At 34.8% G+C, this 57,671-nt stretch carries 46 protein-coding genes, 2 tRNA genes and 5 pseudogenes (2 of these 53 cut by a window edge); 27 read left to right on the forward strand and 26 right to left on the reverse strand.

Going from position 1 to position 57,671, the window contains the following annotated elements; all coding sequences use genetic code 11:
• Positions 1–1,042: the 5' portion of a cbb3-type cytochrome c oxidase subunit I gene (locus OPR28_RS00245; RefSeq protein ID WP_265023743.1), read on the reverse strand. Its footprint begins 218 nt before the window's first position; the window shows 1,042 of its 1,260 coding nt (coding positions 1–1,042); it begins with the start codon at positions 1,040–1,042; the stop codon falls past the left edge of the window.
• A 34-nt stretch (positions 1,043–1,076) separates the two neighbouring features.
• Complete coding sequence (locus tag OPR28_RS00250; protein WP_265023245.1) at positions 1,077–2,372, reverse strand: Na+/H+ antiporter NhaC family protein; 1,296 nt, start codon at positions 2,370–2,372, stop codon at positions 1,077–1,079.
• Between the two features lie 286 nt (positions 2,373–2,658).
• Between OPR28_RS00250 and OPR28_RS00255 the strand changes: the two genes are divergently transcribed.
• Complete coding sequence (locus tag OPR28_RS00255; RefSeq protein WP_174515834.1) at positions 2,659–4,440, forward strand: ABC transporter ATP-binding protein; 1,782 nt, start codon at positions 2,659–2,661, stop codon at positions 4,438–4,440.
• 12 nt (positions 4,441–4,452) lie between these two features.
• Here the strand turns inward: OPR28_RS00255 and lon are convergent, their stop codons facing one another.
• The 5 genes from lon to OPR28_RS00280 all read right to left on the reverse strand — a co-directional run bounded on the left by lon (position 4,453) and on the right by OPR28_RS00280 (position 10,411).
• Positions 4,453–6,906, reverse strand: a complete 2,454-nt coding sequence (gene lon, locus OPR28_RS00260) for an endopeptidase La (RefSeq protein WP_012673169.1) — start codon at positions 6,904–6,906, stop codon at positions 4,453–4,455.
• Between the two features lie 15 nt (positions 6,907–6,921).
• Positions 6,922–8,199: an ATP-dependent Clp protease ATP-binding subunit ClpX gene (gene clpX, locus OPR28_RS00265; protein WP_006279985.1), complete on the reverse strand. Its 1,278-nt coding sequence runs from the start codon at positions 8,197–8,199 to the stop codon at positions 6,922–6,924.
• The gene (gene clpP / locus OPR28_RS00270) at positions 8,199–8,825 is read right to left on the reverse strand and encodes an ATP-dependent Clp endopeptidase proteolytic subunit ClpP (RefSeq protein ID WP_006280254.1); all 627 of its coding nucleotides are present in this window, start codon (positions 8,823–8,825) and stop codon (positions 8,199–8,201) included. Before clpP ends, clpX begins: the two co-directional genes overlap by 1 nt.
• A gap of 11 nt (positions 8,826–8,836) precedes the next feature.
• Positions 8,837–10,171 (reverse strand): trigger factor, encoded by a 1,335-nt coding sequence (tig, locus tag OPR28_RS00275; protein WP_265023744.1) that lies wholly within the window; start codon positions 10,169–10,171, stop codon positions 8,837–8,839.
• Positions 10,172–10,329: 158 nt separating this feature from the next.
• Positions 10,330–10,411, reverse strand: a tRNA-Leu gene (locus OPR28_RS00280).
• A gap of 140 nt (positions 10,412–10,551) precedes the next feature.
• Here OPR28_RS00280 and OPR28_RS00285 point away from each other — a divergent pair.
• Together OPR28_RS00285 and gshB are read left to right on the forward strand one after the other, a co-directional pair.
• A complete protein-coding gene (locus OPR28_RS00285) occupies positions 10,552–11,148 on the forward strand; it encodes a BON domain-containing protein (RefSeq protein ID WP_006279461.1) in 597 nt (198 codons plus the stop codon).
• A 60-nt stretch (positions 11,149–11,208) separates the two neighbouring features.
• Positions 11,209–12,138, forward strand: coding sequence for a glutathione synthase (gshB, locus tag OPR28_RS00290; RefSeq protein ID WP_015589118.1), 930 nt, complete (start codon positions 11,209–11,211; stop codon positions 12,136–12,138).
• On the opposite strand, the gene murG is transcribed toward gshB, so the two are convergent.
• Positions 12,123–13,154: an undecaprenyldiphospho-muramoylpentapeptide beta-N-acetylglucosaminyltransferase gene (murG, locus tag OPR28_RS00295; protein WP_264722783.1), complete on the reverse strand. Its 1,032-nt coding sequence runs from the start codon at positions 13,152–13,154 to the stop codon at positions 12,123–12,125. The genes gshB and murG overlap by 16 nt on opposite strands.
• A 69-nt stretch (positions 13,155–13,223) precedes the next feature.
• On the opposite strand from murG, the gene OPR28_RS00300 reads away from it, so the two are divergent.
• Positions 13,224–13,616, forward strand: coding sequence for a hypothetical protein (locus tag OPR28_RS00300; protein ID WP_265023246.1), 393 nt, complete (start codon positions 13,224–13,226; stop codon positions 13,614–13,616).
• A 5-nt stretch (positions 13,617–13,621) separates the two neighbouring features.
• On the opposite strand, the gene lpdA is transcribed toward OPR28_RS00300, so the two are convergent.
• A complete protein-coding gene (lpdA, locus tag OPR28_RS00305) occupies positions 13,622–14,995 on the reverse strand; it encodes a dihydrolipoyl dehydrogenase (protein WP_182319365.1) in 1,374 nt (457 codons plus the stop codon).
• Positions 14,996–15,070: 75 nt separating this feature from the next.
• Positions 15,071–15,993 (reverse strand): annotated as a pseudogene (locus OPR28_RS07055) (IS110 family RNA-guided transposase).
• Positions 15,994–16,693: 700 nt separating this feature from the next.
• On the opposite strand from OPR28_RS07055, the gene OPR28_RS00320 reads away from it, so the two are divergent.
• Complete coding sequence (locus OPR28_RS00320; protein WP_265023247.1) at positions 16,694–18,292, forward strand: hypothetical protein; 1,599 nt, start codon at positions 16,694–16,696, stop codon at positions 18,290–18,292.
• Here the strand turns inward: OPR28_RS00320 and OPR28_RS00325 are convergent.
• A complete protein-coding gene (locus tag OPR28_RS00325) occupies positions 18,284–18,508 on the reverse strand; it encodes a WPE palindromic element domain-containing protein (RefSeq protein WP_077190065.1) in 225 nt (74 codons plus the stop codon). The two genes, OPR28_RS00320 and OPR28_RS00325, sit on opposite strands and share 9 nt — an antisense overlap.
• A gap of 33 nt (positions 18,509–18,541) precedes the next feature.
• Between OPR28_RS00325 and OPR28_RS07060 the strand changes: the two are divergent.
• The 5 genes and pseudogenes from OPR28_RS07060 (at position 18,542) to OPR28_RS00360 (ending at position 25,464) form a co-directional block, all read left to right on the forward strand.
• A pseudogene (locus OPR28_RS07060) lies at positions 18,542–19,482 on the forward strand (IS5 family transposase).
• A 296-nt stretch (positions 19,483–19,778) separates the two neighbouring features.
• Positions 19,779–20,282, forward strand: a complete 504-nt coding sequence (locus OPR28_RS00345; protein WP_264724122.1) for a protein-disulfide reductase DsbD domain-containing protein — start codon at positions 19,779–19,781, stop codon at positions 20,280–20,282.
• Positions 20,283–21,119: 837 nt separating this feature from the next.
• Complete coding sequence (locus OPR28_RS00350) at positions 21,120–22,463, forward strand: alanine:cation symporter family protein (protein ID WP_265023251.1); 1,344 nt, start codon at positions 21,120–21,122, stop codon at positions 22,461–22,463.
• A 35-nt stretch (positions 22,464–22,498) separates the two neighbouring features.
• Positions 22,499–22,657, forward strand: a complete 159-nt coding sequence (locus OPR28_RS00355) for a hypothetical protein (RefSeq protein WP_153296804.1) — start codon at positions 22,499–22,501, stop codon at positions 22,655–22,657.
• 152 nt (positions 22,658–22,809) lie between these two features.
• Entirely contained in the window at positions 22,810–25,464 is a 2,655-nt protein-coding gene (locus tag OPR28_RS00360; RefSeq protein ID WP_265023252.1) for a hypothetical protein, read from the forward strand.
• Here the strand turns inward: OPR28_RS00360 and OPR28_RS00365 are convergent.
• The 5 genes and pseudogenes from OPR28_RS00365 to OPR28_RS00385 form a co-directional block, all read right to left on the reverse strand.
• A complete protein-coding gene (locus OPR28_RS00365; RefSeq protein WP_007550161.1) occupies positions 25,456–26,052 on the reverse strand; it encodes a Maf family nucleotide pyrophosphatase in 597 nt (198 codons plus the stop codon). The genes OPR28_RS00360 and OPR28_RS00365 overlap by 9 nt on opposite strands.
• Positions 26,030–26,293: a translation initiation factor IF-1 gene (infA, locus tag OPR28_RS00370; protein WP_007550159.1), complete on the reverse strand. Its 264-nt coding sequence runs from the start codon at positions 26,291–26,293 to the stop codon at positions 26,030–26,032. The genes OPR28_RS00365 and infA overlap by 23 nt, the downstream gene beginning before the upstream one ends.
• 112 nt (positions 26,294–26,405) lie before the next feature.
• Complete coding sequence (locus tag OPR28_RS00375) at positions 26,406–28,883, reverse strand: coiled-coil domain-containing protein (RefSeq protein ID WP_265023253.1); 2,478 nt, start codon at positions 28,881–28,883, stop codon at positions 26,406–26,408.
• Between the two features lie 251 nt (positions 28,884–29,134).
• Positions 29,135–29,863, reverse strand: a pseudogene (locus OPR28_RS00380) (IS5 family transposase).
• 103 nt (positions 29,864–29,966) lie between these two features.
• Positions 29,967–31,244 (reverse strand): adenylosuccinate synthase, encoded by a 1,278-nt coding sequence (locus OPR28_RS00385; protein WP_070357042.1) that lies wholly within the window; start codon positions 31,242–31,244, stop codon positions 29,967–29,969.
• 180 nt (positions 31,245–31,424) lie between these two features.
• Here OPR28_RS00385 and OPR28_RS00390 point away from each other — a divergent pair, with 180 nt between their 5' ends.
• Entirely contained in the window at positions 31,425–33,029 is a 1,605-nt protein-coding gene (locus tag OPR28_RS00390) for a hypothetical protein (RefSeq protein ID WP_253303485.1), read from the forward strand.
• A 51-nt stretch (positions 33,030–33,080) separates the two neighbouring features.
• On the opposite strand, the gene OPR28_RS00395 is transcribed toward OPR28_RS00390, so the two are convergent.
• Positions 33,081–33,497: a GNAT family N-acetyltransferase gene (locus OPR28_RS00395; RefSeq protein ID WP_083250453.1), complete on the reverse strand. Its 417-nt coding sequence runs from the start codon at positions 33,495–33,497 to the stop codon at positions 33,081–33,083.
• A gap of 8 nt (positions 33,498–33,505) precedes the next feature.
• Complete coding sequence (ccmC, locus tag OPR28_RS00400) at positions 33,506–34,216, reverse strand: heme ABC transporter permease CcmC (protein WP_253303706.1); 711 nt, start codon at positions 34,214–34,216, stop codon at positions 33,506–33,508.
• A 150-nt stretch (positions 34,217–34,366) separates the two neighbouring features.
• On the opposite strand from ccmC, the gene OPR28_RS00405 reads away from it, so the two are divergent.
• From OPR28_RS00405 to OPR28_RS00420, 4 genes and pseudogenes are all read left to right on the forward strand, one after another.
• Positions 34,367–35,197, forward strand: a complete 831-nt coding sequence (locus OPR28_RS00405; protein ID WP_253303487.1) for a pyruvate, water dikinase regulatory protein — start codon at positions 34,367–34,369, stop codon at positions 35,195–35,197.
• A 49-nt stretch (positions 35,198–35,246) separates the two neighbouring features.
• The gene (gene ykgO / locus OPR28_RS00410) at positions 35,247–35,375 is read left to right on the forward strand and encodes a type B 50S ribosomal protein L36 (RefSeq protein ID WP_006279631.1); all 129 of its coding nucleotides are present in this window, start codon (positions 35,247–35,249) and stop codon (positions 35,373–35,375) included.
• A gap of 49 nt (positions 35,376–35,424) precedes the next feature.
• A complete protein-coding gene (locus OPR28_RS00415) occupies positions 35,425–35,739 on the forward strand; it encodes an FtsB family cell division protein (RefSeq protein WP_010962526.1) in 315 nt (104 codons plus the stop codon).
• 287 nt (positions 35,740–36,026) lie between these two features.
• A pseudogene (locus tag OPR28_RS00420) lies at positions 36,027–36,326 on the forward strand (transposase); the annotation flags it as partial.
• 33 nt (positions 36,327–36,359) lie between these two features.
• On the opposite strand, the gene OPR28_RS00425 reads toward OPR28_RS00420, so the two are convergent.
• Positions 36,360–37,218, reverse strand: a protein-coding gene (locus tag OPR28_RS00425; protein ID WP_265023237.1) for an IS630 family transposase whose coding sequence is annotated in 2 segments (ribosomal slippage) — positions 36,360–36,894 and positions 36,893–37,218 — 861 coding nt in all. Because the reading frame shifts where the segments join, the coding sequence is not laid out codon by codon here.
• A 47-nt stretch (positions 37,219–37,265) separates the two neighbouring features.
• Between OPR28_RS00425 and OPR28_RS07065 the strand changes: the two are divergent.
• Positions 37,266–37,627, forward strand: a pseudogene (locus OPR28_RS07065) (transposase); the annotation flags it as partial.
• Positions 37,628–37,684: 57 nt separating this feature from the next.
• Here OPR28_RS07065 and OPR28_RS00440 read toward each other — a convergent pair.
• The 3 genes from OPR28_RS00440 to dnaG all read right to left on the reverse strand — a co-directional run bounded on the left by OPR28_RS00440 (position 37,685) and on the right by dnaG (position 42,028).
• Positions 37,685–38,767, reverse strand: coding sequence for an efflux RND transporter periplasmic adaptor subunit (locus OPR28_RS00440; protein WP_253303489.1), 1,083 nt, complete (start codon positions 38,765–38,767; stop codon positions 37,685–37,687).
• A gap of 201 nt (positions 38,768–38,968) precedes the next feature.
• The gene (locus tag OPR28_RS00445; RefSeq protein ID WP_265023256.1) at positions 38,969–40,051 is read right to left on the reverse strand and encodes a Fic family protein; all 1,083 of its coding nucleotides are present in this window, start codon (positions 40,049–40,051) and stop codon (positions 38,969–38,971) included.
• Positions 40,052–40,288: 237 nt separating this feature from the next.
• On the reverse strand, positions 40,289–42,028 hold the full coding sequence (gene dnaG, locus OPR28_RS00450) for a DNA primase (RefSeq protein WP_265023257.1): 1,740 nt from the start codon (positions 42,026–42,028) through the stop codon (positions 40,289–40,291).
• A gap of 136 nt (positions 42,029–42,164) precedes the next feature.
• Here dnaG and ubiG point away from each other — a divergent pair, with 136 nt between their 5' ends.
• Positions 42,165–43,337, forward strand: a complete 1,173-nt coding sequence (ubiG, locus tag OPR28_RS00455; RefSeq protein ID WP_265023258.1) for a bifunctional 2-polyprenyl-6-hydroxyphenol methylase/3-demethylubiquinol 3-O-methyltransferase UbiG — start codon at positions 42,165–42,167, stop codon at positions 43,335–43,337.
• A 60-nt stretch (positions 43,338–43,397) separates the two neighbouring features.
• On the opposite strand, the gene OPR28_RS00460 is transcribed toward ubiG, so the two are convergent.
• Entirely contained in the window at positions 43,398–43,868 is a 471-nt protein-coding gene (locus tag OPR28_RS00460; RefSeq protein WP_265023259.1) for a TrbC/VirB2 family protein, read from the reverse strand.
• A 139-nt stretch (positions 43,869–44,007) separates the two neighbouring features.
• Between OPR28_RS00460 and metG the strand changes: the two genes are divergently transcribed.
• A complete protein-coding gene (metG, locus tag OPR28_RS00465) occupies positions 44,008–45,645 on the forward strand; it encodes a methionine--tRNA ligase (RefSeq protein WP_265023260.1) in 1,638 nt (545 codons plus the stop codon).
• A gap of 73 nt (positions 45,646–45,718) precedes the next feature.
• On the opposite strand, the gene OPR28_RS00470 is transcribed toward metG, so the two are convergent.
• Entirely contained in the window at positions 45,719–46,909 is a 1,191-nt protein-coding gene (locus OPR28_RS00470) for a hypothetical protein (protein WP_265023261.1), read from the reverse strand.
• 87 nt (positions 46,910–46,996) lie between these two features.
• Positions 46,997–48,448, reverse strand: a complete 1,452-nt coding sequence (locus OPR28_RS00475) for a replicative DNA helicase (RefSeq protein WP_265023262.1) — start codon at positions 48,446–48,448, stop codon at positions 46,997–46,999.
• A 114-nt stretch (positions 48,449–48,562) separates the two neighbouring features.
• On the opposite strand from OPR28_RS00475, the gene OPR28_RS00480 reads away from it, so the two are divergent.
• The 4 genes from OPR28_RS00480 to radC all read left to right on the forward strand — a co-directional run bounded on the left by OPR28_RS00480 (position 48,563) and on the right by radC (position 50,288).
• Positions 48,563–48,645 (forward strand) — tRNA-Leu (locus OPR28_RS00480).
• Between the two features lie 24 nt (positions 48,646–48,669).
• Complete coding sequence (locus OPR28_RS00485; RefSeq protein WP_265023745.1) at positions 48,670–49,266, forward strand: RDD family protein; 597 nt, start codon at positions 48,670–48,672, stop codon at positions 49,264–49,266.
• Between the two features lie 142 nt (positions 49,267–49,408).
• Positions 49,409–49,639 carry a hypothetical protein gene (locus OPR28_RS00490; RefSeq protein WP_041573522.1) on the forward strand — a complete coding sequence of 77 codons (231 nt, stop codon included), beginning with the start codon at positions 49,409–49,411 and terminating at the stop codon, positions 49,637–49,639.
• Positions 49,614–50,288, forward strand: a complete 675-nt coding sequence (radC, locus tag OPR28_RS00495) for a RadC family protein (protein ID WP_010962534.1) — start codon at positions 49,614–49,616, stop codon at positions 50,286–50,288. Before OPR28_RS00490 ends, radC begins: the two co-directional genes overlap by 26 nt.
• Positions 50,289–51,028: 740 nt before the next feature.
• Here the strand turns inward: radC and OPR28_RS00500 are convergent.
• On the reverse strand, positions 51,029–54,370 hold the full coding sequence (locus OPR28_RS00500) for a UvrD-helicase domain-containing protein (protein WP_265023263.1): 3,342 nt from the start codon (positions 54,368–54,370) through the stop codon (positions 51,029–51,031).
• 81 nt (positions 54,371–54,451) lie between these two features.
• Between OPR28_RS00500 and OPR28_RS00505 the strand changes: the two genes are divergently transcribed.
• The 5 genes from OPR28_RS00505 to holA all read left to right on the forward strand — a co-directional run.
• Positions 54,452–55,318 carry a 4-(cytidine 5'-diphospho)-2-C-methyl-D-erythritol kinase gene (locus tag OPR28_RS00505; protein WP_265023264.1) on the forward strand — a complete coding sequence of 289 codons (867 nt, stop codon included), beginning with the start codon at positions 54,452–54,454 and terminating at the stop codon, positions 55,316–55,318.
• A gap of 3 nt (positions 55,319–55,321) precedes the next feature.
• Entirely contained in the window at positions 55,322–55,687 is a 366-nt protein-coding gene (locus tag OPR28_RS00510) for an Mth938-like domain-containing protein (RefSeq protein WP_265023265.1), read from the forward strand.
• A gap of 1 nt (position 55,688) precedes the next feature.
• Positions 55,689–56,498 (forward strand): metal ABC transporter permease, encoded by an 810-nt coding sequence (locus OPR28_RS00515; protein WP_265023266.1) that lies wholly within the window; start codon positions 55,689–55,691, stop codon positions 56,496–56,498.
• A gap of 131 nt (positions 56,499–56,629) precedes the next feature.
• Positions 56,630–56,809, forward strand: a complete 180-nt coding sequence (locus OPR28_RS00520; protein WP_007548716.1) for a hypothetical protein — start codon at positions 56,630–56,632, stop codon at positions 56,807–56,809.
• Between the two features lie 5 nt (positions 56,810–56,814).
• A protein-coding gene (gene holA, locus OPR28_RS00525) for a DNA polymerase III subunit delta (RefSeq protein ID WP_265023267.1) crosses the window boundary here: on the forward strand, positions 56,815–57,671 show its 5' portion. The gene runs 136 nt beyond the window's last position; the window shows 857 of its 993 coding nt (coding positions 1–857); its start codon is at positions 56,815–56,817; its stop codon lies off the right edge, out of view.

The raw sequence follows: 57,671 nt of genomic DNA on the forward strand, positions 1-57,671 counted from the left end.
TCTGTAATCTTACCATGGAGTTTTTTACCTCTTTAAAGTTTAATTTTGGTAACAGCCAATAAATGAAATTCATAAAAGCTATAGTGATCCCAACTACAGAACCATGGTAATGAGCGGGAATCGTGACATTACCTTCAATAGTCAACACTCCGAGCACATCTCCATAAGTGAACAACAAAAATGAATGTAATAAATAGTTGCTTTTATCATTAATAAAAGTTCTGATGTTGTAGCACACTAATATTATCAAAAAGCACGGCAAAACTGCTCCAGCAATCCTCATATGCCAAGTAAAAAACTGTATTAACTTGGCACTATCAACTGGATAAACAAAATATACAAACGGTGCGCCTACAGCTAAAATCGTGTTTATAAATAGTGGTAAAATAGTAATTTTATTGCTTGAAGCTAGACTAATATCATTGGAACTTAGCATTATTAAATAGACTAAAAACATTCCTTGAGTAAAAGCAAACTGCAATAAATGTCCGCCTCCCCAAAAGAGATATTCGTAAAATAAATTATTATCTGAGTGATATAGACCTGGAGGCATATTATTATATGCTAAAACAAAGCAAAGAAATGACGATACAAGTATAATAACTAGCCCAATTTGCCCAACAGAGAGAAATGAAACCTCTTTTTTTGATGTATATGCTAGCATTGTATTTACTAATATACTGGCAATAAATAAACTGAGTCCAAGTAAAAATAATTTGTTTTGTAATACGGGAATATAGTTACTTTTGATAACTTCAGTATTTGGAACGAATGCGGATATAAACATGAGCAGCATCGAAAGGGTTGATAGAACCCATGAAAAGTTAAACCAACTATTGGTATTTTGTAGGTTTATGATAAAGAGCAGAGATATTATAGAGCACATCCACACTAAAATTGACAAGTTCACGTGTATTACCAGCGCATTATCAAAAATATATTGTGCAGAAGGAACAAGAGAGGAGATAAAAGGCAATCGTAGAAAAATAACAATTATTGACAGTAACCCAGAGCAAGCAAGAGCACATACTGCCAAGAACATCCATTTTCTACAGAGCGGAGCGTTGTCTTGTATATTAAGCACAATCTTTTTTCTCAATTTTGTTCAATACAATATATAACACTGCAATAATACCTAAAACATAGCAATAGTATACGTGTGGCACGACTGCCAAAGGTGAAACTCCAGCAATAGTGCTAGCCAAAAGCAATTGAGCGCCATACGGTATTAATCCTTGAAATACACAAGAAAATATGCCTAGCCATGCTGCACTATAGTGAGGCGGTATTTCATATTTCTTAGCAATATCTCTAGCAATTTCACCGCTAAAAATTATAGCGATGGTATTATTTGCAAGTAAAATATCAAATATACTGACTATTTTTGCAATAAATAATTGCGCAGTTTTTTGTCCACCACGTTGTATCATAACCCAAGATGAAAGTTTATCTGCAAGCTCCTTAGAATTTTTACCTACTAGTCCTGAAAGTCCGCCAACCATCAATGACAGTAGCATAATTTCATGCATACTCATAAACCCTTTGGTGATGTTTTGGCTTAAAAACAATAAACCATGATTGTTGTTATTTATAAATCCAATAATTCCAGCAAAAGTTATGCTTAAAACCAATGCCGTAAATACATTGATTCCAAAGTTTGCAAGCAATATAAGTATGATGTAAGGAGCCACAAGCAATAAAGAATACTCCTTAACTGAAATAGCAGCACTATTGCTTGAGCTATAAAATAATATAATTATTGTGAATATAGAAGCAATTAGTGCCACTTTTGCATTCAGTTTTAATTTTTTCTTTATATCAGCCTTTTGAGACATCACAGATGCAATTGTAGTATCAGAGATAATAGATAAATTGTCGCCAAACATTGCTCCTCCTACAACGGTTGCCACTCCTAAGGAAGGAGAAATCCCAGCTTGTGTCAGTTCAACTGCAATAGGAGCAATTGTTGCAATGGTGCCCATTGATGTACCAATAGCAGTGGAGATGAAAGCTGCTACAAAAAATAATCCTATGAGTAAAAATTGTGTTGGTATAAATGAAAGAGCCAAATTAACTGTGGCATCAGCACTACCGATTGCTTTAGTTACTTCACTGAATGCACCTGCAAGTAAAAAAATGATGCACATAGTGATAATATTACGATCTCTTACCCCATCTAGAAAGGCATACATTTTTTCTTCAGTATTGCCCTTGTATAAAACCCAACCCAGAGCTATGGCAGGAACAATGGCTACCAGTGGAGATAACTGATAAAAAGCATTTGACACGCCAAGAACAGTAAAATATATACCACTCCCTACAAAAAGAAAGAGGAACAGTAAAATAGGCAAAAAATTTGTAAGATAAAACATACCTCAGCTCTGATAAATGCAAATCAACTATGATATAATTTATATTATTATAAACCACAGTTGGCACCTTGACCAATGTTTTTCTAGAAAGCAATCTACCAGAAAAGGTTTCCATGAAAAGGACTATTATAATATGATTGTTATCATCTACTTGAATTAAACTGGGAGATAGAATAAGTAAAAAATATGAATGACATAACAACAAAGCAAGTCATATCCTTATGGGATGCGCAAGTTGGTGGGTTTTTGCCAGATAGAAAGGAAGGTAAAGAAATTGAGTGTTCAAATGAATCATCAGCTACCTAAAACTTTATATTCTTTCATCTGGCATTTTTTGAAACCATACAAATTATCGGTCTCGATTTTTGTTTCCCTTGCAATCTTTGCGGGATTTTGGGGACCGTTGAACAGCATACTGATTAAGAACATCATCAACCTTCTACCACATGTGCAGAATGGAGATATTTCAATTTTAATATTACCATCAAGCCTGATTGTCGTGAATTTTATCGTATTTGATAATTTCACTTGGAGAGGAATTGGTTATATACGCTGTAGATTTATTCCTGTTGTTATTAATAGTGTCATTGGAAAAGTGATGGATCATGTACTCGGAAAATCTAATAAATTTTATCAGGATAATTTATCAGGAAAAATTTCAAGACAAATTACTAATCTAGCAGATGGAATTGAAATTCTGATAAGCAGAGTTGCACCGAATTTCTTAAGAGGAGCTTCATTGTTGTTGGCTGCTTTTATAGCTGCTTACTCTGTAAATTCTATATTTTATTTCATATTGGTTGTCTGGTTCATATTCTTTGCAAGTGCAAGCATTATGATGTCACGAAAGCTTATTTCGCTGTCTGATGTTCAAGCTAAAGAAGAATCGATAGTGATAGGTGAGCTGGTTGATTCTCTATCTAATCAAAGTAATGTCAGAAATTTTTCTAGAAAGTCTTATGAAAATTCAAGAATGATTCCATTTTTGTGTAATCAGCAAAAAGCGTATACAGCAACCCATTTTTACTCATTTATCATGCACTCCATACAAGGAGGATTAATAGCCATTATGATGGCTTCTTCTGCTTGTTTTCTAATTTATCTTTACAGCAAAAACTTAGTGGCTATAGGTGATTTTGCTTTAATATTAGGTTTATCGATGGAAACAGGACATATGATGTGGTTCACCATGTCAGAGGTCGATGAATTCAATAAAGCAGTCGGTAGATGTAAGCAAAGTTTAATTTCATTAATGATACATTGCGAAATTCAGGATAAACTTGATGCAGTTTCTCTCAAATGTAATAGTGGGCAAATCACTTTTAATAATGTCAAATTCCATTACGATGGTACCGAACCTCTTTTCCAGAATAAATCAATTGCTATCAAAGCTGGACAGAAGGTAGGACTTGTTGGCTATTCAGGTGGTGGTAAATCTACTTTTGTGAACCTGATATTAAGGCTTTACGATGTAACTGATGGTGCAATTCTCATAGATGATCAAGATATTTGTAATGTTACGCAGGATTCTTTGCGTGCAAAAATCGCAATGATCCCACAAGATCCATCGCTTTTTCATAGGACTTTGATGGAGAATATTCGCTATGGAAAAACAAATGCTAGCGATGATGAAGTAATTGAAGCGGCAAAAAAAGCACATGCTCATGAGTTTATTTCAAAATTACCCCAAGGTTATGATTCACTCGTTGGTGAAAGAGGTGTGAAACTTTCTGGTGGACAAAGGCAACGTATCGCAATTGCCAGAGCTATCTTAAAAAATGCTCCTATATTAATTCTGGATGAAGCAACTTCACAGCTTGATTCTGTGACTGAAAGTAATATTCAAGAATCTCTATGGGAGTTGATGCAAGATAAAACTACAATAGTAATAGCCCACCGCCTATCTACGCTTTTGCATATGGATCGCATTTTAGTGTTTGATCAAGGTAAGATTTTAGAAGATGGCACGCATCAGGAACTTCTTGATAAAAACGGAATGTATAAGACCCTATGGAATGCGCAAGTTGGTGGGTTTTTGCCGGATAAAAAAGAAGTGGAGATTGTATAATATTTTCTTAATCTAATGCTTCAATGTTTCCGACATAGGAAAAGTATCATCTTTATTTTCTATAGAGGAAGGCACACTATTTTGATTATCATCACCATCAATTGGAGTAGTAGGGTGCATTAAAGCAACTTTCATAACTTCATCAATATTCTTAGCAAAAACTACGTTGATCCCTTCTTTGATGCTTGCCGGAATTTCTTGCATATCTTTCTCATTTTCACTTGGTATAATCACAGTTTTGATTGATCCTCTGAGCGCTGCAAGCAATTTTTCTCTCAAGCCCCCGATAGCTAAAACTCTACCACGCAATGTCACTTCGCCTGTCATAGCAACATTTTTGTTAACTGGTATATTTGTCATAAGAGAAACAATAGACGTACATACCGCGCCGCCAGCAGAAGGGCCATCTTTTGGTACAGCACCCTCAGGTACATGCAAATGTATATCATTATTTTGGAATTTTTCGGGCTTTATACCAAAAAACAAACAATTTGATCGAATATAACTATACGCAGCTTTTATAGATTCTTGCATAACCTCTCCAAGCTTTCCTGTGTATTTTATCTCTCCCTTGCCCGGAATTAGGACTGATTCTATCATCAAAATATCACCACCTGTTTCAGTATAGGCGAGCCCAGTTACTATTCCTACTAAACTCTCATTTTCCGCAATGCCAAAGGTATATTTACGTACCCCTAAATAATCTTGTAAATTGTCAACCCCTACGGATATTTTCTTATTTTTATCAGTCAATATTTCTTTAACTGCCTTTCTCATGAGCTTTGCAAGCTCCCTTTCCATACTCCGCACACCACTTTCACGTGTATATAAACGTATCAACTCGTATAACGCCTCATTAGTTATGTCCCATTCCTTCTGATACAAACCATGCTCCTTCTTTAACTTCGGAATAAGGTGGTGTGTAGCAATACTGATTTTTTCATCTTCAGTATACCCGGACAATTGTATAATTTCCATCCTATCACGCAAAGGATGTGGTAAATTTAAGCTGTTTGCCGTAGCTACAAACATTACACTTGAAAGATCAAACTCAACTTCCAAGTAATGATCCGTAAAGTGTTTATTGTGCTCAGTATCTAAAACCTCAAGTAATGCAGACGCAGGATCGCCACGCGAATCAGAACCCATCTTATCTATTTCATCAAGCAGAAAAAGCGGGTTGCATGAATTAGCTTTTTTCATGTGTTGAATGATTTTACCAGGCATTGAGCCAATATAAGTTTTCCTATGCCCTCGTATCTCAGACTCATCACGCACACCACCAAGAGCTATGCGAACAAAATCTCTTCCTACTGCTCTTGCCATAGACTTAGCTAAAGAAGTTTTACCAACACCTGGCGGTCCAACTAAGCAAAGTATAGGACCTTTTATCTCTTTTACTCTTTTTAATACCGCTAAAAATTCTATTATTCTATCTTTTACTTTCTCTATGCCATAATGATTTTCATCTAAGATTTTCTTAGCTGCATTTAAGTTAATTTTTGCATCTTTGTACTTTCCCCATGGCAACTCAAGCAACCAATGCAAGTAACTAGATATAACTGTAGCTTCAGGAGAAATGGGATTCATTTTCTTGTATCTCTTCAAATCAGTTATAGCTTTCTCTCTTGCTTCCTGAGAAAGCTTTGTTTCATTTATCTTTTTTTCAAATTCATTGAGTATATTTCCTTCATCCCCATTCTCAAATTCACCTAATTCTTTCTGTATAGCTTTCAATTGCTCGTTAAGGTAGTAAACTTTCTGAGTGCTTTCAACTTGCGATTTAATTGTCTTATATAAACGGTTTTGTGCGTTCAAAATACTCATTTCTCTCTCAATAAAAGCAAAAGCTTTTTTTAAACGCTCTTCTGGGTCATAAGCCTCAAGTATGCTTTGTTTATCTGATACTTTTATATTTAAATGTGAAGCTACCGTGTCTACAAGTTGATCAACTTCTTTGATTTGATCAATGGAGTTAATGGCAACCTCGGGTTGATTTTTCTTGTTTAGCTTACACCAGCTATCGAACGCGTCTACAACAGACCGCCTTAAAGCTTCTAAATCAATATTGTCTTCATCTTCTTTATAATAATTGTCTAACTCTACCCTGGCTTGTAATAAAGTATGAGAGCTAATATATTCTACAACTCTTCCCCTTCTTATCCCACGGATTATAACTTTTACTGCATTGTCAGGTAATTTTATTAACGGTTGTACAATGCTTGCTAACACACCTACTTCATAAAGATCTTCAGGCTCTGGATTATCAACAGAGCCATCTTTCTGTGCTACAAGAAAAATCTCATTTTGGTGATTACTACTACTTATTGCATACTCTAGTGCATTAACAGATTTTTCTCTGCCTATGAATAAAGGCACCATTATATTTGGAAAAATTACTACATCTCTTAAAGGTAATACTGGCAATGCAGTAAAACTAGAGCTTACAGCACGTTCAATGTTCATAATATATGCCTCAAATTAATCATTAACCGTTATAACATTGCCATTGTTATTATGATTAACCGTTGCTTTTCCTAATTCTACCATTTTCTTAGTGATTACTATAGTGCTACCTTCAAAGCCTCCGTTTCCAGATGTATACATAATGTCAAGCAAAAGTGACTCCAAGATAGCACGTAACATTCTTGCACCTGTTTTGTAGCTTATAGCCTTTTTAGCAATAGCTGATATTGCTTCATCTGAAAACTCAAGGTTTACTTTGCTAAACGCAAGCAATGCTTTGTACTGTTTTATTAGTGCATTCCTTGGCTCTGTCAACACATGTATTAAATCTTCATGATCCAGCTCATCTAAAACAGCAGTTATTGGAACCCGCCCTACAAATTCGGGTATTAAACCGAATTTGATTAAATCTTCAGGTTGAACATCATGTAAAGCATTCTTTTTCTTTTGCTCTTTAGACTGACTTATATCTGCTCCAAAGCCAACTGACGTTCCCTTTTTTCTCGCTTCAATAATTTTATCGAGGCCTTCAAAAGCTCCTCCACAAATAAACAGTATGTTACTAGTATCCACTTGTATAAACTCTTGTTGTGGGTGTTTTCGCCCTCCTTGTGGCGGAACATAAGCAACTGTACCCTCCATAATCTTAAGCAGAGCTTGCTGGACCCCTTCACCTGAAACGTCACGGGTTATTGAAGTGCTTTCAGATTTTCTTGTAATCTTGTCTATTTCATCTATAAACACTATACCACGCTGTGCTTTTACAACGTCATAATTTGCAGCTTGTAATAAACGCGACAACACGCTTTCTACATCATCACCCACATAACCTGCCTCAGTTAAAGTTGTCGCATCAGCCATAGCAAATGGCACATCTGAAACTTTAGCAAGTGTTTTGGCTAGCAAAGTCTTACCAGAACCAGTGGGACCAATAAGCATTATATTTGACTTCTCGATTTCAATATCGCTTATAGCATGAAATTGTACCATGGATTGACAATGGTTATACATAGCTACAGATAAAACGTGTTGCGCGTGTTCTTGACCTACAACATGCTTGCTGAGAAAGTTTTTTATATCCTCAGGTTTCTTTAGTAATAGCTTCATATCAGATATACGATCTGAATTAAAAGATCTATCTTTCTTTTGACTTATTGCTTTATGGGATAATTCTATGCACTCATTACAAATAAACACCTTTAAACCATCCGAAGAGTTAGTAATCAATTTATCTACTTCATCTTGCGCCTTGTTGCAAAAAGAACAGTAGTGTAAATCATTATTGTTATCCATTAACCCACCTTTTGTTTAACTTTAATATTTTCAATTTCAATATCTGTACGCTCAGCTATCACCCTGTCAATTAAGCCAATTTTCCTTGCTTCTTCAGGATCCATGAATTTATCTCTTTCCATCATTCCTTCAATTTTCTTCAGTGAATTTCCAGTATGTTTTTCATAAATTTGATTTAGTTTTTTCTTAACCCGCAAAATTTCATTAGCATGTATTTCTATATCAGTTGCTTGACCATGATAACCACCAGATGGCTGATGTATCATAATTCTTGAATGAGGTAGAGAGTAGCGCTTACCTTTTGTACCAGCTGCAAGCAATAAAGAACCCATAGACGCAGCTTGACCTATACATAAAGTTGAAACGTCTGGGTTTATATACTGCATTGTATCGTAGATCGACAAACCAGCAGTTACAACACCACCTGGTGAGTTGATGTACATACAAATGTCTTTATCGGGATTTTCCGATTCTAAAAATAAAAGCTGTGCTACTATTACACTGGCCATATTGTCTTCAATAGGACCTGTTACAAAAATTATTCTTTCTTTCACTAGTCTTGAATATATGTCATAAGCGCGCTCACCGCGACTAGTTTGTTCAACTACAATTGGTATAAGAGTCATACCTTTTCCTATTAAATATTATCAAATAATTCCTTTAATTCTTTCACAGAAACAATCTGCTCTTCTTTACTAACTTTTTCTATTATATAATCTGTCACTTTATACTCAAGCGCTTGCCCTCTAACTAATTCTTGAAATTGTTTATTTGATTCAAAATGCTTAAGTACTCTGTCAAATTGCACATCTTTACTGACATATTGATTTACAATAACACTCAAAACATCATTTTGAGTTAATGATATTTTATGTTCTGCACTAAATTTCATAAATAACATAGCAAGCTTTACACGTTTTTCAGCTTCTTTACGAGAATCATTTTGAGCACCCAATTCTCCTTCCATTCTTTGTTGCTCCTGTTTTACTATGTCTGTGGGTAAATCAAAACTATAATTAGCATCCAAATAATCAAACAGCTCCTTTTTAATTAAGAGATTTCTCATTTCGGTGCACTGATCACCAATCATTTTTTTTGCATGATTTATTAGCAAAGAATAATCTTTAAACCCAATACTCTTAGCTATTTCATCATCATTTTCAAAATCTTTGGCAATTTGAATCTCATTAACTCGCACAGAAAAATCAGCTTCCTGTCCTGCAAGGGAAATGGCTTGGTAATTTTCAGGAAATTTCAACTTAAAGTTCTTTGTTTCTCCCTTTTTCATACCAGTTAATTGATCTTCAAAACCATTAATAAATGTGCCAGACCCTAAATTAACGGCAAAATCTTTGCTACTTCCACCTTGAAAGAGCTTATTCCTAATCCGCCCTTCAAAATCAATTATCAATTTATCCCCATCTTTCGCTTGATAAGAAGCATCATCAACAGAGGCAAAATTGGGGAACTTTGTTTTGATAGAATCAATAAATTCTTTTATATCTTCCTCTTCAATCTTTGCTTCAATTTTCTTTAAGTTTATTTTGTCAAGATCTATCATCGGTACTTCAGGCATCGACTCAAAAGATAGCTTGTATACAAAATTGCCCTCCTCATTTTCTTTGCCCAGATCTGGTAATGATATAACATCAACCTTAGGATAAATGTGAGACTTGACTTCAATTTTTTTCATCAAATCACTTGAGCAATAATCAATTGTATTATTTATCACATATTCCAAAGCCTCGTTTTTATAATTTGCAACAACAAGGTCATAGGGCATCTTTCCAGCCCTAAATCCAGGTGATTTTGCATTTTCTGCTATCTCTTGCAACCTGGAATTTACCTTTTGTTTTATATAATCACTACCAACTGTGATTTCATAATCATACTTTAGTTTATCTATACTAAGCTCTTTGTAGGTATATACGCTACTTACTTCGACTGTATTTTGAGGTATATTATTAGACATCATAATTCATTTATTAACATTTTAATTCATATCTTAATAGAGTCATTTTACCAGAATTTAAGTTAAACACAATCCTTAAGAACAGGTTTTTACACAAACAAAAGTGTATTTAGTGATTATAAATTTTCCCTTAAAACCTAAGTTACATGACTTTAAAGTGCGGATAGAGGGACTTGAACCCCCACGAGCAAGCTCACCAGGACCTAAACCTGGCACGTCTACCAATTCCGCCATATCCGCAAGAAATTTTCAGTACCCTATTATAGGTATTCCATTAAAAATATTCAAGGTTTAAAGTCTTACTTAATTTATGGTATTTACACAATCAAAAAAGCTTATTAACATTTCTTAATGAAAGCTCTAAACCATGAAAATCAATAATGAGATTAATAACAAGCTTCTTACTCGCAATTTTTTTGATTACACAAAGTGGTTGCACAACCCTTATAATAGGTGGTGTGGTGGCTACAGCGACAGCAACAGCAATAACAATGCAGGACAAATCCTTGGGAAATATCATTGATGATACGACTATGGTCATCAGAATTAATAAGGGGCTCTTAAAACATGGGCTATTTTCATCCATAAAGGTTAAAGTAAGTGAAGGAAGAGTATTGCTCATTGGAAGTGTTGACACTCCTGAAAAACAACTTACAGCAGAAAAAATAGCTTGGCAGCAAAAAGAAATTAAAGAAGTGATAAATGAAATAAGAGTAATACCAATTCAAATGGCTTCCATGCTAGACACCACTGTAGATGGCATGATAACAGCGGAAATAAGAACAAGACTCCTGGGAAAAAGAAATATTAAGTCAATTAATTATAGCGTTAATACGGTTGATAGAGTTGTTTATTTGATGGGTATAGCCCAAAATAAAGCGGAATTAAAAGCTGTAATAGCAATTGCAAGAAAAGTAAAGGGAGTAAAACAAGTTGTAAGTTATGTACGATACAGGTACAGTAAGTTACGCCATTAGGCAAAAATCGCTTTCAAATTATAACATTTGTACAGTTGTGACAATAGGTAGAGAACATAAATGAAAATTGCCTTTCAGATGGATGAAAATATAAATTTTGAAACTGACACTACATTCGTGCTAATAAAGGAAGCACAAAGGAGGAAGCACGAAGTTTTTGTCTATGCTCCTAACAATTTAGCACTAAAGCTAAACCATCCAATTGCTCTGGCTCAGAAAGTCAGCGTTGATGATTTTAGTTTTATCTCTAAAGAGGATGTAGCAATCAACTTGAATGAAATGGACATCATATTTATCAGACAGGATCCACCCTTTGATATGCGTTATATTACAACAACATATATCTTAGAAAAAACCAGCGCATTGGTAATTAACAATCCAACAGAAATAAGAAATTGTCCTGAAAAATTGATAACTTCATTATTTCCAGAGCTAATTCCGCCAACTTTGATTACTGAAAATATATCAATGATTAGAGATTTCTACTACAACTATCAAGATATTATTCTGAAGCCATTGTATAGTTATGGAGGAAACGATGTGATAAGAATACAAGATGAGAATAGTATTCAAGTAGTAGTGGATCTCATGATAGCAAAATACGAATGCCCTGTGATTGCACAATCATTTTGTAAAAACATAGATAAAGATAAAAGAATATTGCTACTTTATGGCCAACCAATTGGTGTAATGAAACGAATTCCAAAAATCAGTGGAGAGATCAGAACAAACATGCGACTTGGAGCAAGTTTTGAGCCCGCTCAAATGAACGATAGAAACAATGAAATATGTAACAAAATTGGTCCTGAATTAAAGAAAAGAGGGCTAATATTTGTTGGTATTGATATTATAGATGACTTCCTGCTCGAAATTAACACAACTTCACCCACGGGAGTAGTTTATATCAATAAATTGTATAATATATCGCTAGAAAAGGATCTTTGGGACGTGTTTGAAGAAAAAGCAAGCAGCCATCAACTAAACCTGTGAACAATCACCTTAACAAACTCAGTAGTCCCATTCTTTATCCCTGTTTTTTCTGTACTATTGGTCATATCACGCAATTTTTGAGAATTATTTAATAGATCAAATAGTACCTCTGTTAGATTTTTTTTTGCTTCACTATTCTGCTCAACTATTATAGCTGCTCTCGAGTTTTCAATATATTTTGCGTTATAAAATTGGTGATTATCTTTTGAGTAAGGGTAAGGAATATATATAGCAGAACGCCTAGCAAGAGTGATCTCTGCTATTGAAGTTGCTCCTGCTCTGCTAATTACCAAGTGAGCATTGGCCAGTCTATTCTCCATATCATCAAAAAATTCACTCAATTCACAATCGATCTTTTCACTTTTGTATAGACTTTTGACCTTGTTTACATTTTTCTTCGTACATTGCTGCGTCACTCTAATTTTCTTTTTCATTTTAATAGGTAAATCACAAATTACGCTGCTTACTACATCATCAAAAAAATTTGCACCTTGGCTGCCTGCTATGACCAATATATTTAGGATTTTCTCAGTGCTAGAATGGCTCTGTGCTTTTATATCAACAAAATTTCCTGTAAAAATACATTTATTGCCCTCTGCATATTTAGTCTCCGGAAAGCTGGTTGCAATTAATTTTGCACTCTTGAAAAAGAATCTATTTACTCTCCCTAAAACTGTGTTTTGTTCATGTAAAATTATAGGTATAGAAAGAACTCTTGCTGCAAGAAGAGTTGGAAAAGAAGCATAGCTACCAAAACCAATGACCGATTTTGGTTTTAATTTTCTTACTTGATACAGTGCTAACATAGAGCTGTATATCAAGAAAAGGAAAAACTTAAATTTGTTGCTGCTTGGTCTACGTAATGGTAAGGTGTAGCTTTCTATGTCGGTATTTTTATTTGTTTTTTTATCAGTGAATAATATGCAATTGTATCCTTGTGTCTTTAGTGCTTTTGCTAAAGCTATGGCCGGAAAGATATGCCCACCTGTGCCACCTGTTGCTAAAATAATATCCATCTGTAAATAATAAATCCTAGATTGTTAACTGTTATTTAACAATTTGCACGTAGAATTTTATTAAGCGTTATGATAGTTGAGTTAAAAATGCCTAAAAGTAATAGTAAAAAAGAACCTAATGAGAAAAATAAACCTCAAGAACAAAGAGAAGGCAGAAGCGGAGGTTTTTTAGAACTGCTAAAAAATATAATAAAAATTCTTTTCAATTCGGTCGTTGACCTACCTGAGCACGAGCAGCATAATAAAATGAAAAGCACTAATCTACAACAAGGTTTGGATACTAAAGGAAAAGGCCCAGAAGATCTTCATCCAAAGGCAAAGCTTGAAGTTAAAGAAGCAGCTAAGGGATTGAAAGAAGAGTTACAGAATTCTGATGCTGGTGGTAATCAATCTATTGAAACTAAAGTGCCTAATCAAACTACTACTCAAGACATTGACAACTCTAAAACGATTGAACGTTAGTTCAACTATTTAACATCTGCAGCAAGCACTGATTCATGTATCATCTCTGAAATGGTTGGATGAGGAAAAATCGTAGATTTTATGTCGAAGTCTGTTCCTTCTAGTTGCTTTGCAAGAGCAAAATTGCTAATTAACTCCGTTACTTCTGCACCTATCATGTGGCTACCCAGAATTTCTCCGGTTTTTTTATCTATAATCGTTTTCACTAACCCTTCAGTTTCACTGAGTGCAACAGACTTACCATTAAAGTTAGAGTGAAATTTTCCTATTTTTATATCATACCCACCTTTTATTGCCTGTTCCTCAGTAAGGCCGATGCTCGCTATTTGTGGATGAGAATAAGTGCAATTTGGTATGCATTCTTTTTTTAACGCATGAGCATTTTTACCAGCAATCTTTTCAATGCAGATCACGGCTTCATGGCTCGCTTTATGTGCTAAACATGGTGGGCCAGCTACATCACCTATTGCATACACATTTGATTCACTAGTTTCATACCATTCATTCGTTTCAATAAAGCCAGAAGGGCTTAATTTAATTTTTGTATTTTCTAAACCTATATTTTCAATATTTGCTTGAATTCCAACCGCAACAATCACCCTCTCAAATTCTTTGCTCTCACCACTACTTAGTAGCACTTGAGCAGAGTCTTTACTTTTAGTAAGAGCTTTTACGCTACTGCTTGTATATATTTCTATCCCCTGTTTTGTGAATATTTCTTGTGCTAAATCTGAAATGTCCTTATCCTCCAGCGGCAAAATAGTGCTCTTTATCTCTATGATTGTTACATCAACACCCAAAGTACTATAAAAACTTGCAAATTCTATTCCAATTGCACCAGACCCTATAATTAGTAGCGATTTTGGTAATCTCTCTGGAGTCATAGCGTGCTGCGCATTCCATATTAAATCTCCATCTGCCTCTATTCCAGGCAGATTCCGTGCCCTCACGCCTGTTGCTAAAATGATATGCTTGGAAACAATTTCTTGTTCTTCCTTATCGCTAACGACTTTTATAGTACTATTGCCTGCAAGTTTACCAAAGCCTTGATGAACTTTGATATTATTTTTTTTCATCAAATATGCAACACCGCTTGACAATTTATCAACAACGTTTCTTGAGTATTTCACTATTGATTGTATATCAAAATTCGCTCCCTTTACTTCTATACCAAACTCTTTTGATCTTTTTATTAGCCTATAAACCTCAGATGCTCTAAGCAGTGATTTTGTTGGTATACATCCCCAATTTAAGCATATACCGCCTAAATTTTTTTCTTTTTCCACAATTGCAGTTTTAAACCCAAGCTGTGCCGCCCTAATTGCCGCTATATAACCACCAGGACCGCTACCTATAACCGTAATATCATACTCATTCATCAGTTTTCTTCGTATTCAAAAAGATTATATATAACAGATGGAACCCATACAATCAATGGTCTGTCATCTACCGTCTTAAGAGTCAAGATAAAAGTTGTTATTTTTTATCATGGCATTTAAACAAACGATAATTTTTCTCATGACAGCAACTAATGCAACCTTAGCAGCTTTGCCAGAATCAACCAAACGCTGATAAAACGCTTTCATTTTTCTGTTGTGGCGCATAGCAACAAGAGCTGACATGTATAGTGCTTTCCTTGCATAAAACCTGCCTCCTTTGATTTGAGCTTTGCCAACTTTTCTTCCACTTTCACTAGTTTTAGGTGCAACTCCAACCAAGCATGCAATTTCTCTATTCTCTAATCTACCAAGCTCAGGCACCTCTGTCAGTAGAACGCTCGCCGTCTTTGATCCAATACCTTTATAGCTGATTAAAAGCTCATTTTTTCCTTTCAATTCAGGGTCAGAATCTATTGTGTCTTCTATGTCTTGCCTAATTTCTTTCAATTGTTTTTCAGCAAACCCTATCTGTCTTTCTATGTATTCTCTAGCTTTTCCCGTCGCACTTTGCAGGCGACACTTGTTTGCATGAATTGCATCATTTAAATTACGCTCAACTGCCCCCAGCTCCTTTAATTCCTCTTGCTTTTTTGAAATTACACATCCTTTTACTTCACCGTCTTTACTGACAAATTCAGCGTATTTTTCCAGTAATTTAGCATCTAACTTGTCAGTTTTTGCAAAATGATTGCAAGCTTTGGCAAATGCATATACCCGATTCGGGTGAGCTTTATGGACAGTTATCTTGCAACAATTTTATAATGAGCTTTTCATAGCCACCAGTTTACACATAACTTGATGGGTAAATCGACTATATTTGTTTCTATAAACTTAGATATAGCATCACTCACGTTTGCTATGCGCTTATGCTTGCCATTAATTGAGATGTCCAATGCTTCCTTGGAAACATCTACTCCCATGAAAATTATTCTAGCCATTTTTGTACCTATAAATATCATCAAACAATAATGCAAAATGCTGTATACAGGATTGTAATTCGATCTTTTAGATCCACCTACCGTTCGTACTACATTTTGCTTTAAGCCTTACTATTACCCACAAATAAAAACATAGTATTGTATTTATTCAAATAATTTAATTTTATTAACCTGAAAGCTTATTAGATTAAAATTATTAAACTAAGAGTTATAATTTTAGCAACTAAAAGCTGTAAATTGCACCATATAAACAGTTATTTCAAGCACAAGTTATGCCATTAAGAGCTATGCAACAAACATTTATATTTGTGGGTAATAGTAAGATCTAAATCCGATAGAGCATTGTTGGCACACCATCAAAAGTCGCCTCAGACCTCTAATGCATCAATGTACAAACTTACACCTTTTAGTTGGTAATACCATTTTAGACGTTTATCATTCGTTTTAGAAAATACTATAGTAGCGGAATGACGAATTTTTGTTTTTCAAATTGTCAGTAAATCTAAGTCAGTTTAGCTATATAAAACATAGTATAAAAAGAGCTATTTTAGCAAAATTTTAAACAAATAAAGTTAATTACTTCACAATTGATACCTTACGAGAAAAGCACATTTGATACAGATTTAAAATACAAGTTAACGAATTATTATGATTTTTACCAAGATAATAATATAGTAAGGTTTGGTAGTGAGGTATCAAAATGGAAAAATACACCAACGCATGGTTTAATAAGAAAGATAATCATGATTGTGCAAATGATGGCACTTGCGGGCAATCTATAAAGGATTTTAGGATTGGTAATTCTGATATTTCTTTTTTTGATAGTAACAAAAACTTAATTGCCAAAGTACCTAAACTACCAAAGTATTCTAGGGATAAATATGGGCATCAATTGTATAAGGAAGCTGAGTCAAAGCAGTTCAATTATTTTTCCACAAATATACATGATGTTTTGTCTAACAGCTTTACCGTTAAATACGGGTATATAAATTGTACTATAAAATACGACAACTTATCTGAGCAGGAACAAAACCAAATAGAAACAGACATTAAAGCTGCCTATGAAGCATTTAAAGAAAAGTTTTGCTTGAAAAATAGTAATGCAAGTTACAATATAACGGTTCACATTTTTAATAATAGAAGCGATTATACAAAGTATAACAATCTTCTCGGCTTAGATGAAGATGGTGGTCCAGGATATATTACACGAGGAGTAACAGATTGTCAGAATATTCTGACATATAAGCAAAGTGCCATGGATTTTGTTCTAGGTCATGAGCTAGGCCACATATTTCAATTGTGTTTTTCACCATCGGCAACAGTCCAAACTTTGAGTATTCTGGATACTGAACTCATAGCAAATGTTGTTGGACGAGAAGTAGAAGAAAAAAATTATAAAGCTATTTGCAAGCAGATGGGTGTAGATGAATATAAATACGATGGATGGAGTTTTATTTTTAAATACATAGGTACAACTGGTAGTATATACCGCCTAAACCTTTCAGAAGAAGAGAAATTTCAAATTATACAACGTGTCAAGAGTTCTGGACTAGATGAATATGAAGACCATGGATGGATGTTTAAATTTAAATATAAAGATACAACTGGTAGTATATACCTCAAGGACCTTTCAGAAGAAGAGAAATTTCAAATTATACAACGTGTCAAGAATTCTGGACTAGATGAATATGAAGATCGTGAATCAATGTTTAGTTTTAAATACAAAGGCACCACTTATAGAGCAGAACACAGAGATTATCTTTCAGCAGAAGAAGAAAAACTTCAATTTATCAAAGACATTAAGAACTCTCATGAATCGCTCGTTAGTGAATGTGATGGATTGGGGAATGAGAATACAACTTTAGTGATTTACGTTGATGAAAATAAGGAGATAAGTCAAATGTATTTTCATAATCTAGACAAGAATATATTCAAATGGTTAGATAAGACACTTATAAGCAGAAGTAAACCTGAAGAAGATGTGGATGACACAGCAGGAAAAGAGCCTGAACCAGAATCAGCCGAAGAGGATACTCAGCAACCCAGTAATTTCTTATCCAATATTTTTTCAACAATTAAATCCATTATTGATTCTATCTCATCACTCTTTTCATGGTTATTTGGGTCGAAAGAGAAAGAGTCTAATCAACAATCTGATGATAATCCTTCTTTGTTTAAGCTCGATGCTAATGAGTTAGATCACGAAGTTAAGCCTGATGCCAATGAGTTAGGTCACGATGTTAGAGATCACTTATCAGACAATTATAACCATTACAACTCATCTGATGGGCTAATGTAATATAGCTAATTTACAGTATCTGTTCAGATGCATGGCTAATGTACAAATATTGAAACAAAAATTCCAGTGCCCCTGTGATGTCATTCCAGTGCTTGACACTGGAATCCAGCTTTTAATCGAAAATGTTGTATAGTGCACAATCAATTTTTCTGGATCCCAGTGGGCTTTGTTGCATCGCTCAAGTGAAAAGAACTGGCAGTTACTGACAAAATTCATTATAAATAGCCATTTAACTGTTGAAGAAAAAATATGCCACAAAAAATGAGAGTCAGTAACTGCCATGAATATAACAAATTTCTCCAAGAAAGAGGAAGCATTTTTTGTTATATCAATGACGCCATAGAAAATTGGTACGAGAATTGTCCAAAAATGCAGGGCGGCAACTATATTTATAGTGATAAAGTTGTGATTTTGGTGCATATAATCGTCAGTTTCTTTAGAATTGGTTTAAGACAAACAGTCGGGTTTATAAAAGGGTATTTGCAACAAATAGGAAGAGATTTGGCAGTTATCAGCTATTCACAAGCATCAAGAAGGTTTAAGAAACTTAATATTAAGATAAATGATTGCAGAATTGATAAAAATAATATGGAAGATATCGAAATTGCTATAGACAGTACAGGAATTAGTATATACAACAACACTCCTGGTCACAGCAAGGAAAATAGCACTGACAGAAAATATCGTGGCTATGAGCAAACGAGAAAATTGCACGTAATGTTGAATATAAACAACAAAAAAGCCATAGCTGTAAAATACAGTAACGGCTGATCACTATGGAGCTTGTGATTTGCTAAAAGAAGTTGATTTTCAGCATGCCATAAAAGCACTATATGCAGATAGAGCATGTGATAGGCACAAGTTTTATAAGTTGTGTAACAAATATGATATAAAGACAAAAATTCCACCAATAAACAATGCGGCAGAACATCCAGAAATAGATTATATGTCTGACAGGAATGCTGCTATTAGGTTAATAAAATTATACGGTGAAGATGGCATGAAAGAATGGAAAAAAGAAGTAAATTATGGCTTATATTGAAGGGTTTTTCTCAAGATTAAAGCAAATATTCGGATTTAGTTTTAGGAATAAATCTGAGATAAATCGAGAAAAAGAACTGCTAATCAAATGCTATTTGCTTAATAAATTCACTGATATTGGTATGGCTAAATTTGAGATAGTTACATGAATTTACCATAAATCACCATCTCATAAAGTGTGATGCAACAAAGCCATCCCAGTGTCACGCACTGGCATGACACCCTCCTTATGGGCCAAAATCACAATGTTCGTACAGTTGTGGATTCATTCGCGGCATAGATTCCGCTAACAAGTAGCGGAATGACGAATTTGTCGTTTTTTAGATTATTGTAAGTCAGTTTAGCTATAGCATAATGCTATATTAATAAATAATCTATATAATACTATTAAATATAATAATTAAAATCTAAATTACTTTCTCTATAAAAGGAGAAATTTACCTTAATGAAAATACATATATATTTAATATTGTTTTTATTTTTTTCTTGCACTCAACTATATGCTGACGAGGAAATTGCAAAATTTGATTTACTTATTGGCGAGATAAATGAAGCAAGCTTCACTCTTAAAGGTGCAATAAAGGTTACAGTAGAACCAGGCTGGCACATGTATTATAAAGATCCTGGAGATTTTGGCCTTCCCACGTCTATTAGTTACAAAGGTAATGCATCAGATATAAATATTCACTGGCCTATTCCAAAGGAACATAAAGATAAAGTAGGGAGAGAGACGTTTGTAAGTAACGTATATGAGGATATGGTATTATTTCCCTTTAAGATGAATATATTTTTAAATCAAGGGTATATTGACCTTAACTTCCATATAAATTATGCGATATGTAAAGATAGGTGCATCCCTAAAAATGTTGAGATAAAAATCAGGCAACCATTAAAGGATTTTATAGATTCTGATATCAATAAACTTATAAATGAGTGGTATGAAAAATAGAGTTCTCATGGGGTAGGTGTCATTCCAGCGCGTGACACTGGAATCTCATTTACTTTTTTGTTCACTATGTGAGGAACTTGGGCCTACAAGTATATAAACATAATGGTTTCGCATAAAAAATTTAGATCCCAGTGTCACGCACTAACTGTACGAACATTGAGATATAAGAGTAATTTGTACCAAGAAAAAAGATGTCATCCCAGTGCCCAGACACTGGGATGGCTTTGTTGCATCGCTACTTATGAAAGGCTAACTATAGTTAGGATTATAAGCAACCTATTGAAAATCTTGTTTTTTTGCAATCAATCTGATCAAATTTAAGAATAGTAATTTATTATTTATATTAATAAATTTAATTCTATTGAAAATAGCTAAAGCATTGAAATTCTTGAATTTTAGCCGGATTAGTGAGTGGTAGTGAAATTTCTTTTACTCAAATTTAGGTATTCACTGACCGTTCTTGTTATAAATACCAGAATAATAAGCTACTGATATTCTCTACCTTTTTTATCTTTATCCATCATAGCTAGCGATGCAACAAAGCCCACTGGGATCCAGATTGGACACTAAGTTGGTGAGTATAAAAGTAGCTAACCTTATGTTAAAACACAATATTTTTGGTGAGGGGTTGCATTAAAAGCTGGATTCCAGTGTCAAGCACTGGAATGACATCGTCTTAACATTGTACCATATTACAATGTTCGTACAGTTATGTGTCATGCTACTTGGATGACAAGAAAAGGTTTCTAGAATGACGGAAACGAAGTCATACATAGAAAATAGGTTAGGTATTTTCAATTTTTGTTGTATACTCAAATAAAAATCTCACTTTTACAGATGGATACAGTAAAGTTTGTTTTATTACTGCCAACAATATTACTCATGCTAGTTGCTGGTGTTTACCTATCGATTAAACTAAAATGGCTACAGGTATTTAGATTACCATACGCCCTTTCACTCCTTGGAGCTAAAAAAGGAGAAAATAAATTTTCTTCTATAGCCGCTCTGTTTACAATTTTAGGGGGAAATTTAGGAGTAGGAAATATTTCAGGAACTGCTGTTGCTCTAAAAACCGGAGGACCGGGCTCTATTTTGTGGATGGCGATAATTATTGTTATCACTTCTGTGATAAAATATGTCACTTGTTATCTAAGTATAAAAACCAGAAAGGAAAAGAACGGACGGTTTATAGGTGGCCCTGTAGCCTACATGGCTGATGCATTTAATTCTAGAAAAGCTACAATTGTGTTTCTGGTTGTTATGATGATGGTTTCAATAACAGTTGGTAACCTTGTTCAGGTAAATTCTCTATCAATACCACTTAACATGATAGATGTGCCTGTAGTCATTGGTGGCATTGTAATGGCCATAATATTTTTTGTTGTTGCAGTTCTCAGCTTAAAAAAGATTAAAATTTTTATATCGGCTATGATACCGATAATGACGGTAAGTTACCTCATACTTTGCGGTATCATATTATTTAAATTTAGTGAAAATATTCTTCCTTCTCTAAAACTAATAACAAGCAGTTTTTTTACAACCAGTAGCTTTAACTCTGGTTTGTCTCTAGGTTTGATTCTAGAAATGTTGACTATTATTCAAGTCGGAACTTTGCGAGGTATTTTTGCAACAGATATAGGGCTTGGCCTTGAAGGAATCGTACATTCTTCAATTGTTCCTAAGAAAAATAATAATAAATTTATTATTGAGCAGAGTCTAATTACGATAATATCGCCTTTTATAGTTGCGTTTATAGTGTTTATTACAACAATGGTACTGCTTGTCACAGATTCTTGGGTCACTGATTTAGAGAGCACTAACATGTGCATATTTGCTTTTAGAAAGGCAATGAATTGGCCTTATATTGACTATTTAATTATGGCCATAATGTTTTGTTTTGCTTTTACTACTATTTTTACTTGGTTTTTTTGCTCAAAACAGACAATACGCTATGTGTCTATGGATAATAAATACACTAAAATCTGGATTGTAATTTTTACCATGATCATTCCGCTTGGTGCGATAGGTAAAGTCCGGTTGCTATGGGATGTTGCTGATATCTCGATTGCTGCTTTGTTGTTTATCAACATACTCGCTATACTCAAGCTAACCTCTCAAGATCCAGGAGTGTTTACTATGAGTAGCAGATATTTGAAGTTGCAAAAACAGAGCTATAGCTAAAGCAATTTAGGCTATGCAGCTGTTGTGATATAAGAGTGATTTCCGCCAAGAAGGATGTCATCCCAGTGCCCAGACACTGGGATCCAGGAATCTTGATTGGCACTAAATTAGTGAGCATAAAAGTAGCTAATCTTATGTTAAAACACAACATTTTTGATGGGGTTCGTGAAAGGCTGGATTCCAGACTGGAATGACAACTTAAATCGTTTGATGTTACCATAAAATAGCTTGTGTCATCACATTAGTAACACAACCTTCCTTAATAAAAATTCAACCAATGCTTGTGATAATTATATTAGCTAGTATTAGCTAGAACTAAAGGCAGAGGGTTATTAGTGAGGGATATATGGGCACTAACGATACACAACAAGAACACATTTATAATGAGCGCATTCAAGAAATTTTTCCTTTATTTGATAAAATAAAAAAGGAAGACGACCCAATTTATAATGCTAGAGTTGATTTTAACACAGTAAAGTTTTTAACAAAACACGCCAACTGGAATTGGGACGAAGAAGAAAACAAAGATAAAGCATATGGAGTTATTCTTCAGAAATGCGACAAGACAAAGAAAGCTGGACAAGAGCTTGAAAGTGAAGTTAAAGAAAGGTTGAAAGAGTATGTTGATGATGTTGCAGGAGTTTCAATATACGGTAATCACGCAAGTATTACGCTGGGAGATAACAAAAAAGAGTTTAAAATTAGCGAATTTTTAAATAGTGATTTTTGTGAGAAGAATGAAATCTCAGGATTTTCAACATTGCATAGTGATGGAAAGAGCGGAATGCATGGTTTTGTTGCCGAGGAAGAAGGGAAAAAAATAAGACATTATGTCGTAACTGATGGTTCATATGAAATGACTTTAAAGTGGTATGCGGAGGGGAAGGAATGTAAGATCAAAATTAAGATTGATGCTAACGGTGTAGACCTTGTTAAAGGTGATGATTTTTCTCTAGAACGGTTAGAAGTAAACAGAGATGTAAAAATAGGTGGTTTATTCTTGCATGAAATACAATTCAGGGAGAAAGGACAAGGAAAAGCGAATGAGATGCAACATAATAAAGACAGTAACGAGCTATCATCTGAAACTACAACAAGAATTGATGTTAATAGAGGTGTTAGCGTTCAAGCTACTGATATAACTCAAAAAAAAGAAGACCACCATTCACATTTTGGACTACAATCTAACAGCAGAAGGCAGTCTTACGATAGCGGAATTGGAAAAGATTTTGACGATAAAATTAATTCTCAGGAGGCTAAAGAAAAGCGTGAGCTTAGACAAGCAGCACGAGAAGCAAATTCGGGAGGTCAAGTTTATAACCTACAATCGCTTTTTGAGGAGAATCCTCAGAACAAAAAAACTCCTCCGCCACTTCCACCTAGAACTAGTTCACTACCACCTAAAAAAGGTGTTTTCGATGAGCAAGGGGGAGCCAAATCTGGAAGCCAAAAACCAGATGACTTGCGCGAAAATGAGCAAACACCTAATAATCAGCAAAAAGGTGCAACTTCTGATTCTTCAGATAGTTCTACTTTCACCAAGTCTGTAAGCCACAATCAAGATAATAGGCAAGAAGATGAACGGTATGACAATCCTACATTTGGACATGCTGTACCTGGAAGCCAAAAACCAGATAGAAGTGAGCAAACACCTAATGATCAGCAACAACCTAAAACCCAGCAACAAGAAGGAAATAGCAAAGGCGATCTGTTACAAGACATCAGAAATTTCAAGAAAAACAACTTACGGCACATTGATGTTGATGATAGAAAAGCATCAATTGCAGGAAGTAGAAAAAATAACCCATCACCGTTAGAGACATTAAAGGACAGAATTCCTTATTCATCTTCTCCAGATAACAGTGATAACCAAGATGCTAGTGATGCTAAGTGGAAAGAAAGTGAACAGCCGCTCTATGCTACAGCACTCAATAATAAAAGTGACTCGGGCTATTCATCTCCAACTCATGACAATAATGAACAATCTCAAGTAAATCCTGAACAGTTAAAGAAGAGCTTAGAGAACATTGAACAAAGTGATCAAACTCCACCTGAAAATCTTCTTAAAGAAATCAGAGATAGATCACAGCAGGATAATAGAGGATTAAGGCAAGTTGATCCTACTGATAAACTGTCACAAGATAAAGAAGATGGATTGCAAAAAGACGATTTAGCAGATGTAAAAATAGTGGAAGGTCCAACTGTTAGTGTCTCTGCTTCAACACCAAATAGTATAAGTGATTCAGGCTATATATCTCCAACTAATAGTGATAGTAAATCTCAAACAGATTTAAAACAGGTAGGAAGGAAATTAGAAGAACATATTAGACAAAGTAATCTAACTCTATTTGAAGAACTTAAAAATACATTAGGTCAAGAAAATCTCGGGTTAAAACCAGCTGATCAGAGTCAGATTAGCGAAGAAACTAAAAAACGCTTGAGAGAAGTTGGGTTGCTAAAAGACAGCTCAACAGACATAAAAGCAAACGATTCGGGCTATTCATCTCCAACTCATGACAATAATGAACAATCTCAAGTAAATCCTGGACAGTTAAAAGCGAGCCTAATGAATGTTGAACAAAGAGATGATACTCTACTTACGGAATTTACCAGTAAGTTGGATAAAGAAACTCAGAAGTTTCCACTAAAACCAGTGGATCAAAGAGGAATTAGTGAACAAACCAAAGAACATTTATTAGCAGCCGGGTTGCTAAAAGACAGCTCAACAGATGTAAAAACAGTGGCAGAACGAGAAAATGCTGACACTAATCCAACCGTAGATAAAAATAGCGAACTATATAAATTACTAGAGAAAGATGAAGCACAACTGAAAGCTGGAGTAATAGAAGAAGAAAGAGGAGATACTTTAACAGAACACACTGATGGTTATGATCGCAATAGAATTGCATTAGCTAACAGAAATAAAAGACCACTAGATTGGGCTAAACAGGTTGCTGAGTCACAACAAAAAAAAGATACTAATAAAGGTATTTCAATATAAATTGAAGTTAAAATAATTGCTTAGCAAACAATAGGTTTCATGTAATGGTAACCCTATAACGGAAGAGTAGGAGCCGCGTAAGAACAATACGAACACTCCAGCTAGGCCTTGTATATTGCATCCCCCCGCCCTATTTTTCCACTCTTCTGATGCTAAATAATACTTAATTTCTTGTTCACTGAGACGTTTAAATTTCACTATTGTAACCACAGTCCTGATATGTTGTTTAGATTGATCGGGAGTTAATAGACATACACTGGTGTATACTCTATGCCTTCTTCCTGATAACAAGCGGATACATTTTTCTGCTTGCTCAACGTTTTCAGCTTTGAGCAATATCCTTCTACCACAAGCAACAACTGTATCAACACCAAGCACAAAGTAATTTGGATTTGAGCTTTGTATTTTCTCCGCTTTACTTTTTGCCATACGGATTGAGTAATCCTTCGGAAGTTCCTTTTTTAAAGGGGCTTCATCTATATCTGCTGGCAAAATTAAACCTGGCTCAATGTTTATTTGTTTTAGTAAAGCTATACGCCTTTTCGATGATGAAGCAAGAATAAGATTATTTAGAGATCGTTCTGTCACTTGTACCTTTAAGCCTTCTAATGATCCTACCCTTTCTCGCATTCCTATCGTAAATGCTCATCTCAACTAACACCCTATCCCCTATAATGATGCGTATTTTACTTCTTCTCACTTTCCCTGATACATGACAGATAATCTCATGTTCATTGTCCAGTTTCACTCTAAATTCTGCTGCAGGTAGTAAAGCAGTTACTGCCCCTTCCACTTCAAAAATTGTTTTCGATTTCTCGTCTTTTATCATATGTTATATTATAATTTAATAATCTTTTTTAGTCTACTATAGATTTTAAATTATTATCAACACAAAAGACCTTTTGCGCCCCACTTAAGTTGCAACTTAACCCCAACCATCTTCACAATGATACCCTACCTACGTTTCTACTCTCTGCCACCTTCTCAATAGAACTTATAGGACTTATGTTGAAAGATAAATCATTATCACAATTTTCTTCATCGCTATCAAGTCCACTATCAACGCTTAAAGATCTGAGTAATGTTGTCTTCTCTCTCAGTGGAACATAAGACTCATTATCAACGCTTGAAGATTTGGATAACCTTTTCTTCTGTCGTGGAGCATTACCAGACTCATTAGAAATTTCTCCCGTTAATTGATTGTTGAAGCTCCTTTGTTCATCAGCACGAATTTTTTCTTCCAGTCCATCAAGCATTCCTACCAATTCATCACCCCATTCATTTTCTTCTTCTAATAATTGTTTACACTTTTCTTTCTCACGCTCTAGCTCGTTTCTTAACTCTTCGACTTTATCTTCATCTTTAGTGAGTTCAAGTGTAAGCACCTTATCTCCTGGAAATTCCTCGTACTCGTTTTCTAGTTCTTCAATGTTGAGTTTTAGTCTCTCTTCTCCAAGTGTATCTTGTAAATCGCTATCCTGCCTATCTGATTCTTTAATCTTTTGCTCAATTTCTACTTGTACCTTATATTCCTGATCTAATTCTCTTAGCTGATCTTTCAAGCGCTCTTTCTGCTGGCGTCGTTCAACCATTATCTGTTCCGCATCTTCTCGTGCTTGATTTAGCTCTTTTTCCAAATTCTTCTTTCCTGCATTAACAATTTTCAGCTCTTCCTTTAGCTTTCTTTTTTCTTCATATACACCTTTAAGTTCTTGTGCTTTCCCTTGTAGCTCTTTTAACACACCTGCTAATTCTTCATTTTTTTGTGCCAGTTCAGTTTGCAATTCCGTGTTTTTTTGCTCCTCTTTTTCAAACCTGTCTTGTAAATTGCTATTCTGCTTCTCTAACTTTACAATTGTTTGATTAGCTTCTGCTTGGGTTGTTTCTAGTTTCTCCTGTAGTCGCTGATTTTCTTGTATTAATTCATGGTGCTTTTTATTTATCACTTGCAACCCTGCTTCTATTTCTTGCTTCAATTCAACAGCTTCTTTTTTCAAATTTGACATTTCTTGCTTCAATTCAACGTTTTTTTCGGACAGCATCTGATTATTTAAAATCAATTCATCCATTTGTTGTGAAGCAAATTCTGTCTGAGTTCCAGTGTGCTGTAAATTGACTTCCGTTTTAGTTTCGATTTGTTGTGAAGCAACTTCTGTTTGAGTTTCAGTGTGTTGTAAATTGACTTCCGTTTGAGTTGATGCATTGCTATTAATAGAAGGAGGAAGGCTATTGTCAGCATCAACTTTAGGGTCTAATTCCCCCTCTGGTTCCTTGCGATAGGCCACTATAGATTCATTTTGAAAATTGTTATTAGCAGTAGGTACAACATCAGCAGCCTTACCTTTTTCTAGTACAGCATCATATAAGGAGAGACCTTGAATATATAATTCATCATTTTGCTTTATCAATTCTAAGATCTCATCCGATAGCACAAAATCTTCATCATTAAATTTTAGTACTTCAGTTATGCCATCGCTACTCACATTCATAATCATGGTACACATTTCGGATCCATCCTTTACAGGCCAAGTGCTTTTCATTTCATAATATGCGCCCTCTTTAAATTCATAATATCTTTCCTTACCTTTCCGATGAGCGTGTATTTCATGTTTTTTATTGCAATAGATATTCAGCTCTTTAATATCTTTCTCTTGCTGTAAAATGTCACTAATCCTGGTTTGCTCACTTCTATTGTAATTAATAAGATTGATATTCAAAACTCTATGAGTGTTATCAGTTTCTGTGTAATAAGCTCGAAACTCTACGCCTTTCTCTCCAAGATATTTACTTGCAGCTTCTTTTCCCTGCTCTGCCAACTTTATGCATTTATCTATATCTTCCTTAAAGCTCTTATTAGCAGACTCTGTTACTGCTTTATCTATGTACGTTTTTTTAAAATCTCCATCATTTATTAGGTCATAAAAACTCCACTTATCCCCAAAAGCCCTCTGCACGTAAGTGAAATTCTTTTTTTCCTTTAGTTTTCCTAAGAACCACACCTTTTCTTTCAGATTTTTCAGTTGAAAGCTTACCCTTGCCTTTACACTAGAGTTTTTGGCAGGAATACTAACTTCTTCTAATTCTTTAAGTAATTTGTTATTTTTTATAATTGAGGAGCAAAACTTTACAATAGCAGAATTTGCAAACGAAGGATCTTTTTTTATATCTTCATCAATAATTTCTTTAAAACGTGCAAATTGAGGTAGAACATAAAAATTGATTATTTCTTTTTCTGATCTTGTTTTATTAGCATAAGAGATATCACCTAATTGTGAATATAACTCTTTTAATGTATAGTAGATAAACGTAGAGTAATAAACCTCCCTATTCAGTGAAGTTGGTCCAATACACTTTTCAAGTTGATCACCTGTTTTTCCTGCCTCTGCTGTTTTTTCTTCTTTAGCCAAACTTCCAATCATAATACACCTCCTTAACTATATTTATATTATACCAATTAACATATATTAAAAGAAATCAAACTGTATAACCTCGCCCTACACTAACTTTTATGATTACTTAATTGTGTAAAAATAACTGCAAGTGTTAAACTTGAGCTTTTATTTTTCATTATACATTTCTTACTACATGTTTATACTGCTGTCTTGCATAATAGACTATTCGAAGTTACACAAGTATTTTTTTTATTAGATAAGAGTTAGTAAGAGCCTGTTCATAATTTTTTCAGAAGTAAGGCAGTGAAAGCCAGAACGACCATTTGTAGGCTAGTATTGAGTTTTCGCTCACAATTTTTCCACAATCTTCTACATTTTTCTAACCAAGCAAAAGATCGCTCCACAACCCATCTTTTGGGCAATACAACAAAGGAACGTAATTCATTTCTTTTGATCACTTCAACGGTTGCACCAATAATCGTTTTTATTTGAGTTACAAAATTCTCTCCAGTATAGCCTGCATCAACCAGTACATTTTTAACTCCCGAGAGGTTTTCTTTTGCATTTTCGACCATTCTCACAGCACTGCTACGGTCAGTTATCTCTGCTGTTGTTGTATAAATTGCATGCTTGCGTATCTACTGCAATACGGCCCTGAAATCTTCTTGCCTGCATCATAGCTTCAGCAGTATCTGCATTTTTTATACTCTGTGCATCAATTATGCAGAAGCTTTTCCGACCATTGTTTTGTCGCAATTATTTTTTTTTAATACCAGCTCCAGAACACTTTCTTTATTTACATCTGGTTTTTCACTCCACTTCTTAAAATAGTCGTAACAATTGCGCCATTTTGGGAACTCTTTTGATACCATTCTCCACTGGCAACCACTTTTTAACACGTATAACACTCCACAAAATATATCATGTAAATCAAGTGTTCTTGGTTTTGTCTTCTTTCTGCAAGATTCCAGATCTGCTACAATAATCTCAAACTTTTCTCGACTTATGTCACTTGGTTATAAACTTCGCATATCCTACTTTATATACTTTATCCTCTCACTTTATCTCTTTTTTGAGATTACGTACAGGCTCTAAGATACAAAGACGTTTTCAGAAATCTTTAAGCTTAATAACATCCTCTCTCTTTGGACTAGTTGAGATTAGATGAATTGGTACACCTATTAATTTTTCTAACCCTTCTATATATTTTATTAAATTGATAGGCAATGTTTCAATCGACCTTTTACCTTGAGTGTTTTCTTTCCAGCCAGGAAACTCTTCATATATTGGCTCTAATTCCCCTTGTATTGAATGCGATGCGGGTAAATAATCATACATTTTTCCGCTATACTTGTAACCAGTGCATATTTTAATTGTATCAAAAGAATTAAGCACATCTAATTTGGTTAATACAATGCTTGAAACTCCAGAGAGTTGTACGGCCTGGCGCACTAAAACTGCATCGAACCATCCGCAACGCCTTCTTCTATTGCTCACTGTTCCAAGTTCCTTACCTATAGTAAACAAGCTATCTCCTACTTCATTTTTCTGCTCAGTAGGAAATGGGCCATTGCCCACTCTTGTTGTATAAGCTTTTACCACACCAATAATGTAAGCATTGGAGGATAACCCTGAGCCTGTTATTGCTTGCGATGCTACAGTATTACTTGAAGTAACAAAAGGGTAAGTTCCGTGGTCGATATCTAAAAATGCGCCTTGGGCACCTTCAAATATTATTTTCTTACCTTCTTTCATCAAGTCATTTAATATCTTCCACACAGGTTTTTTATATGAAAGAATTTTTTCTGAAATCTCTTGAATTTCCTTTAATATTTCTTCTTTTTTAACCACCTGGTAGTTAAGGCCTTTCCTGATAGCATTGTGGTAATTCAAAAGAGTATCCACTCTTTTATTGAGCTCATCTGCGTTTTCTAAGTCACAAAGGCGTATAGCTCTCCTTCCAACTTTATCTTCATAACATGGCCCTATCCCTTTGTTTGTTGTACCAATTTTGTGATTTCCATTTAAATCTTCAAATAGCTTTTCCTTGTCCTTATGTATGCTAAGTATTAATGGACAGCTCTCGGATACCATCAAGTTGTTATAGTTTACGTCTACTCCTTTAACTTTCAATGACTCTATTTCTGAGATTAGAGCGTGTGGATCAAGAGCAACGCCATTTCCTATGATAGATATTTTGCCTGGCCTCAAAACAGCAGAGGGCAGTAAATTTAATTTATAAACCTCATCATCTACTACTATAGTGTGCCCTGCATTATTTCCTCCCTGAAATCTCACAACTACATCTGCATTCTCAGAAAGATAATCTACTATTTTACCCTTGCCTTCGTCACCCCATTGCAGACCAACAATTACAATGTTATTCATCATTATTTTCTAGATTAATACATAAATATTAATGCAGTACGCTACAAATGGAAAGAGAAATCTACGCCTTTCCTACACCCCTTAAATAAAGAAATATACTGTCGATTTTCTTAATATATTACCAAATTATTCATCATTATATGATATAACTTACAGCATATTTACAGTAAGGTGTTATTTATGAAAGAGACAAAAGGAAAAAATAATAAGAGTCCAGTAGTTAGATTAAAGGCCACAGCTAAAGAGTTCAATTTTAGTAAATTAAGAGCAGATCAAGATAATAAATTAGCGAATTCCGGTGAAACAATGTTCTTAGATTTTCAAAGGATGAATTTTATTATTAACGGAAAAGAAATAGATAAAAATCTTATTATTGCATTTAAGGAAGGAGCTAAGCACCGCAAAAGCGAACTTTTTAATAGTGATGATATATATAATGACGAAATATTTAACAAAAAAGGAACAAGAGAAATAGATACGGATCATGGCAAAGCTTTTGTTGCTTCAGTACTCGAAGATATTGAGAAAGAGCTTGTAAGTAATGCATTGGGTGAGCTATGGAAAAATCACTGTGAAAATTCCAAAACTGCCAATCATCAAAAAACCGATTCATATAAGAAAGAATTTGAAGAATTTTACAATGCTGGCCAAAGGTATATCCATCTATTACCAACAGAGAAAGATGAAAACAAGGATTACCGTTCCTTTGCAAAAGAAGTTTTCAAAAAAATGTTCAGATACGCTGGGGCAGAAGTTCCAAGTGATGCTATTTTAGAAGAGCTAGTCACCAATTGTAATCAAGCAGGGTATGAGGCTGCTCCATTTATACAAACCCAACTTGCACTTGGACAGTCGTTCATAGTAGAAAATCCTAAAAAAGTAATAAACATTGATTGTGCTAACCAAAATAATGTGAGAATTAGATCTGATATGAGGCTACCAATACTCTCTGTTAAAAATCAAGTTATGCATGGCGATAAGATATGTAATCTGCCCAGTTCATTGGAATTTACAATTGAATCTCACAATGGTGAAGACTTTGTAACATACAGAGATGGTAAATTGTCACTTACTATTCCTAAAGAGTTAAAAAATTATAAAGATAATGGCAAGAGCTTGTTTGACATTATTAAAGAATATTTTCAGAAATTCTGTGCAAAATTAGGATTTAAACCTGAGACAAAAATACAAATAGAGCATGGCTTCGGTGCTCAAAGTAACTATTTAGATGGTACAATATCAACCACAGGATCAGATGCAAATGAAGAATTTATCAATCTTTTAAGCGAAAATCTCAGAGAGAGGTTATTGGGGTCAGGAGTTGCTCTAGAAGATGAAGATGTTGATGATATTGTTGAAGTCAGAGTATCTACCGTTATAGATCTATTGAGTGATTATGCTAAATTGGAAGATAATAAAGAACACAGAGAGTTATTAATAAGTAAAGTAGCAGATAATTTAGGACTTTCCACTCAAGATAAAACAGCACCAGAAGTATTGATGGAATTAGGCTCTTTACCTTCTTTGATAAAAGGTCAGGTTAATCATAATCAAGTGCAGTCTGTTGTAAATACTTTTATTAAGTTAATTATTGAAGGGAAAAGCGAAGTATACAAAAAAGGAGGTGCGATTAATGCAATTGATGCAATTCATAAGGAGATAGATAAGGCAATTGTTGAGCAAGAAAAAAAAGCAACCAACAAACAAGATATAGAAAATGATAAATGGACAGATAGAATCAAAAAACAGAATTATTCTGCGGAATCACATGAACATTTACCTTAAAGATATTAGTAGGCTCTTTAAATATTTTAGAGTTCATGGTTACAACGGTTGCTATTTTACAGTGCATCTCACAACACTTTCTTCAAAAATATACATGTTAACATACCCTGGACGTACAAGATCACACTTATACCCAAGCTTTTCATAAAATACTTTCGCTTTTTGAAAATTCATGGTTGCAACGGTTGCTATTTTACAGTGCATCTCACGACCATAATCATGAACTTCTTCCATTAGCTGCTTTCCCATACCTTTTCTTCTATAATCAGAGTGCACCCAAAGCAAGTCAGTGTAAATTGAACCATAGATAACAAAACCGCTACAACCTACAATAATTTGTTCAGTATCATCGCGAATAAAAAAAGCAAATGGGTTACACGTACCTTTATCAACGGTTTCTTCATTAATCTTTTTGAGTAGGAATTCAATGTCTTTGCTACTTGGTGATGTGGTGTGTTCTATTTTCATCTCTCGGCCTAATACCGCATACTGATTTCTCTCTTTATCTTATATAAATTAATTAAGTAAAGTGAATACAGTATCCACACTACTAAAAAAAATGTGGCACAAAACATAAACATTGCAACCAGTGGCAACAGCAGGGAACTTTCTATTGCTATTCCACCTTTTCTCAAAATGCTTGCTGGCTGATGGAGAGTAGACCATAAATTCACGGAAAATTTTACTATAGGAATATTTATAGCACTAAAGATGGCAAATACTGCTGCTGATTTTTCTGCCCTCGCTTCATTATCAAAAGCGCTCCACAATGAAAGGTAGCCAACATATAGGAAAAATAAAATCAGCATTGAAGTAAGCCTTGCATCCCATACCCACCAAGTGCCCCAGGTTCCTTTTCCCCAGATGCTGCCTGTGATTAAACATATTGCCGAAAAGACTGTCCCTGCAGGAGCAGCAGCATGTGCCAAGACACTAGCAATGCTATTGTTCCACACCAATGAAATGAAACTAAGTGATGCAATTAATCCATATATTCCAAGAGCAAGCCATGCAGAAGGCACATGAATGTACATGATTCGTACAATTTCTCCTTGTTTATAATCTTCTGGGGAGAAGAATAACGCCAAAGACATTCCAATTAAAAAACATGCGAAACAAATAACCCCAAGCCAAGGTAGAGCTTTCTTAGAAAAATAAGAGAAATTTGTGGGCTTTAATAAAAACATTCGTTTTGAGAATAATTGTGTTAAGAATTTACCAATTAGTTTGAGTTTTATCAACAGGATAGTTTTTCTATATTTACGTAGGTCAACAAATTAGCATAATTTCAGTAGCAGGTTGCTAGCCATTATTTTTAGTATAACACTATATAAAACATGACCATTAAAAAGCTTAATCTACACTTAGTATCAGATTCAAGTGGTGAAACTGTTATATCAGTTGCAAAATCAGCTCTGAAACACTTTCGTTCTATAGAAACGATCGAATATGTTTGGTCTTTTGTAAAAGGGGAAGAGCAGATTGACAAAATTCTGGAGGAAATTAATAGGAAAAGTGATGAGCATAATTTTGTTATATGCACTATTACTGATGATGAGCTAAGAAAATATTTAAAAGATAACTGTATAAAGTTGAAAATTCCCTATAGAGCAATATTATCACATATTATTAGAGAAATTTCGTCCTATCTTGAAATTGAAAAAGACGAAAAGCTTGACTTGCATACTGAGATAAATAACGAATATTTTCAGCGCATTGAGGCAATAAACTACACTATTAATCATGATGATGGACAAAATATTCAAGATATTGATAAAGCAGATATAATTTTGGTTGGAGTTTCACGTACATCAAAATCTCCCACCAGTACGTATTTAGCTTACCGAGGCTATAAAGTTGCAAATATTCCTTTTGTTAGTGGAGTACCCTTTTATGTTGACTTGGCAAAATTAAAAAATAAACTAACGATAGGGGTAACAATAGACGTAAGTAGGCTAATAGAAATACGCAAAAATAGACTTACTTCAATTAACAACGAAGATAATAATATATATGCTAACCCTGAGAAAGTAGAAAAGGAAATTAAAGAAGCAGAGGAGCTCTTTAAACAGAATAACTGGCCAATTATCGATGTCACGCAAAAGTCGATCGAAGAAGTATCAGCAACAATTATACAATATTTTAATAAAATGTTATCAATTGACTAACTCTTGATAAGTGATTATAATGTGAAGTAATTTAATTCTTACTATAGATATGAAAGTCAAAGGGTCGCTAAAATCTCATCGTAACAGAGATAAAAATTGTAAAGTTGTGAAAAGGGGTGGTAAGATTTACATTATAAATAAGGTAAAGCCAAGGTGTAAAGCGCGTCAAGGTTCTTAGCTTTTTGTTCACCTTTTCATGTTATATATTTTTTATATGTGAAAGTACGGTGCTTATATCTAAAAAGAAGCAAAAGTTACTGTGTTTAAGCGCAGCCTTACTCATTTCTTCCCTTACATTATATTTCAGCATTAGCACAATTACAGGTAAACGTGGCTTATTGACGCTAATAGACTTAAAAAAAGAAATCGAGTACAATAAACTTTTGCTAAAGGATGTCTCTTCTGAAAAGGAAAAGTTGGACAACAAAGTATTTGGCTTATATGAAAAAAGCTTAGATTTAGATCTGCTTGATGAGCAAGCAAAAAATGCTTTAGGTTATGTGAACCCTAATGAACTTATGGTTGTTCTTGACGTGGAATAGCAGTAGAGATCTCCCTACGTCATACCGCCGCGGCGCTAACACGTAGCGGGATGACGGTTTTTCAAATTGTCGGTAAATCTAAGTCAGTTTAGCTATATTGTCTCTCACACCGCTTAGCTGAACAGACAATGGCGTCAACTTAAGGAAAAATGTCAGAGATTGTGTATAAAATTTCTCTCTAAAATTTTTACCATTAAATTACCCAAAAGCTGCATGACCTTACCCAGAAAAAGTGGAGAGAAAGAAAAGAGTTTTTTTGGGTAAAATAAAATTTTGGAGGATTAGAAATGGTAAGAGAATATACAGCAGAATTCAAATTGGAAGCTGTTAAACTGGCAAATGAACAAAGAAAGGCAGGTCAAACAATTACAAAAATAGCAAAGGATTTAGGAATAAAGGGTGGTTTATTAGGAAAATGGATAAAGAAACACAACGAAAAAAAGTCGGCAGCAGATGCATTTCCAGGTAGAGGTAACATGGCTCCTTACGACAAAGAGAGGTTTGATTTACAAAGCAAGAGTAACAAGGGAAAGAGACATTTTAAAAAAAGCCCTGGCCAGTCAAAAAGAGTAAAATATTTTTTTATATAGTATAGCTCTTCTCATAATAGTCAGAACAAATCATAAAAAAGCAGAATCAACAGCTTGACGGAAAGACTGAAAAATAGGGATATTTTTTCTAGCTCTGTTCTTTATAGCAAACCAATGATGCTCAATTTCGTTAAAGTCTGGAGAATATGGAGGAAGATAAAGAATTTCAGCACCTACTCCTTTAGCAAGATCATCGATTTTTTTAGATTTATGGAAAGCAGCGTTATCAAGAATTACAGTTTGGCCAGACCTTAAAATTGGAGTCAAAAACTGCTCAAACCAAGCCTCAAAAACATCCTTGTTGCAGTATCCCTCAAAGGTCAATGGAGCAATGATTTTCTTTTTATTTAGAGCTGCAATCATACTGACACGCTGAGTTTTTTTACCTGATTTTAGTGAATGAAACCTCTCTCCTTTTCTGCAATATCCGTATGGGTAGTCTTCTGTATTGTCTATCCCAGATTCGTCAATATATACAAGATTTTCAGGATATTTTGTTGCTATAACCTTTGCAAATTGAGCTCGCTTTTCTTCATTTCTTTCTTTATATCCGTAGGTCTTTTTTTCTTGTAAAGCCAATATTTTTAAGTGCGCGGTGAATCGTTTGTCGACTGATATTGCCCCAGAGTTTAGCCATCTCTGACTGAGTTTTGCCGCCATGGTTTTTTGCAAATTCGGTGAAGACATTCCAGTCGGTAATTTTATGGTTATATCCTACGCTTCCAGGCTTTTTTGACTGAAAATCTCCTGTTTCCTCACGCCTTTTCTGCCACTCATATAAAGTCGTTTTTCCAATTTTAAATCTCTTGGCAACAGTTGCTCTACTTTCTCCCTCATCCAATGCTTCCATTGCTTTTTTCCTTAAGTCATAACTATACGCTGCTGGCATACAAACCCCACTACCATAAATCCATATCTTACCTTATTTGGATTATTATGAGAAGAGCTATAAATAAACAATTGGTTATGAACTCTTTATTAATGGCCATTAATAGGCGTAAACCTGTTAAAAATCTACTGCTGCACAGTGACCAAGGTTCACAATATACTGCGCAAGGGTATCAATATCTCTTAGCTGTAAAGAATATAGATGAGTAATAAAGGCTGTTGTTACGATAATTCTGTTGCAGAAAGCTTCTTTAGCTCATTGAAAAGAGAAATACTTATTGATACTTCACAACACTCTGCTCAACAAACTAGAACTGCAATATTTGAATACATAGAAATTTTTTATAACAAACAACGTCACTATTAACTATTGCATTCCAGAACAATTTGATGCATCATTCTTTTTGTAAAAAACATTCCACACTTTCTCTCCACTTTTTCTGGGTAAGGTCAAAGGATCTTATGTCTTAAACCTTATCACCAGGCTTAACAAATAGGTGGCCCAATACTATTAACTTTATGGGTTTACCTTCGTTATTTGCTACTATCCAAACCCCATCGCTCTCATGATCAACAATTTCTATTGGTGCAAATACTACATAATTATTATCATCAACAATCTTTATTCCAAGAGCACCTTCGTCACTTAAGCTCAGGGCTGAAGAAGGAACTTTATATGCAAATCTTTCGCCTGAAGGTAGCCTTACGTTGGCAGTTAGTCCCTGCAAGGATATCATTTTATTATTAGTTACCTTTACTTCTACCCTATAAGACCCAGTTTTAGGCTCAGCAATTTTACTAATAAAACTTACTTCACCTGCCAATTCTTTTCCGTCCAGCAAATTAATTTGAGCTGTGCTGCCTAGCTCTATTTTATTTACTTCATTTTCCGAAACGTATAACACTACAAGAATTTGATCGAAATTAACCACGTCAGCTATTTTTTGCCCAGCATTAACAAAATCCCCTTCGTTTGCATTGATTTTATCAATATAACCATCTATAGGAGATGTGACTGCAGTATTTTCTAAATCCAATTCTAGCCTTTTTAGGTCAGCTTTTGCACTTTGTAACGCAGTAAAAGCTGCTTCTACTTGTATTTGTGCCCCATAGCCTTTTTTATTCAGTTTGTGAGAGGAATCATACTCAATTTCACGCTGCTTTAATAAAGCTTTGGCTTTCTGAGCTTGCTCAATCCTGTCATAATCTTCTATCTTTAACACTACATCATCTCTTTTTACCTTTTCACCATCAGGTAAATAAATAGCAATAATCTTACCACTTATTTTTGAGACAAGGCTAGCTCTATGTAAGGGATTTACTGTACCAGAAAAATTTAAATATATAGTGCGGTTTTGCGGCGCACATTCTTGAGTTTTTACTGAAAAGCTACTAGTTGCATTATCGCTATGAACCGCCTGATCTTTTTTTAAAAATGCACTGCTGATAAAAAACAGTAGAATAAAAGCAATACTGGAAATGATGATTACTTTGTTTCTCACCTTTAAACAATAGAATTTGTTGACCAATCTTGTTAGAAACAACTGCATAAATTTTCGAATCAGAAATGTAAGTATAATACATGTACCATTGTCACTCCATAAATAGTTTTATATGAGAACAAACACAAGATTTTCCTACAATAAGTAAGTTTTTTATTGCTAAAATGCAATTTTTAATCGAATAAAATTGCAAACAAAGTTGTGCATAAGACTGGATTTAAAAAAATCTTGAAAAACATACTAAAACTTTTAAATAATAACTTTATATCTAGTGGCTTTGCCTTCTCCAAGACGCTGTAAGTATTTCATCCCTAGCAGTTTCTTTGTAATTGCCTCTACTGTTCTTGGAGGAAATCCTAGAGCTTCTATAGCATCTTTTCTACTAAATTCTTTATCTGCAAGGCTAAGTGCCCATTCCCAGAAGAACAATTGTTTTCTTGATAATAAATATTCAGTATTCTCCCTCTCAAGAATATAATGCGCCTCATTTGCTTGCGTTTTGAGTACATTAAGAAAAAATATTAACCACGGGGAAATATCTTCTTTGCCACTTTTCCAGCTACTTTGTGTTTTATTAAGCGCTAAATAGTAATCAAGTTTGTTAGTTTCAATTATCTTTTCATGTGATACAATAGATACAAAATCATAACCCTGCTGCAACAGCATTAAATTAGTCATCAATCTACTAGTTCTGCCATTCCCATCTTGAAAAGGGTGTATTGCCAGATACTCAAAAACAAAGTTAGCAACAATAATAAGAGGATGCTTAAATTTATTATTTAAGGACCAGTGATACCAATCAATAAGCTCTTGTACTTCCTTTCTAACAAGGTAAGGTGGTGTGGGATCAAAAATTATACCAACAACTTTTCCATTCTGATCTTTTGCCTCAACTCTATTAGAACTTGCTTTGTATTTTCCTCTATGATGCAAATCTTTTTCACTATAAAGTAGCATCTGGTTGTTAATGTGCAATATTGATGACTCACTAATTGGAATATCCATATAATCATGAAATATTAGTTTAAGCATTTCTAAGTAGCCAGCAATTTCTTGCTCATCTCTATTTTTAAATTTTTTGACACGTAGGTTTTTATATAGATCCTCAACTTCTTTATCGGTTAGACGATTTCCTTCAATACGGTTAGAAGCGCCAGAAGATGTAACAATAACTGAATGAGTTAATCTTTCAATTGTTTGTGGTAGTAGTTTTTTCGTTATCTGCCAGCTATTTTTAACACTATCAACTGCAGTAATTAACTCGTACACTTGCTCAATTACAGGCCCTTCTAGGTTGAGACGTGTACTAAGACGAAAATTCTTCCAGTTCATATTCTTCTCACATGCATATTATGTGAGATAATGTGAGATAATGTGATAAAAGTCAATAGTAAGCTTTATATGCATAGCAGAGCTAACTACAAAAATTATACATTTTCAAGTGATCCTAACCATATCAAAAACTACAGGGCAAAGCTGTTGGAGGAAGGCTTAATTAGTTAAAAATTTCAATCTTATGTAAAATATTGTCTTATTTTGTAATTTTCTTGTTGACTAACGAGACGGTATCTACTTTTCAATAAACTCCATTTGCATTTCTTGTATACTGCTTTCTATTTGCTTTATTTGTTCTATCAACCTTTCTTCTAAGTCAAGATTACCGCTCAGCCTCGCTTCGGTTCTTTCTTTTCGTAATGCATTTAACTCTTTTAGTAACACTATATTATTCCACACAATTTCTGCAGATTTTCTCTCGTTTAGTTGGCTATTTAGTACACTAGTTTTTTCAAATACATACTTTATAACGTTAAACTGTTTTAATTCTTGCTCTTTATCGAGTTTGCTTTTGTTACTTATTACATCAATTATACGCTGTTGTAATCTTTTCATCTCATTAGTAAATTCAAAATGAGAAAATTGCTCAAAAAATATAGGACGGTTCAAGATTTCAGGAAATTCTACGGCTATACGCAAAATTACGGCCTGATTTTGCTCTGCTTCAATTAGCTCTGGAGATTTGTTATGAAGATACTCACCTTTTGTTGCTCTAGTTTTACTATTAAAAATCTGTTTTTTGAAGCTACTTCTTAGTTCACTAGCCTTATTGTAAAAATAATCTCTGTAATACCTTCTAATACTGCTGTTGCTAATAGTATTTACATATTCCATGAACTTGTGCTCAAGAATTGAATATTTTTCCGGAGCAAGTTTTTCATAATTTTGCAAATTGCTATCGATTATGTGATGCCATAAATATTCAGAATGCAGTTTTGTTGAATGGTCAAGAGCAGTCAATACGTCTTCTTTCTTGTATTCCAGTTCGTTACATATATCGTATGGATCTTTATTACTCGGCAAAGTCACAAACTTTAACGTGTATCCAGGCTCTAATATTTGCAGAGCAAGTTCTGCAACTCGAGTAGCAGCATGACGTCCAGCACTATCGCCATCCATACAGATGGAGATTTCTTTAGCAAATCTCCATAGATTTTTTATCTGTTCTGCAGAAATTGCAGTACCAAGCGGAGCAACTGTATTGCTAATTTCCGCTTGATGTAGTGCTATCACGTCCATATATCCTTCAACAACAAATATGTGCTGTTTTTTACGTATTTCGCTTAAAGCAAAGTTTAATCCGTATAAATTCTCTCTCTTCTTGAAGAGCTGACTCTCTGGGCTATTTAAATATTTCGGCTGTTGCTCAGAACTTAGCGCACGTCCGCCAAAACCAATAACTCTTCCTGCAATGCTCTGTATAGGAAATATCAGCCGGTCATAAAAATAATCACGAAAATTTTTGTTTACTAATCCAATATCAATTAAAATTTTGTCTTCAATACCTGAAGAGTTTAAATACTCTTTCAAACCAGAGCTTGGTGCATAACCTATCTTAAATTTATCTATGATTTTAGGTAAAATCTTACGCTGCTTTAAATAATCTACAACACCTTGATTTTTTTGTGCAAACCAATTTGCAGCTAAATCAAGCGCTAAAAATAGTTTATTGTCCTCTTTTGTAATACTAAGACTTTTGGGCAGTTCAACACCTGTAACCGATGCTAATTTTTCCAATGCTTCTTTAAAGCTTAATCCTTCAGTTTGTGAAATAAATTCAAATGCATCACCACTAGCTAAGCAACCAAAACAGTAATATAACCCCTTAGTATTGCTCACCGAAAAAGATGGGGTTTTTTCGTTATGAAATGGACAGAGCCCAACAAAACTATCTCCTCTTTTTATTAATCTGACTTTTTTACCTACTATGTCGGATAATAATAATTTTGATTTTATAATATCTATATGATCCATCTTGTTAAATTAGTAGTAGGATAAAAATTATATAGAATTTATACACATCTGACTCGAAATTTATTTTGAGCTTTCAAAAGGTACTGAATGACTTGACAGAAAGTTCAAACCCATATAAAATGTCCTTATTTCTTATATGTTAGATGTAGTATCAATTGCCTCAGATCATGCTGGTTATGAATTAAAATCAGAAATAAAACCTTACCTGGAAGCCCTAGGTTACAGAGTAGTAGATCAAGGCTGCACTGCTAAGCAAAAGTGTGTAGATTACCCAAACTATGCTGTTAAAGTTGTAGAAGATATAACAAGCAAAAAAGCAAATTATGGGATATTAATTTGTGGTACAGGTTTGGGCATGAGTACTGTGGCAAATCGTTTTGAAGGAATCTACGCTGCTTTGTGTAATAGTGTTGAAATCGCAAAATTAGCTCGCGAGCATGGCAACGCAAATGTACTGTGTCTTGGTGCAGGATTTACTGCGAGTGGATTAGCAAAAGACATAGTCAAACAATTCCTCGAAACAGAATTTTCAAAAGAAAGCAGACATAAAAAACGCCTTGATAAACTCAGCAATATAACCTCTAAGAAAAAAAAAACAAAAACTTATAACGAAGATGAAATATCAAAATTCGCTAAAATGGCAGGCCAGTGGTGGGATGAGAACGGCAAATTCAAACCATTGCACATGATGAATCCTGTTAGAGTATCTTACATTATTGAGAAAATAAAAGAGTTAAAAAAATGCAATTTAAAAGAATTATCATTGCTTGATGTCGGGTGTGGTGGTGGCATTTTGTCAGAGTCAATGGCACGCGTTGGCATTAACGTTGTGGGAATAGATGTATGTGAAGAAAACATAAAAGTAGCGCATTCACATGCGAAAAAAGTAGGGTTAAATATAGAATATATACACACCAGCATTGAAGAGCTAAGCAATGACAAGAAGTACGACGTGGTTCTGTTGATGGAAGTAGTTGAACATGTGGATAATTTAGAGCTTTTCATGAAAAAAGCGATAGAACTGCTAAAACCGGAGGGGTTAATCTTTATATCCACAATAAATAGAACTATTCAATCCTTTTGTCTTGCAATAATTGGTGCAGAGTACATATTAAATTGGCTGCCAAAAGGTACACATAACTGGAATAAATTTCTCAAGCCGTCAGAAATTGCAAATCACTTAAGAGAAAATAATGTAACGCTGCAAAACATGGCTGGTATGGAGTACAACGTAATAAAGCGTGAGTGGAATCTAACTAAAGGCGTGGATGTTAATTATATACTTTGTGGGGAACTCTGTTGTAAATAGTCAGATTCAGTGCATAGTAGATCTTTAATATAACAATGTTTTTTTATATAAAGTACTACTTCATTGCCACACTTTTGAAGGATTATTAGTACGACCTCCTTGATTAGTGATCATAGAGCCAGGAGGGCAACAAACATATTGTCCCTTATTATGTTTGTCAGGAGATATACCACACTGTTTACCCACAAGTTCATGCCCAGTAGCAGCAACACACTTTCCATTCTCCAAGGTTTGACCTTTAAAAAGACAACAAACTTCTTTTTCTGTTACCTTTGTTACAATTTGAGGAGCACCAAAAAACACAGCAACAAACATACCCAGTGCGAAAAGTGCAGGCCAAGGCATTCTGCCAAATATTGCAAGTAAGCTTGAACCAATTATTACCACTGTAATCATTGGTCCACCTATTCCATGAACGTAACCTATTACATTACACATTACATCTGTTGCTCCATCAGCGTGTGCATCAAATGCATAGAAAACTATAAATAGAATTACAAGAAAATTTCTCATTGTTCTTTCAATAATCATGCCTGATTGTTTCTTATTTTAATAAAATTTCAGTAAATAGCTTTTTTCAAAAATTATGCTTAACCCAATCAATATTTATTTATTACTGCCTTTTTAATACTATAATTAACTCAGTTGATTTTTATCAAAATGCTAAACCATGGAACAATTCGAGAACTTTTACATCACCACGCCAGTATATTACGTAAACGATAAGCCGCATATTGGTCATGCATACACTTCTCTCTTGTGTGACGTGGTGGCAAGGTTCATGAAACTAGCTGGGAAAAATGTCAAATTTACCACCGGTACAGATGAACATGGACAAAAAATAGAAAAAGCAGCTAAAGCAAAGGAAATGCAGCCAAAAGAATTTACAGATGAAGTGAGCGTTTCATTTAAAGAATTGGCTAAGTTCATGAATTTTGAGTATGACGATTTTATTCGCACTACGGAGGAACGTCACAAAAAAGCAGTTATAGCTTTATGGAATAGACTTGAAGAGAGAGGGCAAATATATTTGGATTCCTATTCGGGTTGGTATTCAGTTCGTGATGAAGCATTTTATCAGGAATCAGAGCTGATAGATGGCAAAGCACCAATAGGCGCAGAAGTTCAGTGGATAAAAGAAGAGAGCTACTTTTTTCGCTTGTCAAACTGGCAAGACAAATTACTGGAACTCTATAAAAATCAGCCAAGTTTTATCTTTCCTGAGAGCAGAAGAAATGAAGTGATATCGTTTGTAAGATCAGGGCTCATTGACCTCTCAATCTCTCGCACTAGTTTTAACTGGGGAATAAAAGTACCAGGTAATGACAAACACGTAATCTATGTCTGGATAGATGCATTAACCAATTATCTTACATCAATAGGTTTCCCTAGTACTGAAGGTGAGGAATATAAGAGGTTTTGGGCAGAACCAGAAACACAGATTCCAGTGTCAAGCACTGGAATGACACCAAACCAAGGGAAAACGCAGATTCCAGTGTCAAGCGCTGCAAACCTAGCTGACAACTCTTTCAACGTTCATGTAATCGGTAAAGACATATTGCGCTTTCATGCTGTATATTGGCCAGCGATTCTCCTTGCAGCAGACCTGCCACTGCCAAAACAAATTGCAGTTCATGGTTGGTGGTTGAGCGAGGGAGAGAAAATATCCAAGTCCCTTGGTAATGTCATAGATCCAATTGGCCTCGCTCAAGAGTTTGGTGTTGATCAGCTACGCTATTTTCTCCTCAGGGAAGCAAGCTTCGGCCAAGATGGCAACTTTAGTAAGAAAAATATGATCAGCCGGATAAATTCAGAACTGGCAAACAACATAGGCAATTTAGTACAAAGAACAATTTCATTTTTACACAAGCAATGTTCTGGAATTGTACCAACAATCGATCAAAGCCTACTTAAAGGTGAAGAAAGTCTTCCAGGTTGCAAAGCTATACTCGATCAAGTGATGAATCACCTATCAAAGTATGAATTTAACCATATCATACTTCTAATCATCAACATCTCTTCTGAAGCAAATGCCTACATAGACAAAAGTGCACCCTGGACACTAAGCAAAACTGACAGAGAGCGCATGAATTTAGTAATTTACAAGTTACTGGAATATATCAGGATAATAGGCATTTTATTGCAGCCAATCGTTCCCAAGTCAGCAGAGATGATACTAAATCAACTGCAAATTCCGAAAGAACAACGAGATTTAAAATCTCTGTGCAACGCATGCGTAAGCTTAGGCATTACGCTGCCTAAACCTACGCCGGTTTTTTTGAGGGTTGATGCTAAAGAGGAGAAATAGTGTAAAAACTATTTCTCCTGGATGGGATTATCTTTAGTTAACAACGGTGCACACTGCTGTCTACATATTCAAGTTAGGTGGCAAGTGCCTTAGTTACTTTAGCAAAATATGGTTTAGTAACATCAGCATCTATCACTACTACTTCAGTCATTGCCGACTTAACCTTTCCTAGGCTCCATGCAAACCAGCCTTGACCATTTTCTTCTTTAGTTGGCTGACTTTCTGGGCTAGAAATCTCAGTACCTTTTTCATCACCAGATTCTGCATCATAAAATACATCCTGATCCTCAGAAAGACTCATTAAATAACTTTTAGCAGCATCAACATTTAAATGATCAGGTTGCTTAGGAACGTTATCAATATTTAAATAATCCAAACTATTAGCTCGTTGCTTTTGCTCACTGGAAGAAACTGCAAGATCTAAGTAATCCAAACGAGTTAGTTCTCGCATGCTAAGTTCAGACCCATCTTCTGCATAACGCTTAAACTGTTCTGCCAGACTAGAAACCTTAGTACCATAAATCCTACTGTACAAGCTGCTTCCAACGCTGTTAAGTGCTCCTCTTACAGATGCAATTGACGCATCATAAGTATTTTTCAAGCCACCTCCAATACCACTAAGTGTTCCTTTTGTAGACTCAGTTGATGGCACATAATTATCGTAAGCATATTTGCCAGAATACAAGACACCATTAACTGCTTCTTTTGCAAACCAAACAGCGCTATTAACTGTTCCTTTTGCAAGCTGAACAGTGCCATCAGCAATTGCCACTTTTAATTTGTCTTCTTCTATCTTTTTATTTTTTTCAGCTAGTTGAGTTTTTTGCTCAGAACTTTTCTGCTTTTGAGTGCGTACTTGATCTTTTAACTTAGAATTTTCTTCCTCTTGAGCTTCTACTTTATTTTTTAACTTAGAATTTTCTTCCTCTTTAGCTTTTACTTCCGCTTCTTTTTTAGCTAGTTGAGTTTTTTGCCCAGAAATTGTTTGCTCTTGAGCTTTCATTTTATTTTTTAACTCAGAATTTGTTTTGTTCTCACTAATTGCTTTATACGAAAGTGCAATAGTTACAACAGAAAACACAGCATAACCAATAATAAATGGCAGGCCAACACTTAATGCTGCAATTGGAGCTAAGAAACCAATATAAGGAGCTGCAGCAAACACTCCAGATGCTAATAAAGTGAAAGTAGCCAGAGTTCCAGCTATATAATAGGGTACATTGTTTTTATTCATCATCTCACGTATTATAAAATATAATACCATTATAAAAGGATTTTTAAGAAGTTGTCAAGCTATCTTTACATAAAAAAAATAATTGATAAACTTGGGAACAAGAAGATTGCTGCCAAGCTATGAACTATGCCTTTCCGTGTAATCTTTAAATGCACCTCTGTTAGAGTCAAAATATAGCTTCACACTGCCAATTGGTCCATTTCTCTGCTTTGCAATAATGAGCTCTGCAATGTTTCTAATTTTTTCCATTTTCTCTTGCCATTCCCGATGTTTATTGTTTCCTTCATTTGGCTGTTTTCTTAGTTCATAATACTCTTCTCTATAGAGAAACATTACTATATCTGCGTCTTGCTCTATGCTCCCTGAATCACGTAAATCAGAAAGTTGTGGTTTTTTATCATCCCTCTGCTCAACAGAACGAGAGAGCTGAGATAGTGCAACAATGGGAATATTTAGCTCCTTTGCAATTGCTTTCAAACCCTGCGTCACTTCCGATATTTCTTGCACTCTATTTTCATTACTCCTTTTTGTTGTTCCTCTGATTAGCTGCAAATAATCAATGAATACCACTTCTACATTATATAATTGATACAGCAAGCGTATTCTGGTGCGAAGGGCACTAATTGATAGCGCAGGGGTGTCATCTATGATGAAAGGCAGTTCAGATAATTCTGTACTAGTATTGATAAATTCATGCAATTCAAAATCACTAATTCTCCCGGTTAATGCCTTATAATAACTAATCCCTGAATCTATAGTGATCAGCCTTGCAGTTAATTGCTCTGCTGACATTTCAAGCGAGAAAAACGCTACATAGTGTTGCTTATCTGCTCTTTTTTGCAACATCTTACAAGCATTAAGTGCGATGTTTAGCGCCAATGCTGTTTTTCCCATAGAAGGCCTTGCAGCTAAAATTAATAAATCAGATTTTTGTAGACCACCAAGAAGCTGATTTAGATCTTGAAGTCCGGTTGTAACGCCTAGCGCTTCTGGATTATTTTTCAGTGTGCTGATCTTCTCAACTACATCTTTAATTGAACTTGCAAGTTTTATATATGTTTTCTCACCTTGTTTTTTTACTGCCAAATTGAACAATTTTGTCATTGCTTGTTCAATTTGCGCCTGTGCAGGATTTTCAATATCGTAGTTGTAGCTATCACCAACTATTTCTTGCCCGAGCTTAATTAAACATCTCCTTAAGTAAGTATCACGGATTATTCTAGTCAAACTATAGATATCAAGCGCAATACTTGCCTTCGCTGCAAGCTTTGCTAAGTACTCTACCCCACCACATTCGGTAAACGCTTGGTCGTTCTCAAAAAACATTTTGAGGCTCAGTTCATTGGCAATTATGCCATGTTTCCTGGTTTTGGATATTTGCGTAAAAATACTTTGATGTAATGGATCATAGAAATTCTCCGCTGTGATTGTGTCTTCAACCGCATCACAGATTCTATTATCACGAATCATTGCACCAATAAGCATCTGTTCAGCTTCTAGATTATGCGGTAATTTACATATTTCCTTGTCTACACTTCTTGAACCCAAGAGACTAGCTAATTCATTCATTTTAAGTTTTGAGAGTAACTGTTGATTATTGTAGAATATTTAGTCCTCATTTGAAAGATGTAAAGGCAAAAAAATTTGACTAATTCCGTGTTGCCTATAGCATTAAAACTTAATGCCCCTGTGGTGGAATGGTAGACACGGCAGACTCAAAATCTGTTGCTTGCAAAAGCATGCTGGTTCAAGTCCGGCCAGGGGCACGTTAAATATTGGAAAGTGTATATATGTTACATAAATTTTTTGATCGTTTATTTTCTATTTTTTCTTCTATAAATGTTATTCAAAAGGTAAAGAAAGATGAAAATGGGATATGTTATGTAACGGGCCTCAGGCGCTATATATCAGTATTGCTTGATTTAATTATTATCGTTTTGTTCTTGCAGTTTTGCAGCCAAGCCTTAAATCAGCTCTTTATGAACTCAGAGGATAGCAAAATATTAAGTCAAATTGCTGCAAAATCCCCAATGCAAGCACCACTGTCTGCGGAAGAAAAGACAACGCAGAGTAGACTTATAAAATTACTAATCCTAAATCAAATAGTCCAGTTTATTATGCTCTTTTGCTATGTAATATATATGTGGGTAAGGTTTGCTGCTACACCTGGAAAACTATTATTTGGGCTTAGAGTTGTGGATGCACAAACTTTCGAAAAGATGACCCTAAAACAAGCAACAAAGAGATTTTTTTCCTTTATATTGTCAGTTGCACCATTGTTCTTGGGCTTTTTATGGTCAAATTTCAACAAACGCTGTCAAACTTGGCACGATAAGATCGCAGGCACAGTGGTTGTCACGAGTAAAAGCCTTAGAAGGCAGAGCTAAAAACTACTTGACACCCTTCGCCAGCCCCTTTATCATGATACTGAAGGTATTCATTTATCTTCAATCTGTGCAGATTAAACGACAACAGTATTACGTATTGGCGTCTTATTTTTAATTTTTTGCACTATGTGCACGCACTGGGATGACACCTCTGGGCACTGCCGTCGTAAAGGAACCAGTGTCAGCTACTCGGATGACAAAGGAGGACAGTGTCTCAGCTACTTTCATGACACCATTTGCTGTCTTTAAAAATGAATGTTCTTACAATTGTGCGTCATGCGCTTTATTAAATATTTTACTTAAAAATCTAATTTCTTATTATACAAGAGATAAGCAATTCATTGATGATGAAAAATTACAAAAAGGGGCATAGAAAGCGCCTAAGAGAGAAAATTATTTTAGATAATGGACAATCATTACTTGATTATGAAGTTTTAGAGCACATTTTATATTCAGCATATAGTAGAATTGATGTAAAACCGGTGGCAAAGAGTTTGATAGAAAGTTTTGGCAGCTTAAATAAAGTTTTTAATGCTGACCTGGAAGCGCTGCAAAACGTTGATGATGTCAGCAATGCAGCGATATCTGCCATCTTTTGTGTAAAACAAGCCTTTGTTCGTTCTGCAAGAGAAGAAATAAAAAACCTGCCTGTAATCGATAACTGGGAAAAATTGCTTGATTATTTAAGAATAAGTATAGGAAGCCTCAATAAGGAAAATTTTCGCGTCATCTATATGAATAAAAAGTATCGTCTAATAGCGGAAGACCTGCAAAATATTGGTACAGTAGATCAAACTCCTCTTTATGTCAGAGAGATCATCAAGCGCGCACTTTTGATTGGTTCAACATCCATTGTAATATCTCACAATCATCCAAGCGGAGATACACAACCTTCAAATAGCGATATATCTCTCACTAGACAACTAGCAGAAGCTTGCCAAAGTATAGGAATAGAATTAATAGACCACATTATTATTACATTCAGTAGCTATTTTAGTTTCAAGGAAAATAGGTTGTTGTGAAAGCCTTTATAGCTACAGTAACTTAGATTTACCGACAATCGTCATTCCGCTACGTGTTAGCGGCTAAGAGATACCGTGACGGGATGACGTAGGGGTTGCCGAGAACTTGTCATTCCAGTGCTTGACACTGGAATCCAGTTTTCTTTACAAATTCACCAAAAGTGCTTCATTCTATAACGCAAAACCCATACTCACCAAACCCAATGCATTACTTGCAATTAAGTTTCCTGGATCCCAGTGGGCTTTGTTGCATTGCTAGCTATGATGGATTAAAGATAAAAAAGATAGGGAATATCAGTAGCTTATTATTCTGGTATTTATAACAAGAACGGTCAGTGAATACCTAAATTTGAGTAAAAGAAATTTCACTACCACTCACTAATCTGGCTAAAATTCAAGAATTTCAATGCTTTAGCTATTTTCAATAGAATTAAATTTATTAATATAAATAACAAATTACTATTCTTAAATTTGATCAGATTGATTGCAAAAAAACAAGATTTTCAATAGGTTGCTTATAATCCTAACTATAGTTAGCCTTTCATAAGTAGCGATGCAACAAAGCCATCCCAGTGTCTGGGCACTGGGATGACACCGTCATAAAGGAACCAGTGTCAGCTACTTTCATGACACCCTTCTGGTAGGCCCAAATCGCAATGTTCGTACAGTTGTGGAATCAATCGCGGGATGACGGTTCGCGGTGGTATGACGTAGTAGCTATTTCTTGCAATCAAGTTTCGTTAAAAGTCAGATTGAATGGTTAAATCTTCCACCCAAATAACCACGCACTCTACTTGCTTGTTTGGATATATTTCTTGTACTAAGGTTTTATAGATTAACATCTGTTTTTTTATTTCATTTAATAAGGAAACAGAAACGTTACGGTGTGATTTGTAGTCAATTATGATTGCTTTATCTTGCGTTATGCATAGCCTATCTAGTCGTACTAATACTGACTTGCCATCAATTGTTCCACTCAGTGTAATCTCTGATTTGCCTTCCAAGTCAAACAAATAGCCATATTTTTCATTAAAGGCTAATATTTTACTGTAAATTTCATCCTTATCTTCGCTGATGTTATCAAGGTATTTTCTGACCCAATTTTTTCTCCTTTCTTTTTCTATCTTGGGCATATACTGCAATATGCTGTGAATAATCAGGCCTCTTGCATAACCATCTGTCATCCAAGTAGCTGACACTGGGATCCATTCTGCTCCTTCTTTTTCACTGGATTCCAGCGTCACGCGCTGGGATGACACCGAAGAGTGGGCTAAAGCTGGTGGAAGGGAAATGACCGGAACGTCAAAGTAATCACGTTTTTTATAAATGTAAGGGTAGTTTGCATTCACGCATAATACTTCAACTTTTTCTTTAAATATTGGCCGTAAACCCCTTTGTTTCTTTTCATATGGTTCTCCATACTTAGTGATTAGATCATACCAAGAGCCCTTTTGCACTGGCTCTTTACTTAAGATGTATAACTCATCTTCAGCACGCGTGAGTGCTACGTATAATAAACGCAAATATTCATTATAATCCTCTAGTTTTTTCTCTCTTTTTACTTGATCGCAATAAGCGTTGTTGTTTTTTCCACACCAAAATGGTGCTTCCGTTCCATCAAAGATAATGCTTTCACTGTTTCTTGGCACTGTGTTTGTATCAACCAAAAATACTATGGGAGCTTGCAGACCTTTTGATTTATGAATTGTCATTATTCGCACAGCATTGCGTTCTGATTGCATATCATTCTTAATCTCCGGATTATTCTCCTTGATCCATTGAACAAACGCTTGAAGAGATGGGTTTTCAAATTGCAACACGAGGTTCATAAATTCGTCTAGGACCTCAAAGCACTCAAGACCTAGCCTTGCAGCAAATTTCTTCTTACCTGTACGTAATATATGCGTAAATAGTGCAAGAGGAGACTCTGTGCGAGATAAGTTAATGAGATAGTTTAATTCACTATAGATAACTACAGAATAATCCTGAATTCTTTCCCATAGTGAATGCTCTTTACGGTCGTATGCAATGTTAAATAAATCATCCTCGGTGAAATTAAATAGCGGTGATTTTAAAGCATTTGCAAGAGCTAAATCATTTGCCTGGAGGAGTAAAAATTCGGCCAAAGCTATTAAGTCCTGCACGGCTATATAGTCCATAATTCTAAAATAATCCCGGCCTACAACTGGCACATTTGCTTTTTTAAGTTCGCTTATTATGTAATCAACTAACACGTTTCGTTGTCGCACCAAAATCATAATGTCTCTTGGCTCTATATGGCGATCTTTAGCGACTAAAATCCGCCCTTCGTTTAACCAATTGTGAATTCTGTTAGCTATTGTTTGAGCAAGTAATCGATCTGCTATTGTATAACCTTCCTTGCATGTCAGAGGAATTTGTAAAGCTCGCTGTTCTTTCTCTTTACACTTTGGTAACGCTGGCCAAATTTCAATATATCCTTGGTCATTTTCTCTATGTGGAACATGTTTTATTTCATTATCATTAAAAGATATTTCTGCGCGGAAGTTATTAAATATTCTATCTACAAGCATCAAAACTTCTGGAGTTGAACGAAATGACTTTTCAAGTTGGCATGATATCCAATCTCTACCACCAGTTTTCGTATGAAAGTATTGTTGCATATAGTTGAATAGATGGGGATTTGCTCCTTGAAATCTGTATATGGATTGTTTTACGTCACCAACTACAAATAAGGTTCGCTTTTCATCATTACCGGCAAAAAATTCATCGCAGAGATTTGTTATAATTTTCCACTGGCTGATGCTATTGTCTTGTGCCTCGTCAACAAGGATGTGATCTATTTTTTGATCTAAGTTAAACAATACCCAATCTTTATGATCTGGGTCGCTGAGAAGATTTGTTGCTAAGTCAATTATATCATTGTAGTCAAGCAGTGCATTTTTTGATTTTTCACTATTATATAAATCAACATATACTTTAAATACACCAAGTAAGCTACTGGTTCTCTTGAATATTTGATAAGAGTTCATGTCTCTTATATGGGTAAATACTACATTCTGAACGCTCTCTATTATTTGCTCTGCATCTTTGAATTTCTCCAAAATACTTTTTGTTGCAATGGATGATATGCTCTTTTTTTCGTGCGATTCTGATTTGAGAAATACCTTGGCTAGGTTTTCTATTTTGGTGTCATTCCACTTTATTCCGGTGTCATCCGAGTAGCTGACACTGGTTCTTTTTTTCTGGATCCCAGCTGGGATGACAGTAGAATAAAGTATTTCACTATAACTCTGATCTCTTTTACTGCCTTCACTTAATATCTCGGCTAGTCTTCCCACGTGCTCAATTGTTTCACTCTGTAAGTCATGAATTTCATCTGGGGCGCTCAATTTATCTTTGATATATTTCGAATCATTTGCTGACATCGATCTTTTTACACATAAAGTATAAAGCAAATCGCGTAGTTTATTTTCATCAATTTCAGTTGCAATAAGGTTGATATCATCCTGCACAGTTTCGTTATGAAGCACTTTATTGAATATGATGGAATGTAATTCTTTGCATTCGCTCAGCGTGCAATTTGGAGCAATGCCAGCTTCTATAGGAAAGCTGGAGATTAATTTGTAACAGAAAGCGTGTATGGTTTGTATAGTTAGACCAAGATTTTCCAGTTCAGAGAAAAGCCTTCTTGCTCTTGTTAAGTGACGATCAAGTGCTTCATTTTTTCTGGATCCCTCCGTTATCCCAGCACTCTCCTTTGTCATCCCAGTGCTTGACACTGGGATCCATTCTTCCTTTTTTCTGGATTCCAGCGTCACGCGCTGGAATGACACCGATTCCTCACTTAAATGCAAGAGGTCTAGTTGTTCCAGATCCATTATTAATTCACTCTCTGAGCATATTGCCCACTTACTGAGTATGCTGTGAATGCGATTCTCCATTTCGTTTGCTGCAGCATTGGTGAATGTTAAGCAAAGAATATTTCTTTTGTTTTCTAATAAAAGTCTCAATACTCTGTCTATTAAGATTTTTGTTTTGCCTGTACCAGCGGACGCATTTACCCACACAGAGAAATTAGGATTTATGGCATTTGATCTCATCAGAAGTGCGAAAACCTTATAAAAGTTGACTAGAATAGCATTATACATATAATGTAAAAATAGTGTTAGTGAAGATATATAATGAAAAGTTTTTGTGTAAAGGCGCCTGCAAAAATCAATCTTTTTTTGCATGTTGTAGACAAAAAAGAAACAGGGTATCACTTGATTGAAGGTTTATTTGTCTTTGCTAATCTCTCTAATTTTTTGGAAATAAAAGTAGGTGAGAAGGATTCTAGATACGATAACTCTACAGTTGAATTTATAAACTCCGAGTCTAAAATAAATAACCAATATAACACTGTAATGAAAGCGGTTAATCTGCTGCTTAGGCATGCTCCTGTACGCACTAAAGTCACTGTAAAGGTTGTAAAAAACATACCAATTGCTGCAGGACTTGGTAGCGGATCCTCAGATGCTGGAGCTGTGGTACGTACGCTAGGGAAGCTGTGGGAGATTGATAGGACGATTTTAAATGAAATAGCCTTAAACGTTGGTGCTGATGTTCCCGCAAGCGTAGATAGCAAGCCAGTTTTTGTTAGAGGTATTGGCGAAGAATTATGCCACATTAAAAAATTCTCTTTACCTACAAATGTGGTGCTTGTGAAACCGAAAAAAAGGTTTTTGAGTACACCAGAGGTATTTTCCAAACATGAAGGAAAATTTTCTGAGCCAATTAAATGGAGCGATGACGCTGAAAAGGATTTGTTGAAGTTTCTTAAAGAGACGAGAAACGATCTTCAAGAAATAGCAATAAGCTTTGTACCTGAAATTAAGGATGTGATATCAACACTTGAGTCACAAGAAGGCTCTATACTTTCTCGCATGTCAGGCAGTGGTGTATCATGTTTTGGAATATTCGATAGTGAGGAAAATGCAAAAGCTGCTGCAGTTAATATCGGAAAAAAGCAACCAGAATGGTGGGTATGTGACACTCAATTAATAGTTTGACTTATGGATGTAACTCCCTTAATTTCCGAGAATAAAAATCTTATAAATGGTTACAGGGAAGGAAAATTTTTGGTAAACAATCAAGAATATTATGGCTCAATTATAATTTTTCCTGAAAAGGTGATAAAATTGAAAGAAAGTGATATAAACAGCAAGGAGTATTTTGAATCTTTTTTAACAGAGGAAATAGAAATTTTGTTAATAGGTACTGGTAAAACACGCAATATACTAAGTTCTTCAGTGAAGTCCTATCTTATGGAACAAAAAGGTTTAAATTTTGAATTTATGACAACAGGTTCTGCATGCAGAACCCATAATATTCTGATATCCGAAGATAGATTTGTTGTCAGTTATCTAATAGCCATATAGCATGTTTGAAATGTTTACCCAGGATTTTTTCATCAACAGTCTAGTTGCAGTAGTCGTAATTAGCCTAGTAACAGGCGCTTTAGGATCGTTTATGATATGGCAAAGGTTATCTTATCTTGGTGATAGTTTGTCCCATTCTTCATTGCTTGGTATTGCACTTGCTTTGATCTTTAAGATTAGCCCATCGCTTAGCATAATGCTCATTGCAATTACATTTGCTATACTACTTTCTCTTAATTTTAACAGATTATATTCTGCTGATACGATATTGAACATTGTTACCAATGTAGTTTTATCATCGAGTTTAATACTTATGTCTTTTCTTCCATCTGGCAATAATAGTATTATTAGCTCACTGTTTGGTGATATATTAACGCTCGATCAAAGTGATATAGTATTGATTTTTTTAACCTCTGCAGTAGTTACTTTGATATTAATATTTAGATGGCATTATTGGTTAATGATTTCAATTAATCAAGATTTAGCAGTAGTTGAGAAGATTAATGTCAATTTTGTGAGACTAGAATTTTTAATCACTCTTGCTATATTTATAGCAATTGCTGCCCAATTAATAGGAATATTACTCATTGCTGCATTTTTGCTAATACCAGCAGCATCTGCAAGGCTCATTTCGAAAACTCCGATGCAGATGATTATTGTTGCAACAGTTTTTTCTGTGATTTCTGGGATATCAGGTCTCATGTTATCTGCAAGTTTTGATTTGTTAACTGGTCCTGCAATTATACTTGTTGCAGCCGTATATTTAATTATCGCTTATTTTATAAGGCTAGTATTAAGCAGGTTGGCTTAATTTTAATCTCGAATGTTAATAATTTTGTAATATACTCATTATAAAACATCACTATCTTAGCACAAAATAGTTTTTGCTATACTATTATTTATATGCTAATGATAAGTTGTTAATTTTATGGAGTAAGCAATATGAGCGAAGAAGGATTTTTTTCCAAATATATATCTCAACCTGTGAAAAAATTTTATAATTATATTACAGGAAAAACAGAAGAGTCGGATAATGTGCAGAGTACGGCAGATGATATTGTACAAGAAAGCTCAGAGTCTTTGGACACTCATGTACAATCAAATGAGAATGATATCATATAGGTGGCATGAGGGTTACACCATCCAAAGTTAAAAGATTCCTAGAGAAACCTGATGCTTTACGTGGTGTGTTAATTCATGGAAGTGATAACAGTAGGGTTGATTTTTATGTACAAGAAATAATTGCCAGTTTGGATGAGTATTCAGTTCAGGTGATGGATTTTGCAATAGTGAATAAGTCACCCGGTTTACTATTTTCTGAATTGGCAAACATTTCGATGTTTACCAGCAAAAAATTAATTAAGCTGATAAATGTGAGTGGAGGTATATCCAAAGAGTTAAAAAACGTATTGGATTATAACGCAAGTGGTCACTATGTAATGATGGTAGCAAGTGATCTTCCATATAATTCTGCGACTAAAAGTTATATGGAGAGTTCAAAAATTTTTGGTGTGATTGCTTGCTATAAGGACAGCAACAGCAATCTTTATGACATTATATCAAGTTACTTAAAACAAAATGATATAAAATGCACAAATGAGATAATCTACCATTTGCAATCTTACTTTAATCATAGCAAACTGCCTATATGTTCAGAACTTGAAAAGTTAGTTTTGTACTTAGGGGAGAGAAAAGACCTAAAACTTACTGATATAGAATTATGCTTTTCAACTTCCGGCAACGACTATGCTACACTTGATGATCTATGCTCTGCCATAGCAAGTAAAGATATGTCGCGCTTCATTAGAATTTCTGATGTATTGATATCGCAAGAAAATTTTTCACCGATAGCGCTAATTCGCATTATATCAAATTATTTCCTACGCCTTGAAAACGTTTTGCTGTCAGTGCAAGGTGGAATGAGTGAGCAGGCTGCGATTGATCAGCTAAGCCCTCCATTGTTTTTTAAACAATTGCAGAGCTT

Origin of the sequence: Wolbachia endosymbiont (group A) of Epistrophe grossularia, assembly GCF_947251435.1 — a bacterium.
Lineage (GTDB): Bacteria > Pseudomonadota > Alphaproteobacteria > Rickettsiales > Anaplasmataceae > Wolbachia > Wolbachia pipientis.

Bases quoted from the DNA above. Each gene is read 5' to 3' on its own strand.
- OPR28_RS00250 (WP_265023245.1), bottom strand. From the start codon at position 2,372: ATGTTTTATCTTACAAATTTTTTGCCTATTTTACTGTTCCTCTTTCTT.
- OPR28_RS00255 (WP_174515834.1), top strand. From the start codon at position 2,659: ATGAATCATCAGCTACCTAAAACTTTATATTCTTTCATCTGGCATTTT.
- lon (WP_012673169.1), bottom strand. From the start codon at position 6,906: ATGAACATTGAACGTGCTGTAAGCTCTAGTTTTACTGCATTGCCAGTA.
- clpX (WP_006279985.1), bottom strand. From the start codon at position 8,199: ATGGATAACAATAATGATTTACACTACTGTTCTTTTTGCAACAAGGCG.
- clpP (WP_006280254.1), bottom strand. From the start codon at position 8,825: ATGACTCTTATACCAATTGTAGTTGAACAAACTAGTCGCGGTGAGCGC.
- tig (WP_265023744.1), bottom strand. From the start codon at position 10,171: ATGTCTAATAATATACCTCAAAATACAGTCGAAGTAAGTAGCGTATAT.
- OPR28_RS00285 (WP_006279461.1), top strand. From the start codon at position 10,552: ATGAGATTAATAACAAGCTTCTTACTCGCAATTTTTTTGATTACACAA.
- gshB (WP_015589118.1), top strand. From the start codon at position 11,209: ATGAAAATTGCCTTTCAGATGGATGAAAATATAAATTTTGAAACTGAC.
- murG (WP_264722783.1), bottom strand. From the start codon at position 13,154: ATGGATATTATTTTAGCAACAGGTGGCACAGGTGGGCATATCTTTCCG.
- OPR28_RS00300 (WP_265023246.1), top strand. From the start codon at position 13,224: ATGATAGTTGAGTTAAAAATGCCTAAAAGTAATAGTAAAAAAGAACCT.
- lpdA (WP_182319365.1), bottom strand. From the start codon at position 14,995: ATGAATGAGTATGATATTACGGTTATAGGTAGCGGTCCTGGTGGTTAT.
- OPR28_RS00320 (WP_265023247.1), top strand. From the start codon at position 16,694: ATGGAAAAATACACCAACGCATGGTTTAATAAGAAAGATAATCATGAT.
- OPR28_RS00325 (WP_077190065.1), bottom strand. From the start codon at position 18,508: ATGAATTTTGTCAGTAACTGCCAGTTCTTTTCACTTGAGCGATGCAAC.
- OPR28_RS00345 (WP_264724122.1), top strand. From the start codon at position 19,779: ATGAAAATACATATATATTTAATATTGTTTTTATTTTTTTCTTGCACT.
- OPR28_RS00350 (WP_265023251.1), top strand. From the start codon at position 21,120: ATGGATACAGTAAAGTTTGTTTTATTACTGCCAACAATATTACTCATG.
- OPR28_RS00360 (WP_265023252.1), top strand. From the start codon at position 22,810: ATGGGCACTAACGATACACAACAAGAACACATTTATAATGAGCGCATT.
- infA (WP_007550159.1), bottom strand. From the start codon at position 26,293: ATGATAAAAGACGAGAAATCGAAAACAATTTTTGAAGTGGAAGGGGCA.
- OPR28_RS00375 (WP_265023253.1), bottom strand. From the start codon at position 28,883: ATGATTGGAAGTTTGGCTAAAGAAGAAAAAACAGCAGAGGCAGGAAAA.
- OPR28_RS00385 (WP_070357042.1), bottom strand. From the start codon at position 31,244: ATGAATAACATTGTAATTGTTGGTCTGCAATGGGGTGACGAAGGCAAG.
- OPR28_RS00390 (WP_253303485.1), top strand. From the start codon at position 31,425: ATGAAAGAGACAAAAGGAAAAAATAATAAGAGTCCAGTAGTTAGATTA.
- OPR28_RS00395 (WP_083250453.1), bottom strand. From the start codon at position 33,497: ATGAAAATAGAACACACCACATCACCAAGTAGCAAAGACATTGAATTC.
- ccmC (WP_253303706.1), bottom strand. From the start codon at position 34,216: ATGTTTTTATTAAAGCCCACAAATTTCTCTTATTTTTCTAAGAAAGCT.
- OPR28_RS00405 (WP_253303487.1), top strand. From the start codon at position 34,367: ATGACCATTAAAAAGCTTAATCTACACTTAGTATCAGATTCAAGTGGT.
- ykgO (WP_006279631.1), top strand. From the start codon at position 35,247: ATGAAAGTCAAAGGGTCGCTAAAATCTCATCGTAACAGAGATAAAAAT.
- OPR28_RS00440 (WP_253303489.1), bottom strand. From the start codon at position 38,767: ATGCAGTTGTTTCTAACAAGATTGGTCAACAAATTCTATTGTTTAAAG.
- OPR28_RS00445 (WP_265023256.1), bottom strand. From the start codon at position 40,051: ATGAACTGGAAGAATTTTCGTCTTAGTACACGTCTCAACCTAGAAGGG.
- dnaG (WP_265023257.1), bottom strand. From the start codon at position 42,028: ATGGATCATATAGATATTATAAAATCAAAATTATTATTATCCGACATA.
- ubiG (WP_265023258.1), top strand. From the start codon at position 42,165: ATGTTAGATGTAGTATCAATTGCCTCAGATCATGCTGGTTATGAATTA.
- OPR28_RS00460 (WP_265023259.1), bottom strand. From the start codon at position 43,868: ATGATTATTGAAAGAACAATGAGAAATTTTCTTGTAATTCTATTTATA.
- metG (WP_265023260.1), top strand. From the start codon at position 44,008: ATGGAACAATTCGAGAACTTTTACATCACCACGCCAGTATATTACGTA.
- OPR28_RS00470 (WP_265023261.1), bottom strand. From the start codon at position 46,909: ATGGTATTATATTTTATAATACGTGAGATGATGAATAAAAACAATGTA.
- OPR28_RS00475 (WP_265023262.1), bottom strand. From the start codon at position 48,448: ATGAATGAATTAGCTAGTCTCTTGGGTTCAAGAAGTGTAGACAAGGAA.
- OPR28_RS00485 (WP_265023745.1), top strand. From the start codon at position 48,670: ATGTTACATAAATTTTTTGATCGTTTATTTTCTATTTTTTCTTCTATA.
- OPR28_RS00490 (WP_041573522.1), top strand. From the start codon at position 49,409: ATGACACCTCTGGGCACTGCCGTCGTAAAGGAACCAGTGTCAGCTACT.
- radC (WP_010962534.1), top strand. From the start codon at position 49,614: ATGAAAAATTACAAAAAGGGGCATAGAAAGCGCCTAAGAGAGAAAATT.
- OPR28_RS00500 (WP_265023263.1), bottom strand. From the start codon at position 54,370: ATGAGATCAAATGCCATAAATCCTAATTTCTCTGTGTGGGTAAATGCG.
- OPR28_RS00505 (WP_265023264.1), top strand. From the start codon at position 54,452: ATGAAAAGTTTTTGTGTAAAGGCGCCTGCAAAAATCAATCTTTTTTTG.
- OPR28_RS00510 (WP_265023265.1), top strand. From the start codon at position 55,322: ATGGATGTAACTCCCTTAATTTCCGAGAATAAAAATCTTATAAATGGT.
- OPR28_RS00515 (WP_265023266.1), top strand. From the start codon at position 55,689: ATGTTTGAAATGTTTACCCAGGATTTTTTCATCAACAGTCTAGTTGCA.
- OPR28_RS00520 (WP_007548716.1), top strand. From the start codon at position 56,630: ATGAGCGAAGAAGGATTTTTTTCCAAATATATATCTCAACCTGTGAAA.